Origin of the sequence: Caballeronia sp. LZ028 (genome assembly GCF_031451415.1) — a bacterium.
GTDB classification, from domain to species: domain Bacteria; phylum Pseudomonadota; class Gammaproteobacteria; order Burkholderiales; family Burkholderiaceae; genus Caballeronia; species Caballeronia zhejiangensis.
Window position 1 is genome coordinate 1,134,186 of record NZ_JARUXN010000004.1, and the last position, 57,671, is coordinate 1,191,856.

46 protein-coding genes and 1 tRNA gene (2 of these 47 cut by a window edge) are annotated in these 57,671 nt (G+C 64.2%); 20 read left to right on the forward strand and 27 right to left on the reverse strand.

What is annotated here, in order from left to right; genetic code table 11:
- Positions 1 to 707, reverse strand: partial view of a PepSY domain-containing protein gene (locus tag QCE58_RS28025; RefSeq protein WP_175979524.1) — the 5' portion only. Its footprint begins 511 nt before the window's first position; only the first 707 of its 1,218 coding nucleotides appear in the window; it begins with the start codon at positions 705 to 707; the stop codon falls past the left edge of the window.
- Positions 708 to 965: 258 nt separating this feature from the next.
- On the opposite strand from QCE58_RS28025, the gene QCE58_RS28030 reads away from it, so the two are divergent.
- The gene (locus tag QCE58_RS28030) at positions 966 to 3,131 is read left to right on the forward strand and encodes a TonB-dependent siderophore receptor (protein ID WP_409014176.1); all 2,166 of its coding nucleotides are present in this window, start codon (positions 966 to 968) and stop codon (positions 3,129 to 3,131) included.
- A 170-nt stretch (positions 3,132 to 3,301) separates the two neighbouring features.
- Complete coding sequence (locus QCE58_RS28035) at positions 3,302 to 4,225, forward strand: sterol desaturase family protein (protein WP_008352862.1); 924 nt, start codon at positions 3,302 to 3,304, stop codon at positions 4,223 to 4,225.
- A gap of 63 nt (positions 4,226 to 4,288) precedes the next feature.
- On the opposite strand, the gene QCE58_RS28040 is transcribed toward QCE58_RS28035, so the two are convergent.
- Positions 4,289 to 5,851 (reverse strand): MFS transporter, encoded by a 1,563-nt coding sequence (locus QCE58_RS28040; protein WP_250521784.1) that lies wholly within the window; start codon positions 5,849 to 5,851, stop codon positions 4,289 to 4,291.
- A gap of 143 nt (positions 5,852 to 5,994) precedes the next feature.
- On the opposite strand from QCE58_RS28040, the gene QCE58_RS28045 reads away from it, so the two are divergent.
- Entirely contained in the window at positions 5,995 to 6,714 is a 720-nt protein-coding gene (locus tag QCE58_RS28045) for a hypothetical protein (RefSeq protein WP_250521785.1), read from the forward strand.
- Here the strand turns inward: QCE58_RS28045 and QCE58_RS28050 are convergent.
- Positions 6,650 to 7,828, reverse strand: coding sequence for a porin (locus QCE58_RS28050; RefSeq protein WP_008352860.1), 1,179 nt, complete (start codon positions 7,826 to 7,828; stop codon positions 6,650 to 6,652). The two genes, QCE58_RS28045 and QCE58_RS28050, sit on opposite strands and share 65 nt — an antisense overlap.
- 117 nt (positions 7,829 to 7,945) lie before the next feature.
- Positions 7,946 to 8,353 (reverse strand): hypothetical protein, encoded by a 408-nt coding sequence (locus QCE58_RS28055; RefSeq protein WP_250521786.1) that lies wholly within the window; start codon positions 8,351 to 8,353, stop codon positions 7,946 to 7,948.
- A 267-nt stretch (positions 8,354 to 8,620) separates the two neighbouring features.
- Between QCE58_RS28055 and QCE58_RS28060 the strand changes: the two genes are divergently transcribed.
- Positions 8,621 to 8,878, forward strand: coding sequence for a hypothetical protein (locus QCE58_RS28060; RefSeq protein WP_033536715.1), 258 nt, complete (start codon positions 8,621 to 8,623; stop codon positions 8,876 to 8,878).
- A gap of 76 nt (positions 8,879 to 8,954) precedes the next feature.
- Positions 8,955 to 11,351, forward strand: coding sequence for a phosphoketolase (locus tag QCE58_RS28065; protein ID WP_008352857.1), 2,397 nt, complete (start codon positions 8,955 to 8,957; stop codon positions 11,349 to 11,351).
- A 1-nt stretch (position 11,352) separates the two neighbouring features.
- Here QCE58_RS28065 and QCE58_RS28070 read toward each other — a convergent pair whose 3' ends face one another.
- The gene (locus QCE58_RS28070; RefSeq protein WP_250521787.1) at positions 11,353 to 13,659 is read right to left on the reverse strand and encodes a mechanosensitive ion channel family protein; all 2,307 of its coding nucleotides are present in this window, start codon (positions 13,657 to 13,659) and stop codon (positions 11,353 to 11,355) included.
- A gap of 96 nt (positions 13,660 to 13,755) precedes the next feature.
- Positions 13,756 to 14,379: a TetR/AcrR family transcriptional regulator gene (locus QCE58_RS28075; RefSeq protein WP_008352853.1), complete on the reverse strand. Its 624-nt coding sequence runs from the start codon at positions 14,377 to 14,379 to the stop codon at positions 13,756 to 13,758.
- Positions 14,380 to 14,651: 272 nt separating this feature from the next.
- On the opposite strand from QCE58_RS28075, the gene QCE58_RS28080 reads away from it, so the two are divergent.
- The 3 genes from QCE58_RS28080 to QCE58_RS28090 are packed head-to-tail and all read left to right on the forward strand — an operon-like array spanning position 14,652 to position 20,424.
- Complete coding sequence (locus tag QCE58_RS28080; protein WP_250521788.1) at positions 14,652 to 15,773, forward strand: efflux RND transporter periplasmic adaptor subunit; 1,122 nt, start codon at positions 14,652 to 14,654, stop codon at positions 15,771 to 15,773.
- Positions 15,770 to 18,892, forward strand: coding sequence for an efflux RND transporter permease subunit (locus tag QCE58_RS28085; protein WP_250521789.1), 3,123 nt, complete (start codon positions 15,770 to 15,772; stop codon positions 18,890 to 18,892). The genes QCE58_RS28080 and QCE58_RS28085 overlap by 4 nt, the downstream gene beginning before the upstream one ends.
- Positions 18,889 to 20,424 carry an efflux transporter outer membrane subunit gene (locus tag QCE58_RS28090; protein ID WP_250458026.1) on the forward strand — a complete coding sequence of 512 codons (1,536 nt, stop codon included), beginning with the start codon at positions 18,889 to 18,891 and terminating at the stop codon, positions 20,422 to 20,424. The genes QCE58_RS28085 and QCE58_RS28090 overlap by 4 nt, the downstream gene beginning before the upstream one ends.
- On the opposite strand, the gene QCE58_RS34165 is transcribed toward QCE58_RS28090, so the two are convergent.
- The 3 genes from QCE58_RS34165 to QCE58_RS28105 all read right to left on the reverse strand — a co-directional run bounded on the left by QCE58_RS34165 (position 20,349) and on the right by QCE58_RS28105 (position 22,350).
- Positions 20,349 to 20,726 carry a chloride channel protein gene (locus QCE58_RS34165; RefSeq protein ID WP_409014184.1) on the reverse strand — a complete coding sequence of 126 codons (378 nt, stop codon included), beginning with the start codon at positions 20,724 to 20,726 and terminating at the stop codon, positions 20,349 to 20,351. The genes QCE58_RS28090 and QCE58_RS34165 overlap by 76 nt on opposite strands.
- Entirely contained in the window at positions 20,654 to 21,655 is a 1,002-nt protein-coding gene (locus tag QCE58_RS28100; protein WP_250521790.1) for a sulfate ABC transporter substrate-binding protein, read from the reverse strand. Before QCE58_RS28100 ends, QCE58_RS34165 begins: the two co-directional genes overlap by 73 nt.
- A 95-nt stretch (positions 21,656 to 21,750) precedes the next feature.
- Positions 21,751 to 22,350: an alpha/beta hydrolase gene (locus tag QCE58_RS28105; protein WP_008352843.1), complete on the reverse strand. Its 600-nt coding sequence runs from the start codon at positions 22,348 to 22,350 to the stop codon at positions 21,751 to 21,753.
- 159 nt (positions 22,351 to 22,509) lie between these two features.
- On the opposite strand from QCE58_RS28105, the gene QCE58_RS28110 reads away from it, so the two are divergent.
- The 7 genes from QCE58_RS28110 (at position 22,510) to QCE58_RS28140 (ending at position 29,449) form a co-directional block, all read left to right on the forward strand.
- Positions 22,510 to 23,316, forward strand: a complete 807-nt coding sequence (locus QCE58_RS28110; protein ID WP_250436068.1) for a GntR family transcriptional regulator — start codon at positions 22,510 to 22,512, stop codon at positions 23,314 to 23,316.
- Between the two features lie 68 nt (positions 23,317 to 23,384).
- Positions 23,385 to 25,121, forward strand: coding sequence for a fumarate reductase/succinate dehydrogenase flavoprotein subunit (locus tag QCE58_RS28115; protein ID WP_250458028.1), 1,737 nt, complete (start codon positions 23,385 to 23,387; stop codon positions 25,119 to 25,121).
- 10 nt (positions 25,122 to 25,131) lie between these two features.
- Complete coding sequence (locus tag QCE58_RS28120; RefSeq protein ID WP_008352838.1) at positions 25,132 to 25,377, forward strand: ferredoxin family protein; 246 nt, start codon at positions 25,132 to 25,134, stop codon at positions 25,375 to 25,377.
- Between the two features lie 17 nt (positions 25,378 to 25,394).
- On the forward strand, positions 25,395 to 26,801 hold the full coding sequence (locus tag QCE58_RS28125; protein ID WP_250521791.1) for an ABC transporter substrate-binding protein: 1,407 nt from the start codon (positions 25,395 to 25,397) through the stop codon (positions 26,799 to 26,801).
- A 4-nt stretch (positions 26,802 to 26,805) separates the two neighbouring features.
- Positions 26,806 to 27,624 (forward strand): ABC transporter permease, encoded by an 819-nt coding sequence (locus QCE58_RS28130; protein WP_208456974.1) that lies wholly within the window; start codon positions 26,806 to 26,808, stop codon positions 27,622 to 27,624.
- Positions 27,621 to 28,451, forward strand: coding sequence for an ABC transporter ATP-binding protein (locus QCE58_RS28135; RefSeq protein ID WP_175979536.1), 831 nt, complete (start codon positions 27,621 to 27,623; stop codon positions 28,449 to 28,451). Before QCE58_RS28130 ends, QCE58_RS28135 begins: the two co-directional genes overlap by 4 nt.
- The gene (locus tag QCE58_RS28140; protein WP_008352834.1) at positions 28,448 to 29,449 is read left to right on the forward strand and encodes a HEAT repeat domain-containing protein; all 1,002 of its coding nucleotides are present in this window, start codon (positions 28,448 to 28,450) and stop codon (positions 29,447 to 29,449) included. Before QCE58_RS28135 ends, QCE58_RS28140 begins: the two co-directional genes overlap by 4 nt.
- Here the strand turns inward: QCE58_RS28140 and QCE58_RS28145 are convergent.
- From QCE58_RS28145 to fdnG, 10 genes are all read right to left on the reverse strand, one after another.
- On the reverse strand, positions 29,415 to 31,214 hold the full coding sequence (locus QCE58_RS28145) for an ATP-dependent DNA helicase RecQ (protein WP_175979538.1): 1,800 nt from the start codon (positions 31,212 to 31,214) through the stop codon (positions 29,415 to 29,417). The two genes, QCE58_RS28140 and QCE58_RS28145, sit on opposite strands and share 35 nt — an antisense overlap.
- A gap of 70 nt (positions 31,215 to 31,284) precedes the next feature.
- Positions 31,285 to 31,380 (reverse strand) — tRNA-Sec (locus tag QCE58_RS28150).
- A gap of 67 nt (positions 31,381 to 31,447) precedes the next feature.
- Positions 31,448 to 32,065 carry a DedA family protein gene (locus QCE58_RS28155; protein ID WP_008352832.1) on the reverse strand — a complete coding sequence of 206 codons (618 nt, stop codon included), beginning with the start codon at positions 32,063 to 32,065 and terminating at the stop codon, positions 31,448 to 31,450.
- A 22-nt stretch (positions 32,066 to 32,087) separates the two neighbouring features.
- Positions 32,088 to 34,091, reverse strand: coding sequence for a VTT domain-containing protein (locus QCE58_RS28160; protein WP_409014185.1), 2,004 nt, complete (start codon positions 34,089 to 34,091; stop codon positions 32,088 to 32,090).
- Positions 34,092 to 34,118: 27 nt separating this feature from the next.
- Positions 34,119 to 36,026, reverse strand: a complete 1,908-nt coding sequence (gene selB, locus QCE58_RS28165; protein WP_250521793.1) for a selenocysteine-specific translation elongation factor — start codon at positions 36,024 to 36,026, stop codon at positions 34,119 to 34,121.
- Positions 36,023 to 37,468, reverse strand: coding sequence for an L-seryl-tRNA(Sec) selenium transferase (gene selA / locus QCE58_RS28170; protein WP_008352827.1), 1,446 nt, complete (start codon positions 37,466 to 37,468; stop codon positions 36,023 to 36,025). The genes selB and selA overlap by 4 nt, the downstream gene beginning before the upstream one ends.
- Positions 37,465 to 38,439 carry a formate dehydrogenase accessory protein FdhE gene (gene fdhE / locus QCE58_RS28175; RefSeq protein WP_250521794.1) on the reverse strand — a complete coding sequence of 325 codons (975 nt, stop codon included), beginning with the start codon at positions 38,437 to 38,439 and terminating at the stop codon, positions 37,465 to 37,467. Before fdhE ends, selA begins: the two co-directional genes overlap by 4 nt.
- A 103-nt stretch (positions 38,440 to 38,542) precedes the next feature.
- Positions 38,543 to 39,193: a formate dehydrogenase subunit gamma gene (locus tag QCE58_RS28180; RefSeq protein WP_008352824.1), complete on the reverse strand. Its 651-nt coding sequence runs from the start codon at positions 39,191 to 39,193 to the stop codon at positions 38,543 to 38,545.
- Positions 39,180 to 40,124 carry a formate dehydrogenase subunit beta gene (gene fdxH / locus QCE58_RS28185; protein ID WP_008352823.1) on the reverse strand — a complete coding sequence of 315 codons (945 nt, stop codon included), beginning with the start codon at positions 40,122 to 40,124 and terminating at the stop codon, positions 39,180 to 39,182. The genes QCE58_RS28180 and fdxH overlap by 14 nt, the downstream gene beginning before the upstream one ends.
- Before the next feature lie 10 nt (positions 40,125 to 40,134).
- Positions 40,135 to 43,203, reverse strand: coding sequence for a formate dehydrogenase-N subunit alpha (gene fdnG / locus QCE58_RS28190; RefSeq protein WP_144403755.1), 3,069 nt, complete (start codon positions 43,201 to 43,203; stop codon positions 40,135 to 40,137).
- A 250-nt stretch (positions 43,204 to 43,453) separates the two neighbouring features.
- Here fdnG and QCE58_RS28195 point away from each other — a divergent pair, with 250 nt between their 5' ends.
- The 3 genes from QCE58_RS28195 to QCE58_RS28205 all read left to right on the forward strand — a co-directional run bounded on the left by QCE58_RS28195 (position 43,454) and on the right by QCE58_RS28205 (position 47,450).
- Positions 43,454 to 44,788, forward strand: a complete 1,335-nt coding sequence (locus QCE58_RS28195) for a YihY/virulence factor BrkB family protein (RefSeq protein WP_008352820.1) — start codon at positions 43,454 to 43,456, stop codon at positions 44,786 to 44,788.
- Positions 44,789 to 45,113: 325 nt separating this feature from the next.
- Positions 45,114 to 46,277: a porin gene (locus tag QCE58_RS28200; protein ID WP_008352819.1), complete on the forward strand. Its 1,164-nt coding sequence runs from the start codon at positions 45,114 to 45,116 to the stop codon at positions 46,275 to 46,277.
- A gap of 240 nt (positions 46,278 to 46,517) precedes the next feature.
- Positions 46,518 to 47,450: a glycerophosphodiester phosphodiesterase family protein gene (locus QCE58_RS28205; protein ID WP_008352817.1), complete on the forward strand. Its 933-nt coding sequence runs from the start codon at positions 46,518 to 46,520 to the stop codon at positions 47,448 to 47,450.
- 6 nt (positions 47,451 to 47,456) lie between these two features.
- Here QCE58_RS28205 and QCE58_RS28210 read toward each other — a convergent pair whose 3' ends face one another.
- The 4 genes from QCE58_RS28210 to QCE58_RS28225 form a co-directional block, all read right to left on the reverse strand.
- Entirely contained in the window at positions 47,457 to 48,323 is an 867-nt protein-coding gene (locus QCE58_RS28210; protein ID WP_008352816.1) for a proteasome-type protease, read from the reverse strand.
- Positions 48,324 to 48,390: 67 nt separating this feature from the next.
- A complete protein-coding gene (locus tag QCE58_RS28215; protein WP_250521795.1) occupies positions 48,391 to 49,170 on the reverse strand; it encodes a transglutaminase family protein in 780 nt (259 codons plus the stop codon).
- Positions 49,171 to 49,173: 3 nt separating this feature from the next.
- Positions 49,174 to 50,127 carry an alpha-E domain-containing protein gene (locus tag QCE58_RS28220; RefSeq protein WP_008352812.1) on the reverse strand — a complete coding sequence of 318 codons (954 nt, stop codon included), beginning with the start codon at positions 50,125 to 50,127 and terminating at the stop codon, positions 49,174 to 49,176.
- 1 nt (position 50,128) lies between these two features.
- A complete protein-coding gene (locus QCE58_RS28225) occupies positions 50,129 to 51,535 on the reverse strand; it encodes a circularly permuted type 2 ATP-grasp protein (RefSeq protein ID WP_033536712.1) in 1,407 nt (468 codons plus the stop codon).
- Between the two features lie 139 nt (positions 51,536 to 51,674).
- Here QCE58_RS28225 and QCE58_RS28230 point away from each other — a divergent pair, with 139 nt between their 5' ends.
- Complete coding sequence (locus QCE58_RS28230) at positions 51,675 to 53,249, forward strand: 3'-5' exonuclease family protein (RefSeq protein WP_250503110.1); 1,575 nt, start codon at positions 51,675 to 51,677, stop codon at positions 53,247 to 53,249.
- On the opposite strand, the gene QCE58_RS28235 is transcribed toward QCE58_RS28230, so the two are convergent.
- Positions 53,246 to 53,989 (reverse strand): SDR family oxidoreductase, encoded by a 744-nt coding sequence (locus QCE58_RS28235; RefSeq protein WP_250521796.1) that lies wholly within the window; start codon positions 53,987 to 53,989, stop codon positions 53,246 to 53,248. The two genes, QCE58_RS28230 and QCE58_RS28235, sit on opposite strands and share 4 nt — an antisense overlap.
- Positions 53,990 to 54,110: 121 nt before the next feature.
- Between QCE58_RS28235 and QCE58_RS28240 the strand changes: the two genes are divergently transcribed.
- The gene (locus QCE58_RS28240) at positions 54,111 to 55,013 is read left to right on the forward strand and encodes a LysR family transcriptional regulator (protein ID WP_033536698.1); all 903 of its coding nucleotides are present in this window, start codon (positions 54,111 to 54,113) and stop codon (positions 55,011 to 55,013) included.
- Positions 55,014 to 55,154: 141 nt separating this feature from the next.
- Here the strand turns inward: QCE58_RS28240 and QCE58_RS28245 are convergent, their stop codons facing one another.
- The 3 genes from QCE58_RS28245 to QCE58_RS28255 all read right to left on the reverse strand — a co-directional run.
- Positions 55,155 to 55,616, reverse strand: coding sequence for an HU family DNA-binding protein (locus QCE58_RS28245; RefSeq protein WP_008352802.1), 462 nt, complete (start codon positions 55,614 to 55,616; stop codon positions 55,155 to 55,157).
- A 198-nt stretch (positions 55,617 to 55,814) separates the two neighbouring features.
- Positions 55,815 to 56,582 carry an endonuclease/exonuclease/phosphatase family protein gene (locus tag QCE58_RS28250; RefSeq protein WP_008352800.1) on the reverse strand — a complete coding sequence of 256 codons (768 nt, stop codon included), beginning with the start codon at positions 56,580 to 56,582 and terminating at the stop codon, positions 55,815 to 55,817.
- Positions 56,579 to 57,671 carry the 3' end of a VTT domain-containing protein gene (locus QCE58_RS28255; protein ID WP_250497290.1) on the reverse strand. Its footprint extends 1,193 nt past the window's final position, so 1,093 of the gene's 2,286 nt are visible here — the last part of the coding sequence; the start codon falls outside the window, past its right edge; it ends in the stop codon at positions 56,579 to 56,581. The genes QCE58_RS28250 and QCE58_RS28255 overlap by 4 nt, the downstream gene beginning before the upstream one ends.

Consider the following 57,671-nt stretch of genomic DNA (forward strand, 5'->3'; position numbering starts at 1 on the left):
ACGACCGGGCGCATCACGGGTTCGGAAAGATTCATCGAGATCGAGGTGAGCGCCATGACGAGCAGAAGGCCCCAGATCCACACGCCGCCGGAGCGATGCAGGTCGAACGTCAGCGCGTAGCCGCCGCGCTTCACGCGGAACGCGAACGACTTGCGCCACGCCTTCACGCTCGGAAACGACAGAATCAGCGCGATGCCGCTATCGAAGAACCAGAGAATGCCCACGATGCCGATGAGCCACGTGCCGATATCGAAGCCGCCGACGACCGGCAAATGCAGCGTGTAGTGCAGCTTGTAGAGGAACGGCATCAGATCGATGCGCGCGAGCGACACCGCGCCCCACATGCGCTGCGCCTGCACCTGCCCCGTCGCGGGATCGACAGCGATCTGGTTGTACGGCACGTCGAACGGCGCGTTCGTCGCCGGATTCGTGCGCGGCATCACCATCATCTGCGCGGTGTGCCCCGGCTCGATGCCGAGCGGCAGGTACGTCACCTCGACGCGCGGATCGGCCGCTTCGACGCGCCGCGCGAGTTCGAGCGGCGGAAGCGCGGGCGCATCGGTGCGCGCGTTGAAGAACGACGGATTCAGCAGCGCGTCGATCTCGTGATCCCACGCGATGATCGCGCCGGTCAGACCCGAGACGAAGAGAAAGAGCGCGGTCGCGACGCCGAGCCAGCGATGCAGGCGAACCAGAACCGGCCTCATGCCCGCTCCTCGGAGCGATAGTCGTGCGCGACGGCGATCATCTTTTCGACGTGATGTAAATAGGAATTGTTCGCAATTCTATCGACGTCTGGTCGGCCACACAAGCTTCTCGTAAGCTGCTTACCGTTTTTTTGTCGCGAACCCGTGCCGACAGTGGAGCAAAAGTTTACAAGCTCGCGATGTTCAGGGCAGAATGCCGTCGCCCGATAATGCGAACGATTCGCATTTAAAACAACTCCAACCGACGACGGACAGACCATGAAATCAGCGACGCGCTCGCGCGCATTCCCGGCCACATCGACGATGCGGCCTTCGACCCTCGCCGCCCTGCTGCTCTTCGCGATGAGCCAGTCCGCGATGGCGCAAGGCAGCGACGGCGCGCAAGCCGCCGATCAACCCCACGAGGCGTCGCTGCCGGCGGTGTCCGTCACCGCGTCGCAGGACACGCTGCAGCATCTGCGCGACGACGTGTCGAGCGGCGCGCTCGGCTCGCGCACGCAACTGGAGACGCCCTTCTCGACGACGATCGTCACCGGCGAGGAGCTCGCCGACCGGCAGGCCAACAAGCTCGGCGACGTCTTCGCGCAGGACGCGTCCGTGTCGGACAACAGCAATCCGTACAACGCGTGGGCGAGCTACATCACCGTGCGCGGCATGCAGCTCGACTGGCAGAACGGCTTCAAGCTCGACGGCCAGCCGTACAACGGTTACGGCATCACGATGCCTTACGAGCAGCTCGAAAGCGTCGAACTGCTGAAAGGGCTGTCGGGCTTTATGTACGGCTTCGGCGCGCCGGGTGGCGTCGTGAACTACGTGACGAAAAAGCCGCCCGCGACCGACAGGCAGATCGCGAGCGTCGATGTCGGCTATCGCTCGACGTCGGTCTGGACCGAGCATCTGGATCTCGGCGGGCGCGTCGGCCCGGACAGCATGGTCGGCTACCGCTTCAACGCGACGCACGAGGAAGGCAAGACGTACAACGACGGCAACGTGCGGCGCGATTCCTTCTCGCTCGCCGCCGACGCGCGCCTGACCCGCGATCTCACCGCGACCTTCGGCGCGCTGTATCAGGAGCGGCATGCGTCCGGCATCACGACGGCGATTTCGACCGCGCGATATACCGGCACGTCGCTGCCAGCGACGCTGTCCGGCGGCAGCAGCACGCTGCAGACGCCCGATCAGCATCTGAACACCAACCTGCAGATCTACACCGCCGGCCTGCATTACAACCTGAGCCCGGACTGGACGCTCTCGGCGACGTACAGCTTCAGCAAGAGCACGCGCTATCGCAACGAAGGCACTTGGTATCTGCTCGATCAGGCAGGCGATTACGACGACTATCGCTTCGAAGGCAAGGAAGGGCATCAGCTGAACACGTTCCGCGTGATGGCCGAAGGTCTCGTGAAGACGGGACCGCTCAGGCATCAGCTCGTGTTCGGCGCTGATTACCAGAAGCAGACGACCGACTACGGCGCGAACTCCTTCTATGCGCAGCTCGGCACGGGCAACCTCTATCAGCCGAACGTGAATCGTTACGACAGCTCCGGCTTCTACACCTATCGCGCCGCCGACGTCACGCAGAAGGCGCTGTTCGCGAGCGACACGATCGCGCTGACCGAGCGCTGGTCCGTGCTCGGCGGCCTGCGCTACACGAACTACGAGCAGCACGGTTACGGCCTCGACGGCAGCACGTCGTCGACGTACACGCAAAACGGCGTGCTCACGCCAACCGTCGCGCTGATGTACAAACTCACGCCGGGCACGACGCTCTATGCGAGCTATGTAGAATCGCTCGAAGCGGGCAACGTCGTCGGCGACACCTATGCGAACGCCGGGCAATTGCTCAAGCCGCTGCGCAGCAAGCAATACGAAGTCGGCGTGAAGAGCCAGAACGCACGCTGGAGCGCGACGGCCGCGCTGTTCCGCATCGAGCGCGGCGCGCAGTATGCCAACAGCGACAACGTCTTCGTCGAGGACGGCGAGTCGATCTTTCAGGGTGCCGAAGCGGGCGCGGACGTGCGTCTCGGCCGGGACTGGACCGTCGGCGCCGATCTGATGTGGATCGCGACGCACTACGAGAAAGGCTCGACCAACAACGGCAATCGTGTCGCGGGCGCGCCGGGATTCGTCGCGGCGGCGCACGTGAATTACGCGGTGCCCGTCGTTCCGGGCCTGACGCTCGGCGCCGATGCGAAATTCACCGGCAACACGAGCCTCAGTCCGTCCGGCGACATCAAGGTGCCGGGCTATCTGGTGATGAACCTCGGCGCGACCTACACGACGCGCATCGCCGGACATAACGTCGGGCTGCGCGCGGCCATCGACAATCTGACGAATCGCCGCTACTGGGAATTCCAGTACGCCGATTACATCCAGCCGGGCGAGCCGCGCACGCTCTCGCTCAACGCGCGCGTCGAATTCTGATCCTTGCCGCGCGACATGCCTTGAAATAACTGGTCCGAGAGGCCCGCCGCTTGTGCCGCAAGGCTTGGCGGGCGGGCCGTGACATTCCGTGAAATAGTTTGCGCGTGGTTTTTAACCGGGCCGATCGCCACAATGGGTTCATTCGCAACCACCCACCAAGGCGAACAATCATGGAACTGGAACTGCTCGGAAAAATCTCGATGTACGTGATGGGCATCGTCCTCACCGCGTCGCTGCTCGAGGCCGTCGTCCTGCATTTCAAGTACAAGGGCACCGACAAGGCGTTCGACTGGCACGAGACCTGGATCTCGCTCGTCGATCTCGTCGGCCGCAAGCTCCTCGCGTTCCTGCCGCTCTCGCTCGCGACGCCCGTCTTCAACTTCGCGTGGGAGCATCGCATCCACACGGTCACGACGAACACGGCGCTCACGCTGTTCCTGCTCTTCATCGGACAGGAGTTCTGCTACTACTGGTATCACCGCGCGTCGCACACGATCCGCTTCTTCTGGGCGAATCACGCGGTGCATCATTCGCCGAACCAGTTGACGCTGTCGTCGGCGTATCGATTGGGCTGGACCACCAAGATCGCGGGCTCGGCCATCTTCTTCACTCCGCTCGTGTGGTTCGGCGTGAAGCCCGACGTGGTGCTCGCGGTCGTGTCGATCAACCTCCTCTATCAGTTCTGGCTGCACGCAACTTGGATTCCGAAGCTCGGCTGGCTCGAATATGTGTTCAACACGCCGTCGGCGCATCGTGTGCACCATGCATCGAACGCGACATATCTCGATGCGAACTTCGGCGGCGTGCTCGTCATCTTCGATCGCCTGTTCGGAACGTACGTGGAAGAGCGCGCCGATGAGCCGTGTGTCTACGGCCTGACGACGCCGGTGACGTCGCATAACCCGATCGTCGTCGAGATGCAGCACTGGGTCAGCCTCGCGAAGGACATGTACAACGCGAAGAGCGTGTCGGATGCGGTCGGCTTCCTGCTGCGTCCTCCGGGCTGGCTGCCGAACGGCGAAGGCGACACCACCGAAGAATTGCAGAAGCGCGCCAAGTCGATCGAACAACAACCGGCCCACGCGGGCCGATAACGAAAGCCTCCCAGCGGTACTTTCGAATCCCGATGTCCGGTTCAGCGCCGGCATCGGGTTTTTTCATTTGCGGCGCTGGATCGTCGCAGCCGCCGCGCCCGCCGCCGCAAACGCACACGCGGCGGAGAGCGCGGCGACGGCGCGCAACGCATCGGCGATGGCATCGGCTTGCGCGCGGGCGAGCGGCGCCGATGACGCTTCGGACGTCGGCTGGGCGTCCAGCGCGCGCATGCTGTCGCGCGGCACATGCAGCCGATCGAGCCGCGCCGACAAAGCCGCGTCGTGCGACCACACGAACACGATGCCGAGCACCGCGATCGCGAGCAGGCTCGCCACGCGCGCGACCGCGTTGTTGATGCCCGACGCGATGCCCGCGCGCTCGCTTCCCGCCGATGCCATCACGGTCGTCGTCAGCGGCGCGACGGCGATCGTCATGCCGAGCCCGAGCACGACGAGCGCTGGCAGAAAGCCCATCCAGTAGCTGCCCGCGACGAACGGCAGCGCGAGCATCGCGAAGCCCAGACCCGCCACGCACGGACCGGCGATCAGGAGCGCACGCGCGCCGAAGCGGCTCGTCAGCCCGCCCGTGAAACGCGACAGCAAACCGATGATGAGCGGCATCGGCAACACCGCCGCGCCCGCTTCCGTCGCGGTGAAACCGTATGCGCGAATCAGCGTGTACGGCAGGAAAAACAGCACGCCGCCGAGCCCGAAGTACAGCAGCAACGTGACGATATTCGCGCCGCTGAAATCGCGCGAACGGAAGATGTCGAGCGGGACCATCGGATCGCGCGATTTCGCTTCGATCGCGATGAACGCGGCGAGCAGCACGATGCCCGCGCCGATCATCCCGAGCACGAGCGGATCGGCGAAACCGCGCGACGGCGCTTCCGTGAGACCGTAGGTCAGCATCGCGAGGCCCGCCGCCGTGCTCGCCGCGCCGGGCCAGTCGAGGGTTGGCGGCGCGTCGGCGTCGTGGCTGTCGGGCACGGAAGCCATCGCCAGCGCGATCGTCGCGGCCGCGAGCGGCACGTTGAGGAAAAAAATCGCGCGCCACGAAAATGCATCGACGAGCCAGCCGCCCGCCGCCGGACCGACCGACGACGTGATCGCGCCGACGCCCGCCCACGTGCCGATCGCGCGGCCGCGCGCCTCGCCGTCGAATACCGCGCCGATGATCGCAAGGCTGCCCGGCACGAGCAGCGCCGCGCCGATGCCCTGCAATGCGCGCGCCGCGATCAGCCAGCCCGTGCCCGGCGCGAAGCCGCACGCCGCCGACGCGACCGTGAAAATCGCGACGCCCGCGACGAACACCTTGCGCCGTCCGAGCTTGTCGCCCATCGCGCCGCCGACCAGCACGAGCGCGCCCAGAAACAGCAGATACGCGTTGACGACCCACTGCATCGCCGCAATGCTCGCGCCGAGCTCGCTCTGGATCGACGGCAGCGCGACGTTGACGACCGAGCCGTCGATGAACGCCATGCTCGATCCGAGAATCGTCGCGGACAGCGCGAGGCGCTTGCGATGGCACGGCTGATCGGCGGCGACGGGTTGCGCGCGGATCGCGAGTTCGTCGCAAGGACTCACGGGCGAGGCGACGGCGTGCACGCGTTGCGGGTTGTTCAATGGCGCTCCTGGTCGACGAATCCGCGGATAGAAGAGGCTAACCGGTTCTGCATTTTCACGCCCGCGACGTGGTTGGCACGCTCGCGCGCACGCCCCGGCCCGGCGAGTTAAGCTTATTGCTTCACTCGCATCGAGATGCCGCCATGAGTCGAACAGACGGAGTCGCGCAAAGCCGATGGCTCGTGGATGCGCGCGAGGAAATCGCCGCCGCGCTTCGGACTTCCGATGAAGCCTGGCTTCACGACATGAGCATGCGCTGGGGTTGCCGTCTCGCGATGCTCGTCGCGGATTTCGGCGTGCGCGTGATGCTGCGTGAGGAAGGCGTCGTCATGAAGCTCGAGCCGCCGCCGGAGGTCGACAGCGCGCTCATCGAGTTCCGCGAAGGGAAGGCCGATTCGCTCGCGCGCGCCGCGTGGATCAAGCTGTCGAAGTTCGAAGAGCACGCGATCGCCGTGCTCGAAGCGAGCGCGCTCATTCAGGGCGATGCGCAATGCACCGCCTGCCGCGAAACCATTCTCGCGTGGCGTCAGATGCTCATCGCCGCGAACGAGTGGCCGCGCGAGGAAGCCGATCCGTACATCAGCCACGCCTGCCGGCCGATATTGAAGCAGTTCATGAATCTCGCGTCGTGCGCGACGGACGGGCATCAGTTCGAGCTCGCGCGCGCAGGCGATTACGAAGAGACATGGCGCGAGTTCGAGAACTTCTGTTCCGATGAAGATGCGCCGCCCGTGACCGGCTGGGGCCGCAAGTATCGGCATCGGGCAAACGCATTGCCGATGCCTCGTGCGTTCCAAGTCAGAACCGATGCCGCAAGCCGACCGTCGCTTCGACCTGATTGCTCGTCGACGATGGCGCCGTGAGGCCGTTGATCCAAGCCACACCCAATGGCGAATTGGCGCTGGCGCTCACGCCTTGCCATACGCCCTGGATGTAGACATCGGTGCGCCGCGAGAAGGCATAGCCGGCCATCGCGCTGACTTGATTCCAGTGCGGATTGCCCGCGCCCGCGAGCCCGCCCGCGCGCGAATACGTGTACGCGGCCGAAAGTTCGACGGCGGGCGTCAGCGCGTAGCGCACGTTGCCTTCGAAGTTCTGGACATGCGTCGAAGAGCCGGTCTGGAACAGCTCCGTCAGATTCGTCTGCGTATAGACGAGGCCCGCCACCGCCGGGCCGATCGCGTAGCTCACGCCCGCGCCCCACGTCTGCTGACGGCCCGCCAGCGCGCCTAGCGGAACGGCCGTCGTCGTGAGCACGCCCTGTAGCGAAGAGCCGGTCGTATCGGTGACGGCGCCGTTGGTGTTCAGCTGCCCCGGCGTCGCGGCGTCGCTGTTCAATTGCAGGAAGCCCGCGCCGAAACTAAGCGGTCCCCACATATACGACATGCCGAAGCTGTACGCACGATTGTTCGAAAATCCGCCGGCCTGGTTCGAGAAACCATATAACGCACCGAGCTTGAATCCCGCGAAATCCGGGCTCTGATACTTCACGGCGTTGTTGATCTGGAACGAATCGTTGAGGTTATCGATATCGAATGGATGTGCGAAATGCGTGCCGCCATACTCCGTGCCCGTCAATGATAGTGGCGCGACGAAATCGACCATGTCGTCGGTCTGACGGCCGAACGTGATAACGCCGTAATCGCGGCTCGACAAGCCGACATACGCCTGCCGGTTGAAGAGGCGGTTATTCACCGACGATTGTCCATTGTTCAGATTGAAGCCGCTTTCCAGATTGAAGATAGCTTTCAATCCCCCGCCGAGATCTTCAGCGCCGCGCAAGCCCCATCGGCTGTATTGGACTGGGCCGCTTTTAAGTTCCCAATTGCTGTGGCCGCCGCCGGTCGGCGTGATCTGATTGTTCGAATACGTGATGCCGGCGTCGATGAGGCCGTAGAGCGTCACGCTGCTTTGCGCGTGGGCCGCGCCCGCGCAAGCGATCATCGTGGCCGCACCGCTCATAAGCAACTTTTTCATTTGCCGAGGCTCCATCGATGTCGGGTAAAGACACGCATGCCTCATCCACTTTATGCGACCGAAACGATAACCGGCAACCTGAAAATATCGCGCGCGAGCACGGGCTCGGGCGTTCGCTTAAAAGTCGTGGCGCACCGAGAATGTCATGCCCTTTTCATGCTCGTGATTCACGCCGAGCTGCGGATTGGCAGAGAAATGCCAATCGTCCGTGTCGTTCGTGATGTCGTCGCGCGGCTGCACCCGAACGGGCGCCGAATTGGGCGATAGCGGCAAGGGATAAGCCCGCGCGAACTGGCTCAGATCGGGATGAACATTTCTTTCGTACTTCGACAATGCGATGGCGTCGAGCGCGTCCATCGTGCCCTTGAATGCATATCGCGGATGACGAGGCCCGACGCGAGACACGCTTTCGGTCGAGACAATGGCTGGCGCGGGAAAGAACAGCACATTCGCCGCCACGCGCTGATTGGGGATCAGGCGAGCCTGTTCGCTGGCTGATGCGAAGCTGCCGACAACAAAAACCATGATGCCGGCGACCCAATACCTTCGGATAAGACGTGTCATCGAATGCCCGAAAGACGCTACGGTCGAATGAAATTCAGCGCTCTTAAATCATTTTAATTCATTTGGCGGTGCGTTTCCTGACAATGACGCCATCGAATCGTAATCACGAATTGTGCAACGAATCGAAATGTGATTCTCGAATTGCATGACGGGTTTCACAACTCTGCACGCAGCATCTATCTTGAAGAGCGGATCGACTCCGATCACGCATCTTCCGGAGACCACATCATGTTTGCGCGCAAGCTCCGACTCATTGCCTTGTCCACTGCAATACTCGTCTGCGCCATACCGAATGCCTCTTTCGCAACGGAACAGGCACAACAACGCCGCGCGGGACGCGACGTCCGCCAGGACACGCGACAGCACGCACGCCATACGAAACAGGATTGCCGCGCGGCGAATCAGCAATCGAACGCGAGTTGCCGTCACGACAAACGCGACACGAAGCAACAGGGACGACAGGCAGCACGCAATATCAAGTATTGATGTGCAGGACAGGTTGTTTCCTGTCTATCGCATTCCCGCAATCGCCGATGAACGTTCAATGAAAGGAGACCTCGTGATGAGCAAGCACTCCAGAAATGGCGCGTCGCATTCTTCTGCTCTCGAAGGCGATGAACTTCGCCTCGTCGATGCGTGGTGGCGCGCGTGCAATTATCTTTCGGCAGGCATGATCTTTCTCGCCGATAACCCGCTGCTGCGCGAACCGCTGAAGGCCGAACACGTCAAGCACCGGCTGCTCGGGCACTGGGGCGCGAGTCCCGCACTGTCGTTCGTATGGGCGCATCTGAACCGCGTCATCAGGCGCGACGACATCGACGTGATCTTCATGGCCGGCCCCGGTCACGGCGCGCCCGGCGTGCTCGGTCCCGCGTATCTCGAAGGCACGTATTCGGAGGTCTATCCGGACAAGAGCGAAGATGCCGAAGGCATGCAGAAGTTCTTCAAGCAGTTTTCCTTTCCGGGGCATATCGGCTCGCATGTGACGCCCGAAACGCCGGGATCGATCCATGAAGGCGGCGAACTCGGCTATAGCCTTTCGCACGCTTATGGCGCGGCACTGGACAATCCGGAGTTGATCGTCGCGTGCGTCGTCGGCGACGGCGAAGCGGAAACCGGTCCGCTCGCAACGGCGTGGCACTCGAACAAGTTCATCAATCCCGCGCGCGATGGCGCGGTGCTGCCGATCCTCAATCTCAACGGCTATAAGATCGCGAATCCGACGATCCTCGCGCGCATCGGTCATGACGAGCTGGAGGCCTTGTTCGTCGGTTATGGTTATCGGCCTTATTTCGTCGAGGGATCGGATCACAACGAAATGCATAAGAAGATGGCGGAAACGCTCGATGCCGCGACCGCCGACATCCGCGCGATCTGGGACAAGGCGCGCAACGATGGCCATGTGAAACGGCCGCGCTGGCCGATGATCGTTTTGCGCACGCCGAAAGGCTGGACCGGTCCGAAGGAAATCAACGGACATAAGGTCGAAGGTTCATGGCGCGCCCATCAGGTGCCGTTCTCCGACGTGCATAACAATCCCGCGAATCTCGCCGTGCTCGAACGCTGGATGCAAAGCTATAAGCCCGAAGAACTCTTCGATGAAACCGGCCGCCTGCGTGAAGAGATCAGATCGATCGCGCCCGTTGGCACACGGCGCATGAGCGCGAATCCGCATGCGAATGGCGGCACGTTGCGCAAGGAACTCAAGCTGCCCGATTTCCGCGACTATGCCGTCGATGTCGGTCAGGCCGGCAAGCTCCTGCACGAAAATACCCGTCCGCTCGGCGCATTCCTGCGCGACGTCATGCGCTGCAACATGGACCGGTTCCGCGTGTTCGGCCCCGATGAAACGGCCTCGAATCGGCTTCAGGCGATCTATGAAGTCAGCAAGAAAGTCTGGATGGCCGACCTTCTACCCGAAGACGAAGACGGCGGGGAGTTGTCCCGCGACGGCCGCGTGATGGAAATGCTTTCCGAGCACACATTGCTCGGCTGGCTCGAAGGTTATCTGCTTTCAGGGCGGCACGGTTTCTTCCACACGTACGAAGCGTTCGCGCATGTCATCGATTCGATGTTCAATCAACATGCGAAGTGGCTCGACATCTGCAAGAACCATGTGCCCTGGCGCGCATCGGTTTCGTCGGAAACGATTCTGCTTTCATCGACGGTATGGCGGCAGGATCACAACGGCTTCTCGCATCAGGACCCGGGCTTCATCGATCTCGTCACGAACAAGAGCCCTTCGGTCACGCGCGTGTATCTGCCGCCCGATGCCAACACACTGCTCGTCGTGGCCGATCAATGTCTGCGCTCGACCGACTGCATCAACATCATCGTCGCGGACAAGCAGAAGCATCTGCAATTCGCGACCATCGACGAGGCGATCGTTCATTGCGCCAAAGGCATCGGCATATGGCGGCGCGCGAGCACCGATGAAGGCGAGGAGCCCGACGTCGTGCTCGCCTCTTGCGGCGATGTCGCGACGCAAGAAGCGCTAGCCGCCGCGGCGATCCTGCGCGAGCAGTTGCCCGAATTGAAATTGCGCTTCGTGAACGTAGTCGATCTCTTCAAGATGCAGCCCGACACCGAGCATCCGCACGGATCGAGCGCGCGTGAATTCGATAGCCTCTTCACGCTCGACAAGCCTGTGATCTTCAACTTCCACGGTTATCCGTGGCTGATTCACAAGCTCGCTTATCGCTTTCACAATCACGAGAATCTGCACGTTCGCGGCTATAAGGAAAAAGGCAACATCAACACGCCGCTCGAACTGGCGATACTCAATCAGGTCGATCGTTTCAATCTCGTCATCGATGTGCTCGATCGCGTGCCGCGCCTGCAGGCAAGGACCGCGCACTTGAGGGAGGACATGAAGAACGCGATCATCCGTCACCTCGATTACGCGCATACGCACGGCACCGACAAGCCGGAAATCGCCGACTGGGTATGGCCCTTCTGAATCACGGAGATTCCTTGAGCACGCGAAGATCCGGCTGCACGGCGCCATCCGCTGCATGCCGGGTCTGAGCCTGCGAGCGTTCGTCGCTCTCCTTCGATGTCTGGATGTGCATCTGCGGCAACATCATCTCGATGCCCGCTTCATCCATCTTGAGTTTGAGCCTCGCATTGAAGGCGCGCGCGACGCTCCATTGCTGGAGCGGTTTCGTCTTGATCTGCCCTTTCACGACGATGCAGTTCGACTCGAAGCGATCGAGTCCCCACACTTCGACCGGCCCGATTATTTCGTTGCGAAAGCGAAAGTCGGCCATCATGTCGGCGCCCACTTCGTTGATCATGCGCGTGATGTCGTCGAGCTTCGCCGAGAACGGCACGCGCACTTCGAACACGGCATTCGCGAAATCGCGCGACAGGTTCTTCACGATCTTGATCTGCGAAAACGGAATCGTGTGAACCGCGCCTTGTCCGTCGCGCAGGCGCACCGTGCGGATCGTCAGGTCCATCACGGTGCCCGCGTGTCCGCCGTCGATGTCGATCCAGTCGCCGACCGAAATCGTCTCCTCGACGATGATGAACAGCCCCGTGATCAGATCGGTGACGAGCGATTTCGCGCCGAAGCCGACCGCCAGGCCGATCACGCCGGCGCCCGCGAGCAGCGGCGTCAGGTTGATGCCGAGACTCGCGCACGCGACGATGGCCGCGAGGCTCGCGACCGTCACGAAGATGCCATTGCGCACGAGCGGCAACATCGTGCGGGCGCGCACGCCGGGACTCAGTGCCTTGTTGCGCGAACTGTTCTGGCCGAGCGCTTCGAGTATCACGGTATCGAGCACGATCCAGATGAACCACGCGCCGAACACCGTCGCGACGACCGCGATCAGCGCGTGCCTGAAGCCGGGCGTCATCGCGCTGTGCCTGATGAGCCGCGCGATCGGTCCGCTCCATAGCTCGAGCTCGAAGCGCAGATAAGCCAGCCAGATCAACAATACGATCAGCGTGCATCCGAAGCGCAACAGGCGCGTGAGATGCGGCGCGCGGCGCTGCGCGCGCGTGTCGCGCCGGCGCGTCAAATGCAGCAGCAGCGCGGACGCGAACAGCGTAAGCACGAGCAGCGCCGCGCTCAATAACGACGGCCGCAGCACGTCGCCTTCCGCGCCGCGCCCGTCGATGATCGCGACCACCGACGCCACCGCGATCAGCAGTATCGGGATATGCCATAGCGACGCGAGGATATCGAGCGCTTCCGTCGCGAACTGATGATCGCGCCTGCGCGCATACGGCCGATTGCGGATCAGATGCGTCACGGGCCGCCGGTAAGCGAGCGCGAAATAGCCGCACAGCAACGCGGCGGCGAGCCCCGCGAAGGTCGAGATGATGCCCGCGAGATTGGGGCCGAGCTGCCGCGTGACATCGGCGTTGGCAGTGGCATCGCCGAGCGCGCCGGATGCGCCGATCGCAAAGAGCGGCCAGAGCGTGCGCGTCAGCAGTTGCTGCACGGCCACGCGCCGATGCGCCGTGCTGAACACCGAAAACACGATCATGCAGATGGCCGAGAAGATCGAGCCCGCGACAATCGCATAAGCAATGACGAGCCCGAGCGTGCGGCCGAGCGCATCGGGCATCGCGCGCACGAAGAGCAGCACCGCGATGAACGCGACGACCCACGGCCCCGTCTGACGCAGCGCGAACGCGAGCAATTGCGTCGATGTCGGATTCGGCGCGAGCGCGACGTCGCGGCCATAGCGCGCGAAGATGCGCCGCTGCACGCGGATCAGCAAGAACGCGCACAGGCCCCATCCCGCGAGCGTCGCGCCCATGCCGCTGACGATCCTGCCGAACGATTCGCCTTTCGCGCCCGTGACGACGGCCTGCAATTCGCCCGCGGCCGCACTGCCGCGCGCGGTCCAAAAACGCATCGGCGTGAGCCCTTCGCTGAGATTCGTTTCGACGGATGCAATGCCCGATGCGATCGCGCCTAGAAGATCGGCATTGGCGGGCGCTGGCGTGGCGGGCGCGGCGCTCTGCGTCGCATCGCGTAACGCTTTCAATTGCGTGACGAGCGCGCTGCGTTGCGCGTCGTTGTCGAGCGTGCCGATGAGGTTGTTCAGCGAACGCACCATTTCGGCCTGACTCGCGGACGACGGCGCGGACGCCGCGGTCGCATCGGCGGGCGTCTGCGGCGCGATGAACTTCTGCATCGCACCGGTCAGCGGCGCGGCCATCGCCGGAAACACGCACGCACATCCGATCAAGACACCGAGTGCCATCAGGACACGCCTCGCATCGATGCGCCGCGTGAATGCGCTCATGGAGTCGCCCTCCAGGATCATCGCCGTTGCGCGAGATCGCGAACGGCTCTCGCGCAAAGATTAGCGTATCGAATTCAGGCGTGCCATCAGGCTGTCCTATTCGGCGGCGCCGCTCAGCACGACACGCCGGAAGAATTGCGCGAGGACGTCCTCGGCGAATTGCGCCGGCACCGACTGCGGGTCCGACGAATAGAAGAACTGCACGCCGTCGCACAGCGCGATGAGGCCGAGCGCCATCTGTTCGGGCGGCATGGTGAGCGGCGTGCCCACGCGTTCGGAAAAAGCGCGGATGTAATCGGTCGTGGTCTGACGCAGTTCGCGCATCAGCGCATTGAAGCTCGCGCGGAACCTCGCGTCGCGGCTCGCGTGCAGCTTCGCTTCGACCCACAGAAGAAAGCACGCGTTGTTCTGATAGCACTCGCTGTAGTACTGCAGCACGCGCGCTTCCATGTCGGCGCGCGACGCCTCGCCATCTTCGAAAATCGTGGAGAGGCGCTGCATGATCGTGTCGTGATCGCGCTTGAGCACTTCGAGCAGCAACTCGGCCTTGCTAGAAAAGTTCGAATAGAACGCACCGCGCGTGTAGCCCGCGTCGGCGGCTACATCTTCGACGCTCGATGCGCCGAATCCTTTCTTCGTGAAAACCGCTTGCGCAGCGTCGAGCAGACGCTGGCGCGTCTGGTCACGGCTCTGCTCGCGGGTGAGACGGACTGGTTTCATGCGCGCAGTGTAGCACCGCCAGGCTTACGAATCCGTCTTTGCATTCAGATACAAGTGTGTATTAGAATTCACTTCGTATTTGCGTCCGGGTCGTCGAAACCCTTGCCGGACGGGGCTTTCAGGTCGATGCATCAATCCGCCCCATTCAGGCTCGTTTCTCGAAATTGCTGCCGGACAGCCCCGGACAACCCATTTCCCCTGCTTTGCCCACGAGCGGCGCGTCACGTCTTCGCGGCGCGCGGCACCATGCCCTTGCGGGCGCCGAGGTTCCTGTGAAGCTCTTGCACTCACCCGCGTCGGTCGTGGCGCGCGCGGCATTCGTCCCGATCGTCTGTGTTGCGCTCGTCGCCTGCAAGCGGCATGAAGCGCCTGCGCCCGCACCGCGTCCGGTCGTCGCCGTCGCGGCACAAGCCGACGGCCACGCGACCGCGTCGAGCCTGCCCGGTCAGGTGCAATCGCGTTATTCGACGCCGCTCTCGTTTCGCATCAACGGCAAGATTCTCGAACGGCGCGTGCGCCTCGGCGATAGCGTGAAGGCGGGGCAAGTCGTCGCCCGGCTCGATCCCGCCGATGCCGAGAAGAACAGCGCCAGCGCCCGCGCGCAGCTCGATGCGGCCGAGCATCAGCTCGTCTATGCAAAGCAGCAACTCGATCGCGATCGCGCGCAGGCCGCCGAAAATCTCATCGCGCCCGCGCAGCTCGAACAGACGCAGAACGCGTATGCGTCGGCGCTCGCGCAGCGCAATCAGGCGCAGCAGCAAGCGGGGCTCTCCGCCGATCAACTGCGCTACGCGACGCTCGCCGCCGATCACGCGGGCGTCATCACCGCAGAGCAAGCCGACACCGGCCAGAACGTCACGGCAGGCCAGGTCGTTTATACGCTTGCATGGAGCGGCGATATCGACGTGATCTGCGACGTGCCCGAAGCCGCGCTCGCCGCGTTCGCCGTCGGACGCGAAGCGAACGTGAAGCTCGCCGCACTGCCCGGCAAGACCTTCAAGGCGCGCGTGCGCGAACTGTCGCCCGCCGCCGACACGCAAAGCCGCACCTGGCGCGCGAAGCTCACGCTCGAAGCGCCGACGCCCGATGTGCGGCTCGGCATGACGGCGGACATCGCGTTCGCGGCAGCCAGCGACGCGAAAGGCGCGTTCACGATTCCATCGACGGCGCTCTTTCACGACAACGGCCATCCCGCCGTGTGGATCGTGAAGCAACCGGGCGATGCGCTCGAACTGCGGCGCGTCGAAGTCGCGCGCTATGGCGAGCGCACGGTGACGCTCGCGGGCGGCATCGCGGCGGGCGAGCGCATCGTGTGGCAAGGCGTGCATACGGTGTCCGCGGGCGAGAAAGTGCGCGTCGTCGCGCCGCTGCATCCCGAGGACTTCGCGTCATGAGCGATACACGCGAAGACAACGACGCCTATCGCCACGAAGAAGGCCGCTTCAATCTCTCCGCGTGGGCGCTGCGGCATCGCGCGCTCGTCGTGTTTCTCATCGCGATGGCGACGATCTTCGGCATCCTCGCGTACACGCGGCTCGCGCAGTCGGAAGACCCGCCTTTCACGTTCCGCGTGATGGTGATCCGCACGTTCTGGCCCGGCGCGACCGCGCGACAGGTGCAGGAGGAAGTGACCGACCGCATCGCGCGCAAGCTGCAGGAAACGCCCTACACGGATTTCATGCGCAGCTATTCGCGTCCCGGCGAATCGCTGATCTTCTTTCAGATGAAAGATTCCGCGCCCGCGAAAGACGTGCCCGAGGAGTGGTATCAGATCCGCAAGAAAGTGGGCGATATCGCCGCGACCTTGCCGCCCGGCACGCAAGGCCCTTTCTTCAACGACGAGTTCGGCGATGTCTACACCAACATCTACGCGCTCGAAGGCGACGGCTTCTCGCCCGCGCAACTGCACGATTACGCCGATTCGCTGCGCACGGTTCTGTTGCGCGTGCCGGGCGTCGCGAAGGTCGATTACTTCAGCGATCAGGAAGAGCGCATCTATGTCGAGATCTCCAATACGACGCTCACGCGTCTCAACATCTCGCCGCAGCAGATCGCGCAGGCCATCGACGGACAGAACGCCGTGTCGAGCGCGGGCGTGCTGACCACGCCGAACGATCGCGTATTCGTGCGTCCGAGCGGCCAGTTCAAGAGCGTGGACGCGCTCGCCGATACGCTCATCAACGTGAACGGGCGTTCGTTCCGGCTCGGCGATATCGCGACGATCAAGCGCGGCTACATCGATCCGCCCGTCACGCAGATGCGTTCGGCGGGCGTGCCCGTGCTCGGCATCGGCATCACGATGCAGCCGGGCGAAGACGTCGTGCGTCTCGGCAAATCGCTCGATGAAACGATGATCAAGTTGCGTGCGCAACTACCCGCGGGTTTGAAGCTGACGGAAGTGTCGAGCATGCCGCAAGCGGTTTCGCATTCCGTCGACGACTTTCTCGAAGCGGTCGCCGAAGCGGTCGTCATCGTGCTGATCGTGAGCCTCGTATCGCTCGGCGTGCGAACGGGCATGGTCGTCGTGATCTCGATTCCCATCGTGCTCGCCGTCACCGCGCTCTTCATGTATTTCTTCGATATCGGCTTGCACAAGGTTTCGCTCGGCACGCTGATTCTCGCATTGGGTCTGCTCGTCGACGACGCGATCATCGCCGTCGAGATGATGGCCGTGAAGCTCGAACAAGGCTGGAACCGCACGCGCGCCGCCGCGTTCGCCTACACGAGCACGGCGTTTCCCATGCTGACCGGCACGCTCGTCACCGTCGCGGGCTTTCTGCCGATCGCGCTCGCGAAGTCGAGTACCGGCGAGTACACGCGTTCGATCTTCGAAGTATCGGCGATCGCGTTGATCGCATCGTGGCTCGCGGCGGTCGTGCTGATTCCGCTGCTCGGCTACAAGCTGCTTCCCGAGCGCAAGAAAGAAGCGCATCTGCCCGACGATCACGAACACGATATCTACGACACGAAGTTCTACGGACGCCTGCGCCGATGGGTCGGCTGGTGCGTGAAGCGGCGCTTCGTCGTGCTCGCAGTCACGGTCGTGCTCTTCGTCATCGCGATGGCCGGCTTCACGCTCGTGCCGCAGCAGTTCTTCCCCAGCTCGGATCGACCCGAACTTCTGATCGACGTGAGATTGCAGGAAGGCGCATCGTTCGAAGCGACCCTGCGCGAAGCGAAGCGTCTCGAAGAAGCGTTGAAGGGCCGCGATGAAATCGATCATGTGGTGAGCTTCGTCGGCACCGGCGCGCCGCGTTTTTATCTGCCGCTCGATCAGCAATTGCCGACGCCCAACTTCGCGCAGTTCGTCGTCACCGCGAAGTCGGTCGAAGCGCGCGAGCAGCTCGCGCGCTGGCTCGATCCGATGTTGCGCGAGCGCTTCCCCGCCGTGCGTACGCGCCTGTCGCGTCTGGAGAATGGTCCTCCTGTCGGCTATCCGGTGCAGTTTCGCGTGAGCGGCGACGATATCGGCACGGTGCGTCATATCGCGGAACAAGTAGCCGCCGACATGCGTGCCGACTCGCGCACGACGAATGTGCAGTTCGACTGGGACGAGCCATCGGAGCGCTCGGTGCGCTTCGAGATCGATCAACAGAAGGCGCGCGATGCGGGCGTCACGTCGCAGGACATATCGAGCTTTCTCGCGATGACGCTGACCGGCACGACCGTCACGCAGTATCGCGAGCGCGACAAGCTCATCAGCGTCGACTTGCGCGCGCCGCGCGCCGAGCGTGTGGATCCTTCGCGGCTCGCGACGATCGCAATGCCGACGCCGCACGGACCGGTGCCGCTGGGGGCGCTCGGCCGCGTCGTCGATACGCTCGAATACGGCGTGATCTGGGAACGCGACCGCCAGCCGACCATCACCGTGCAATCGGATGTGAAGGGCGACGCGCAAGGCATCGACGTGACGCACGCCATCGACGAGAAGCTCGACGAGATTCGCCGCGCATTGCCCGTGGGTTATCGCGTGGAAGTGGGCGGATCGGTGGAGGAAAGCGGCAAGGGTCAGGCGTCGATCAACGCGCAGATGCCGGTGATGGTGATCGTGGTGCTCACGCTGCTGATGATTCAATTGCAGAGCTTCTCGCGCGTGATGATGGTCGTGCTCACCGCGCCGCTCGGACTCATCGGCGTGGTCGTCACGCTGCTCGCATTCGGCAAGCCGTTCGGCTTCGTCGCGATGCTCGGCGTCATAGCGATGTTCGGCATCATCATGCGCAACTCGGTGATTCTCGTCGATCAGATCGAGCAGGACATCGCGTCGGGGCACAAGCGATTCGATGCGATAATCGGCGCGACGGTGCGGCGCTTCCGCCCTATCACGCTGACCGCAGCCGCCGCCGTGCTCGCGCTGATTCCGCTTCTGCGCAGCAACTTCTTCGGCCCGATGGCCACCGCGCTCATGGGCGGCATCACGAGCGCGACCGTGCTCACGCTTTTCTATCTGCCCGCGCTCTATGCCGCGTGGTTTCGCGTGAAGCTCGACGAACGCGAAGGAGCATCGTCATGAATCGCCGGCTATTGATGACTTGCGCGTGCGTCGCGTTGAATGCGTGCGCGCTCGGCCCCGATGGCAAGCCGCCCGCGATGCCGCAGCCCGCGCATTACGGCGCCGAAACGCAAGTGCAGGCGAGCGTGAGCGCAGAAGGCGCGTCGCAACGTTTCGATGTGGGCGCGAAGCCCGTGCCCGAATGGTGGAAGCGCTATCGGTCGGATACGCTGAATGCACTCGTCGATGAAGGCTTGCGCGCGAGCCCGAATCTCGCGGCAGCCGACAAGAGCCTCGTCGCGGCGCGCGAACAGTTGCGCGCGCAAGTGGGTTCGTCGCTGTTGCCGCAGATCGATGCGGGCGGACAAGCGACGCGGCAACGCGGCTTCGGCATTCCGCAGGGCGGCCCGCCGACCGTGCTCTACAACCTCTTCGTCGGGCAGATTCAGGCGCAATACACGTTCGATCTCTTCGGCGCGGCGCGCTATGCGAATGCATCGCTTGCCGCGCAGGTCGACCAACAGGCCTTTCAACTCGATGCCGCGCGCCGTGCGCTTGCTGCGAACATCGTGACGGGTGCGATCGGCGCGGCCGCGTTGCATGCGCAGATCGACGTGACGACGCGTCTCGTCGCGCTAGCCAACGACGACGCGCACGATGCCGAACGCCGCTACGCGCTCGGCTCCGCATCGCGCGCCGACATGCTCGCCGCACAGCAGAACGCGGCGTCGCTCGCATCGCAATTGCCGGGCTTGCGCGCGCAATGGCTTGCGACCCGCCACGCGCTCGCCGTCCTGCTCGGACGCACGCCCGATCAGGCGCCCGACGATCTCGATCTCGCGAGCCTCGCCGTGCCGTCCGATGTGCCGGTCGTGCTGCCGTCGGAATTGCTGCAGACGCGCCCCGACATCCAGGCCGCCGATTCGGCGTTGAAGGCGTCGGCGGCGCAAGTCGGCGTCGCGACGGCGCAGTTGTTTCCGAGCTTGTCGATATCGGCATCGATGGGCAAAGGCGGCTTCGACTGGCCGACCGCGCTCTCGGGCGCGGGCGCGTTGTGGAGCGTGGGCGCATCGCTGTCGCAGCCGATCTTTCATGGCGGCGCGCTGCTCGCGCAACGGCGCGCGGCCATCGCCACGTATGAGGCCGCCGTCGCGCAGTACAAGCAGACCGTGCTCGCGGCGTTTCAGAACGTCGCGAACACGCTGGCGTCGCTCGAAACGGACAGCGAAACGCTCGCCTTCGCCGATCGCGCGAGCAACGCGGCACGCGATGCATCGGCGGATGCGGCTGCGCGCGTGCGTCTCGGCGCGATCCCGCCTCGCGCGGCGCGCGGCAGCGAGCAGCAGTATCTCAACGCGCGGCTTGCGACGATCCGCGCGAGCAGCGCGCGTCTGAGCGATACCGCCGCGCTCTTTCAGGCGATGGGTTCGCCGGTTGCGCCGGAAGCATCGGTCGTGCAAACGCGATGTTCGGACGATCAGTCGGAGAGACCTCGCAACGTTTGCTGCGGCGCGGCCGAAGGCGCGGGCGAACGTTGCGCGAGCCAGCGATAGGTGAGCGTCGCGCCCGCTATCGCAATCGCCGACGGAATCAGGAAGTCGTGATCGAAACGCGTGAATTCGAGCATCAGCACGAGCGCGGTCAGCGGCATCTGCATCGCCGCGCCGAGAAACGCACCCGCGCCGATGACCGCGAACGCGCCGAGCGGCGTGCCCGGCCAGATGCCCCCAACTTCGCCCGTTGCTCTTCGCGCTGCGCACGCAGTTTCGAATACGAACGATGCTAGTTCTTGTCCGCCACGACCTGATCGAACGTGCCGCCATCGGCGAAATGCGTCTGCTGCGCCTTCTGCCAGCTTCCGAACATCTGCTCGACGGTGAAGGTTTTCAGCGGCTTGAACTCGCTCGCGTGTTTTGCAAGCACGTCGGCGTTGCGCGGACGCAGATGATGCTGCGCGATGATTTCCTGCGCGGCAGGCGTGAACAGAAAGTCGAGATACGCCTGCGCTTCCTTGCGCGTGCCGCGCTTGTCCACGACCTTGTCGACGATCGACACAGGCGGTTCCGCGAGCAGACTCACCGACGGATACACCGCCTCGAAGTCCTTCGCGCCCGGTCCCGCGCTCATCAGGCCGACTTCGTTTTCGAAGGTGACGAGCACATCGCCGATGCCGCGCTGCGTGAAGGTCGTCGTCGCGCCGCGCCCGCCCGTATCGAGCACGGGCACGTTCTTGAAGACGGCTTTCTCGAAGTCTTGCGCCTGCGCGTCGCTTGCGCCTTGCTGCTTCTTGAAGCCCCATGCCGCGAGATACGCATAGCGTCCGTTGCCCGATGTCTTCGGATTCGCAATCACCACTTGCACGCCGGGCCGCGCGAGATCGCTCCAGTCCTTGATGTTCTTCGGATTGCCCTTGTGGACGAGGAAAACCATCGTCGTCGTGTAGGGCGCGCTCGCGTCCGGCAGACGGCTGCGCCAGTTCGCGGGCACGAGCTGACCGCGCTCCGCGAGCAAGTCGATGTCGTTGGGTTGATTCATCGTGACGACATCGGCCTGCAAACCTTGCGTCACCGACAACGCCTGCGCGCTCGATGCGCCGTGCGACTGCCGCACCGATACCGTCGCGCCCGACTTCTTTTTGTAGTCCGCGACGAAGGCCGCGTCGATATCCTTGTACAGCTCGCGCGTCACGTCGTACGAGACGTTGAGCAGCGTCGTGTCCGCATGCGCGAAGCTCGCCGCGATGCCGAGTGCAACCGTAACGATCAGCTTCTTGTGAACTGCCATTTTCTCTCCAGAGACAAGGGGTTTGTCTACCGCACAACAGACAAAGGCCGCCCGAGGGCGGCCATGCATGCATTGAACGAATTCAGACAGCGGGGTCAACCATACGCGCGCTGTTCCTCCTCTTCGTATTCGGGCGACGCGCGGCGGGCGAGCGTTTCGACGAAATGCTTCGCGAGCGGCCACGGCCCAAATCCCGCCGATGTATTGATATGCCCCGCATCGCCGAGATTGACGAACGCGCTGTTCCAGCGCTGCGCGAGCGTGCGCGCGTCGTCGAGCGGCATCCACGGATCGGTCTCGCTGCCGACGACGAGCGACAGCGTATCGAGCCTGCGCGCGTTGAACGCGCCCGCGAAACGGAACTTCGCCGGGCTCGCGGGCGCGACGAACAGCACGCCCTTCACGTTCGGCAAGTATGCGTGACTCAGCGCATGTCCTGCCGCAAGACAGCCGAAGCTATGCGCCGCGATGACGACAGGACCGTCGATGCCCGCGAGGACGTCGAGGACGGCATCGCTCCAGATCGCGAGATTCGGCGTGCTCCAGTCGCGTTGCTCGACGCGCCGCGTGCCGGGCATCTCGCGTTCGAGCCAACTCTGCCAGTGCGCGTCCTCGCTGCCGTGCAAGCCGGGCACCGTGACGAGCGTGACCGCGTTTCCTGCGTTTCGTGCATCGGGCGCGTTACGATGATTCATCTTCGATCCTCGCTGGACTCGAACTGGACAGGTTCCATTCTCGTGCAGCGCGCAGCGGGCGCTAACCAATATTTCGTCATTTGTTTATGGCGATGCCGCCGGGGCGCGCCGCTATAATCGCAGCTCGAAGCGCCCGCCTTCCTTCCCCTTCCCGCTCTCATGCCGACCCGTCGCCCTTCCGTTTCGCTCGATTCGCACGTACCGCTCTACACGCAGATCAAGGACGTGCTGCGCTCCGGCATTCTCGATGGCCGCTATCCGCCGATGAGCCGCATGCCCTCGGAAAGCGAGCTGATGACGATGTTCGACGTGAGCCGCATCACGATCCGCCAGGCGCTCGGCGACCTGCAAAAGGAAGGGTTGATCTTCAAGGTCCACGGCAAGGGCTCGTTCGTATCGCAACCGAAGGCGTTTCAGAACGTGACGTCGCTGCAGGGTTTCGCCGAGGCGATGTCGGAGAGCGGACACGAGATCATCAATCGCGTCGTGCAGATGCGCGTCGTGGCCGCGCCGCCCGAAGTCGCCGCGCAACTCGCGCTTGCCGAAGGCAGCAGCGTCGCCGAGATTCATCGCGTGCGCCTGCTCAATCGCGCGCCCGTTTCGTACGAAGTGACGTTCCTGCCCGAAGCCATCGGCAAACGCCTGAAGCGCGCGGAGCTCGCCACGCGCGATATCTTCCTGATGCTCGAAAACGACTGCGCCGTGCCGCTCGGTCACGCCGATCTGGCGATCGACGCCATCGCCGCCGCGCCCGACATCGCGGATGCGCTCGACGTGAAAAAAGGCGCACCGCTTCTGCGCATCGAGCGCCTCACGCACGATGCCGGCGGCAAGCCCATCGACTTCGAATACCTCTATTTCCGAGGCGATACGTTCCAGTATCGGCTGCGCATCGATCGCGAACGGACCTCGCCCGCCGCATCGCGCGTTATTCGAAGCAGGCACAAGCAAAGCAAAAACAATTGATTCCCTCGCGGTTCGCGCACTTCTAGAATCTGGTCCTGACTTGTCATAACAAGCGGCGAAACCAGATCATGCAGACCCACGAACTCGAATACGACATCGTCGTCGTTGGCGGCGGCACGGCTGGGCCGATGGCCGCCGTCAAGGCGAAACAGCGCGACCCGAATCTGCGCGTGCTGCTCATCGACAAGGCGCACGTGAAGCGCAGCGGCGCGATCTCGATGGGCATGGACGGCCTGAACAACGCGATCATTCCCGGCCACGCGACGCCCGAGCAGTACACGAAGGAAATCACCGTGGCCAACGACGGCATCGTCAATCAGGCCACGATTTATGCGTATGCGCGCCACAGCTTCACGACCATCGAGGAGCTCGATCGCTGGGGCGTGAAGTTCGAGAAGGACCATACCGGCGACTATGCCGTGCGCAAGGTGCATCACATGGGCGCGTATGTCTTGCCGATGCCCGAAGGTCACGACGTAAAGAAGGTGCTGTACCGGCAATTGAAGCGTGCGCGCGTGGAGATCACGAATCGCGTCGTCGCCACGCGTCTTTTGAATGGCCCGAATGGCGAGATCGCGGGCGTCATGGGCTTCGATTGCCGCACCGCCGACTTCTACGTGATCCGCGCGAAAGCGGTCATTCTCTGCTGCGGCGCGGCCGGCAGATTGGGCCTGCCCGCATCGGGCTATCTGATGGGCACGTACGAGAATCCGACCAACGCCGGCGACGGTTACGCGATGGCGTACCACGCAGGCGCGGAACTCGCCAATCTCGAATGCTTCCAGATCAATCCGCTCATCAAGGATTACAACGGCCCGGCATGCGCGTATGTGACGGGACCGCTCGGCGGTTATACGGCGAATGGCAAGGGCGAGCGCTTCATCGAATGCGATTACTGGAGCGGGCAAATGATGTGGGAGTTCTATCAGGAACTCCAGAGCGGCAACGGGCCGGTGTTTCTCAAGCTCGATCATCTCGCGGAAGAAACGATTCAAACGATCGAAACGATCCTGCACACCAACGAGCGGCCGAGCCGTGGGCGCTTTCATGCGCGGCGCGGTAACGACTATCGCTCGCGCATGATCGAGATGCACATCTCGGAGATCGGCCTGTGCAGCGGACACAGCGCATCGGGCGTATGGGTCGACGAGCACGCGCGCACTTCGGTGCAAGGGCTTTACGCGGCGGGCGACATGGCCGCCGTGCCGCACAACTACATGCTCGGCGCGTTCACTTACGGATGGTTCGCCGGTGAAGATGCCGCCGCGCATGTCGCCGGCCGCGCGCTGCCCGCGCTCGACGCATCGCAGATCGAACATGAGCGTGCCCGCATCTTTGCGCCGCTGTCGCGCGAACATGGCCTGCCGCCCGCGCAAGTCGAATACAAGCTGCGCCGCTTCGTGAACGACTATCTACAGCCGCCGAAAGTCACGCGTCGCATGGAGATCGGCCTGCAACGCTTCGCGGAGATTCGCGAGGACGTCGAGCGTCTCGGCGCCGCCGATCCGCACGAGCTGATGCGCGCCGCTGAAGTCGCCGCGATCCTCGATTGCGCGGAAATGGCCGCGCGCGCGTCGCTGTATCGCACGGAGAGCCGCTGGGGCCTTTATCACCATCGCGTCGATTTTCCTGAGCGCAACGATGACGAATGGTTCTGCCACGCGCATCTGAAGAAGGATGCATCGGGACGCATGACGTCCTTCAAGAAACCCGTGGAACCGTACGTGGTTCCCGTCGACGAGTCCGAGCGCGGCGCGTATTCGCGTCTGCGCGTGGCTCGCACGTCGCAGCCCGTCGCTGCATAGGAGAGAGAACATGGCACTCGTGCCCCGCGAAGCGCGCCAGCGCTCGAGTCTTCCCGTGATGATCGACGAAGACAAGTGCATCGCCGACAAGGGTTGCACGGTCTGCATCGATGTCTGTCCGATGGACCTGCTCGCAATCGATCCCGACACCGGCAAAGCCTTCATGAAGTTCGACGAATGCTGGTACTGCATGCCCTGCGAACGCGATTGCCCGACCAATGCCGTGCATGTCGACATTCCCTATCTTCTTCGATGATGACGAGGACTCGCTTCATGAAACGAACGCTATCCATCGCGCTTGCAGTCGCCTTGTTCGCGGGCGCTGCGCATGCGGAAACGATCCGCGTCGCTATCGGCACGCAGGACACGACGATCAATACCGCAGCCGGCGGCGCATTGATCCGCGAACTGCATCTGCTCGAAAAGTACTTGCCGCACGATGGCAAATACAAGGACGCGCAATACGACGTTCAATGGAAGAACTTCACGAGCGGCGCGCCGATCACGAACGAGATGGTCGCGGGCAAGCTCGATTTCGGCTCGATGGCGGATTTCCCCGGCGTGCTGAACGGCGTCGCGAATCAGAAGGCCGGCAAGAGCAGCATCTTCATCAGCGTGTTGTCGGGCAGCGTGCGCGGCAGCGGCAACGGCATCGTCGTGCCGACGGATTCGCCCGCGCAGTCCATCGCCGATCTGAAGGGCAAGACGATCACCGTTCCGTTCGCATCGACCGCGCACGGCATGTTGCTGCGCGCGGTCGCGGCGCAAGGATGGGACCCGGAGCGCGATGTGAATATCGTCACGCAGGCGCCCGAAGTCGCCGGACCCGCATTGCAGACGCGCAAGATCGACGCGCACGCGGACTTCGTGCCCTTCGCGGAGCTGTTTCCGTATCGCGGCTTCGCGCGCAAGATCTACGACGGCTCGCAGGCGGGATCGCCTACGCTGCACGGCACGCTCGTCGAAAAGGACTATGCGCAGAAGTATCCGGAGATTGTCGTCGCGTACTTGCGTGCCGCGATCGAAGCGAATCGTCTGCTCACGGCGGAACCCGAGAAGTACAGCGAGCTGATTGCGAAGGTGACGGGCATCGAGCCTGAAGTCGACTATCTCTTTCACGGTCCGCTCGGCTTGCAGACGCGCGATCTCACATGGAAGCCCGAGTATCGCAAGGCCGTGCAGACATCGTTCGATACGCTCAAGCTGCTCAAGCGTGCCGACGGCGATCTGAACGCCAATAGCTTCATCGACGATAGTTACTTGCGCGCCGCATTCAAGGCCGAGCATCTCGACTACGAAGCGGCACTGAAGAACTATGCGCCGACGCCGCTCGTCGCGAACGATGCGCTGACGGGCAAGCCCATCGCAAAGACGGATCGCGTCGCGCAGATCTGGGTGCGCGGCGAGCCGAAGGTGCGCAGCTATTCGTCGCCGGAAGAAGCGGTGCGCGAGCTCGGCACGCTCGAACGCGATGGCAAACAGGTGCGCGCGTTCTATGCGCAGGATCGTGAGAGCGGCATCAAGCTGCTCGGCAATCAGGCATGGTTCGCGAAGACCGGCGACGGCCAGTTGAACGCGTTCCTGCTGAAGGATCGCGCCGAGGCCTGGGCGAACGCGCACGGCGGACAAGTGCTCGACTTCGCCGCCGCGCGCCAGCCGACCGCGCTCGCCAACCGATGAGGCCATGATGGCGACGCTCGCATACTCCGCTCCTTCGTTGCTGCGTTCACGCGGCGCGCGCGCCGGCGTGCAGTGGGCGTCGCTCGCGCTGTGCATCGCGTTATGGCATCTGGCGACGACGCATCGCTGGAACCTCGGCATCGTCACGTTCGAGAATGTGCCGACGCCCGCCGATACGCTCGCGGCCATCATCGATCTCGCGCATTCGCCCAAGCTCGTGGCCGATCTCGCGAGCAGCGTGAGACGCATCGCGGCGGGTTATGTCGCGGCGGCGGCGAGCGGCGTGGTGCTCGGAATCGCCATCGGCCGCTCGCAATGGTCGCGCCTCGCGTTGCTCACGCCGCTCGAAGTATTGCGGCCGATTCCCGCCGTCGCGTGGATTCCGCTCGCGATCCTGATGTTTCCTTCCTCCGAAATGTCGATGATCTTCATCACCTTCACCGGCGCGTTCTTTCCGATCCTGCTCGGCACGATACACGGCGTCGAAGGCGTGGAGCCACGGCTCGTGTCGTCGGCGCGCAGTCTCGGCGCGGGCAATCGCGTGATCCTGCGCGAAGTGATCCTGCCGGGCGCGGCGCCCGCGATCGTCACCGGCCTTGCCATCGGCATGGGCACGTCGTGGTTCTGCCTCGTCACCGCCGAGATGATCTCGGGGCAATACGGCATCGGCTATTACACATGGCAGTCGTACACGGTGCAGCGTTATCCCGATGTCGTCGTCGGCATGTTGCTGATCGGCCTGCTCGGCATGGGCAGCAGCGCGCTCGTGCGCGTCGCGGGCACGCGGCTCACGCCGTGGCTCGCCGCAGGGAGGATTCGATGAGCGCGGGCCGCATCCAACTCGAAGCGCTCGGCATTGCGTTGGGCGACGGCGCGAGCGCATTCACCGCCGTGCGCGATGTGAACGCGGTCATCGAGCCGGGCGAATTCGTCTGCATACTCGGGCCGTCGGGCTGCGGCAAGTCGACCTTGCTTGCCGCGCTCGCGGGACATGTCGCGCCGAACGCGGGCCGCGCGACGCTCGATGGCAAGCTCATCGAAGGACCGCATCCCGAGCGCGGCATGGTGTTTCAGCAACACACGCTGCTGCCGTGGCGCAAGACGCTCGATAACGTCGCGTTCGGACTGAAGATGCGCGGCGTGAAGAAACGCGAGCGGCATCTGCGCGCGCGGGCGTTGCTCGATCGCGTCGGGCTGGGCGCGTTCGCGGAGCGCTATCCCGCGCAGCTTTCGGGCGGCATGCAGCAACGCGCGGAGATCGCGCGCGCGATGCTCAACGAGCCGCGCGTGCTGCTGATGGACGAACCCTTCGGCGCGCTCGATGCACAAACGCGCGCATCGATGCAGGCGCTTCTGCTCGATGTATGGAGCGAGCGCCGTCCGACGGTCATGTTCGTCACGCACGACATCGACGAAGCGCTCTTTCTCGCTGATCGCGTTCTCGTGATGAGCCATAGCCCGGGCACGGTGCTCGAAGAACTGCGCGTGCCGTTTGCGCGTCCGCGTGAACGCGAGCTCGTCACGGAAGCCGGATTCGTCGCGTTGAAGCGTCGTTGTCTCGCGTTGCTTCGTTATCCGCTTGCGAGTCCGATGGCCGCATCGAACGACGCGCCCGCGCGCATCGACATATCACACTCCGTTCTCTCATGACGCACACCAATCCACTTTTCGATACCGTCACCGACGCCGCCCTCGCCGCGCGCTTCAACGATGCCGATGCCGCCGTGCGCCGTCTCGCCGTGCTCGAAGCCGCCGACCTCGAAGACGAAGCCTGGCTGCCCCTGCTCGCCGATGCCTTGCGCCACGACACGGATGCCGACGTGCGTCGCACCGCGGCGCAACGTCTCGGCGCGTGGGAAACGGACGAAGCAGTCGATGCGCTATGCGCCGCGCTCGACGACGCCGATACCGATACGCGCGAAGCCGCCGCCGACAGTCTCGCTGCGTTGAAAGATCCCGTCGCGGGCGAACGCCTGCTGCCGCATCTCGCCGATGCCGATACCGATGCCGACGCGTTCAAGCGCGCGGCCCTTTTGCGCGCGTTGCGCGAATTGCGCTTGCCGAGCGCGGCCGGACCTGCGCTTGCGGCGCTAGCGAATGCGTCGCCGTTCGTGAGGCGCGAGGCCATCGGCGTGCTGGGCTGGCTGCGTCATGTGGATGCGCTGCCGCAGTTGAAGCACATCGCGCGCACCGATGCTTCGACGGAAGTGCGTCACGCTGCCGTCGGCGCATTGGGCTTCGCCACCGACGACGGCGTGATCGAAACGTTGATCCACGCGCTCTCCGATCGAGCGTGGCGCGTGCGTGAGGAAGCCGCCGCGACGCTCGGCAAGCTGCGTCTCGTCGCCGCGCGCAATGCATTGGAAAACGCCCTCTCCGACGACTATTGGCAAGTCACGTTGCAGGCGACACGCGCGCTCGGACGTTTGCGCGATGTCGCAAGCACGCATGCCGTGTCGGAACTGCTGACGTTTCCGATCAGCAACGTGCGCAAGGAGGCCGCGCTTTCACTGGGCGAACTCGGCGATACGCATGCGCTCGCCGTGCTCGAAGCCGCACTCGACGACGGCGATCCGGAAGTGCGCAAGGCCGCGCGCATCGCGATTGCGCAGATCAGCGAGCGGCACGCTTCACATAGCGCGCGATGAAGGTGCGCGTCTCGTCATCGGGAAAGCGCACGGCGACGCGCTCGCCGCTGATCATTTCGACAATGCCTTCGCCATAACGACGCACTTTCACGCGCTCGCCCGGCGCGAACGCCTTCGTCTTGCGATCGGCTTGCTCTTCTTCTTTGGCGCGCATCTGTTCGCGCACTTCGCGCGGGCTCTCGATCACCTCCGGCGGATGCACGCAGTTATCGCACACGCCGCAGTGGCCGCCGTCGAGTTCGTCGTCGGGCGCGCGGTAATGCACATCGCTCGCGCGCAGCGGCGCGGACGTGCGCGCGTCGTTCATGTCGTCGGCGAAGTAGTCGAGCAACATGCGCCAGCGGCACTGCGCGCTCTGCGCATACGCGATCATGCGCTCGAGCACCGCGCGATCGCGTTCGCTGCGCGCCGCGTATTCCTGCGACGCCCCTTCGAGCTTCGCGATGGCCGCATCGTCGTCGACGAGCTTCATGCCGCCGCGCCGCGTGCGACGCGTCACGCCGAGATCGTTGAGCAGCGCCGCCGCCACGCGCAGCTTGTTCGCGCCGATGTTCGGCAACGCTTCGCGCAGACGCGCAAGCGGCTTGTCGAGCGTGCGGGCGGCATCGTCGCTCGCTAGTTCGCGCACTTTCTCCGCGACGCGCGCAATCATCTCCGCGCTCGGATATCGGCCGCTCATGAAGAACTGCTGCACCTGCTTGTCCTTCATTTCGAACAACAGCGTGCAACGCGCGGTCTCGCCGTCGCGGCCGGCGCGCCCCGCTTCCTGATAGTACGCATCGAGACTGCCGGGCATCTGCGCGTGAATGACGAAGCGGATGTCGGGCTTGTCGATGCCCATGCCGAACGCATTGGTCGCGACCATCACGCGCGCGCGGTTCTCCATGAACGCGTCCTGCGATGACGAGCGCGCGCCCGACGACAGCTTGCCGTGATAGCGCTCGGCCTCGACACCCGCATCGACGAGCGCGGCATGCAGCGCCTCGCATTCCGCGACCGTCGCGCAATAGACGATGCCGCTCCCCGCTTCGCCCGTCGCGATCTCGATCGCGCGCCGGCGCCGGTCATCCGGGTTCGTGAGTTGTTCGACGCTGAAATGCAGGTTGTCGCGAAAGACGCCCGTATGGATGACGTTCGCGCGCTTCATCTCCAGTTCGCGCACGATATCGACGATGACGGCGGGCGTCGCCGTCGCGGTGAGCGCGAGCACGGGCGGACGGCCGAGCGTCTTGATCGCGTGGATCAGTTCGACATATGCCGGCCGGAAATCGTGGCCCCATTGCGAGATGCAATGCGCCTCGTCGATGACGGCAAGCGCGATCGGCGGCATGTCCTTCGCGGTGAGTTCGGCGGTGAATTCGGCATCGACGAGACGCTCGGGCGTGACGAAGAGCATGCGGATTTCGTGTCGCGCGATGGCCTGCATCGCGTCGCGCTGTTCACTCGCGGAGAGCGTGCTGTTGAGCATGGCGGTCGCAATGCCCGCTTCGACCAGCTTCGTGAGCTGATCGCGCATCAGCGAAATCAGCGGCGATACGATGACCGTCATGCCATCGAATTGCAGCGCGGGCAATTGATAGCACAGCGACTTGCCCGCGCCGGTGGGCATGACGGCGAGCGTGTCGTTGCCGTCGAGCACGCTGCGAATCACGTCTTCTTGTCCGGGACGCAAGTGCGGAAAGCCGAAGACTTTGCGCAGCGCGGTTTCGAGTTCGCGATCGAGCGGCTTGCGCGATTGCGTGTGGATGTCGGCTCTGTCGTTCATTCGAAGGTAACGCGGATCGTGGATGCGCAATGGCATCCGCAATTGGCGTTCCTTGCGAGACAGGCTTGCTTGGCGGAAGGCAGCCGGAGTCGAACCGACCTGGGAATGTCTGACATCCCCAACCGGGTTTGAAGCCCGGCCGCACCACCGGATACGGATGCCTTCCTTTGAAAACCACGGCGCTGCACGTCCGATCGAATTTCGACCGGGCGTCCGATTATAACGGCGCGTTCTCAGCCGTTGCCATCGCGCGAGCGCGGCTGTCGCCGCCGCATCAGCCGATAAACGCAATAGACGAGCGCCGCCGCGACGAGCACATCCACCACCGTCGCGCCATGCGATTCCAGTTCGAGCACGGCGACATGCAGTTGCCGCTCGAAAAGCGCGCCGCCCAATACCCAGAACGACGCCCACGCGGCTATTCCAGCCGTATCCCAGAAGAAGAACGCGAGCGCGGCGATGTGCGTCGTGCCCATCAGCGGCGGCGTGACGAGACCGAGACCCGGCACGAACTTCGATACCGCGACGATCGGCGCGCCATGACGCTCGAACAGTTCGCCGGTCGTGCGCATCCCGCTGTCGACCGCATACGATCTGCGCGAGAGCGCCGCGACGAGCCGACGTCCGTAGATGCGCCCCGCCGAGAACCACACGCTGTCGCCGAGCAACGCGCCGCACAGCGCCGCGAACAGCACATGCGCGAACGAGAGGCGTCCGCTCGCCACGGCCGAGCCCGCGAACACGAGCAAAGGCGCGGACGGCAGCGGCACGCCGAGGCGCGTCAGCAGAACGTTCGCGAAGACGGCAGCGCCGCCCCATTGCACGATCGCCGACGGAGGAATCTGGATCAACCGGCACCTCTCGATCGCAACATCATTCGGACCTCGACTCGACGAGCATCACCGGCACGTTGCCGCATCCGGCGCTGCTCGCAATTTCGATACCGCGCCAGGGCGTGCCCTCGCCATGATCGAAGGCCATCGGATCGACGCGCCGGTCCGGGCGCAGCACGTTGAACGGCCACGACGGACGGCGCAGGCGCTCGTGCACGACCGAGCCGAGCCAGATCGGCGCAGGCGGCGCGCCTGCGTCCTGGCGCACTTCGTAATGCGTGGGCCAGAAGCGCAGCACGTCGCGCTCGTCGGCGCCGCGCACGGAACGCGCGAACACGAGCTTCGACGGCTCGCCGTTGTTCAGGCGCGGCAACGCGGGCAACGCGATGGCGGGCGCATTCGGCAACACCACCGACATCACGCTCTTCAGGCTCACGTGCGACACCTCCGTCCAGCCGCGCGATGCCAGTTGCACGCGAATCTGCTCGGGCGTCGCCGCCCATTGCACGGTGATCGGCTCGCGACGATCGCCCTCCATGCTCGCTCGATAACAGGAAAACGTGCGCCATACCGAATCGGTCCACTGAATCGGCGTAATGACGACGGTCGATGGCACGACGCTGTGCGCCTCCGTTTCATCGCTCGTTTGCAGCGCGACGCTCGCGCAGATCACGGCAAGCACGGCGACCGGCATCAGCGGCCGCGGCGGCGGCTTGCCGGGATTGCGCCATACCGCCGTGAGCGCGATCAGGAAGACCCAGACGGCGGCGAGCGCCGCGCTGCCGAGCGCATCGGAGATGGTGAAGCGGCCAAAGTACAGCCCCGCCAGACCGACCGCCGTCACGATGGCCGAGGTCGCCGTCGCGATGAACACGCCCGTCAGGATGCCCACGCGCCGCAGCAGCAGGAACGCGAGAAAGCCGTAGATCACGACCGTCGCCGCGACGTCGCTGTTCGGAAAGCGATGCTCCGACGGCGCGAACGAAACGAGCGCCGGCTCGTGCGCGGTGAAGCGGATCGCCGCGACGAGCAATTGCGAAAACGCCACGGCCACGACCCAGTACGTGACCGTGCGCCAACGCCGTTCGAAGCTCATCCACACGATGACCGTCGCGCCGAGCGCGAGCAGCGTCTGCGTGCTGCCGAGCGTCGCGGCGACATCGAGGATCGAATCGGTCCAGGTCGACTGGAACGATTGCAGCAGCCGGTAAATCGACACATCGACCTGAACGATCGACGCGCCGCGCGCCACGTTCGCGAGCACCGAGAAAAAGAGGATCGCGGACGCGAGCAGCAGCACCGAGATCATGACGATGAGGCCCGTCGCCGGATTGCCCGGATCGAGCGCGCGCGAGACGAGCCGCGCGGGCAGGCCGTTGCCCTTCCGCGCCCAGGAGAGCAGCGCGTCGCGCGACGCGATGGTCCAGCGCATCGCGTGCGAAACGATCACGCGCGCGAGATTGAACACGATCCACGCTAGCGCCGCGACGAGAATCAGAATCACGACGAGCCGGATCGACACCGCGCCCGCCAGTTCGATCGACGCGCCGAACACGACGCCCGGCAGGATATGCGTCGGCGCCCAGATGAGCGCGCTCAGTATGTTGACGACGAGAAAGCGCGCCGGCGTCATGCCGGTCACGCCCGCGACGACCGGCACGACCGCGCGCATCGGCGCGACGAAGCGCGCGAGCACGACGCTCTTCGCGCCGTGCTTGTCGAAATACTTCTTGCCGGCGACGAGCGCGCCCGGATGCGAGCGGAACGGCCACATCTGCGCGATGCGGTCCGCGTAGTGCTGGCCGAACCAGAAACTCGCGGCGTCTCCGGCAATGGCGCCCGCGATCGCGCAGACGAATACCCAGCCGAGATTCAGCGCGCCCGCGCCGACGAGCGCGCCCGCGATGAACATGGCCGTGCTGCCCGGCACGAACGTGCCGATGAACGCGACCGATTCGAGAAACGACGCGAGCAGCACGACCGCGAGCGCCCACGCGGGGTGGCTCGACATGACATGCAGCAGCCTGAAGTAGAGATGCTCCATCGTGATGGAAGGACGAGCGCGCAATCGTCAGACGGACTCGTGCCAGCGGCTATCGGCGCGCAAGAGGTGCAGGTCGCGGTGGAATCGAGTGTACCCAACCCGGTCGAAGAACTCCAAAATCTGTATCGCGCGCTTGCGGCCGAGCGCGCTCGCATCGCGGAAAGCGGCCGCACCGAGCGCGCCGCCCTGCGTTTGCGCCGATTGCGCGACGAGTTGCGCCAGCGCGCCGATCGACGCGCGGCAATAAAACAGATCGCGCACCACCTGATACACGTCGCCGCGGCGCGCGAGCTTCCTGAGCAGCCTGCGCATCTCGTCCTCGCCGACGCCCTGCGCCTTCGCCAGATCGCGCACCCAGGGCGGATCGAAACGCCCTTCTTCGAGCGATGCGAGCACCGCGCGAGCGAGCGCTTCCTCGTTGTCGTCGAGCGTCACCGCATGCGACGGCAGATGCAGCCACGGCCCGCTCTTCGCGATCGCGCAGCTCGTCACCGCATCGTCGACGAGCGCGCGCCACAGCGCGTCCGGCGCGAGCGGCGCGGCCATGCGGCGCAGACGCGCGGCGTCGGGGCCTTGCTCGTCGGGAAAGCGTTCGTGGAAAGCGGCGAGCGCATCGAGCAGGCGCGCCTTGAGCGCATCCCAGTGACGCGCCGCGATGTAGAGCATGTCATCGTGCGTGGGCACGGCGCGCACGCCTTCGGGCGACAGGCCGCGCCCGTACAAATGCTCGACAAGCGAGCGCGGCAAGCCATACGGCGCTTCGTCGAAAAGCGCATCGGCGCGACCGGTATCCAGCATCGCGACGAGCGCATCGAGCCACGCGCGGCGCGCCGGCGTGCGGCGCTTGCGCGCGGGCGCGAACGGATCGAGCACGCGCCCGCCGCCGACCGTCCGGTTCGCCTGCGCGTTGCGCACGATGAAGCGGTCGCCGGGCAGCGCGCAAACGGGTTGATCGAAGACGAGCTGCACGCGCGCCGTGTTTCCCCCAGCGAGCGTATCCGCTTCGAGCAGCGCCACATGCGCGACGCGATGCGTCGTGCCGAGATGCACATGCAGGGGCGCCCAATGTGTGAGCGTGAGTTGCGCATCGCCGAGCAAGCTCAGTTCGACATCGAGCCGTTCGGATGCCCGCGCGAGCCGCGCATCCACGATCCAGTCGCCGCGTGCGAGCGCATCCTTGTCGATGCCCGCGAGATTGAGCGCGCAGCGCTCGCCCGCACGGCCCGTCTCTGCTGCGCGATTCTGCGCGTGAATGCTGCGCGCGCGCACGGGCTCGCCGCCGGATTCGCGCGGCGCGAGCGCCAGCATGTCGCCGACGTTCACGCGGCCCGCGAACACCGTGCCCGTCGCGATCGTGCCCTGCCCCGTCAGCGTGAACACGCGATCGACCGCGAGCCGGAAAAAGCCATCGTCGCGGCGCGTGCGCCAGTGCGCGGCGGCATCGTGAAGATACGCTCGCAACGAAGCGACGCCCGCGTCACCGTCTTGAGTCGCATCGGTGTCGAACAAGGGCGCACCGTGCAACGGGCCGCGCGCGAGCAACGCCGCGATTTCGGCATGCACGTCGCGCACGCGCGATGCCTCCACGCGATCGCACTTCGTCACCGCGACCGCGCCGCGCGTCACGCCGAGCAGTTCGAGGATCGCGAGATGTTCGCGCGTTTGCGGCATCACGCCGTCGTCGGCGGCGATCACGAGCAAGGCGAAGTCGATGCCGCACGCGCCCGCCGCCATCGTGTGCACGAGTTTCTCGTGTCCGGGCACGTCGATGAAGCCGAGCACGCCGCCGTCGTCCAAAGGCACGTACGCGTAGCCGAGTTCGATCGAGATGCCGCGCGCCTTCTCTTCCTTAAGCCGGTCGGTGTCCACGCCCGAGAGCGCGCGCACGAGCGTCGTCTTGCCATGATCGATATGCCCCGCCGTGCCGACGATCATTCGCGTGCGTCCTCGCCTGCATCCAACTGCGCGATGAACGCGGCTTCATCGGCTTCTTCGAGACAGCGCAGATCGAGACGCAGCGCGCCATCCGCGATGCGCCCGATGACCGGACGCGGCAACTCGCGCAGCCGCTTCTCGATGCGATTGAGTTGCCCGCCCGCGCGTTTGCCGCTCGCGAGGCGCACCGCGAGGCCGTAGCTCGGCAGCACGTCGACGGGCAATGCGCCGCTGCCGATCTGGCTGAACATCGGTTCGGCGCTGACAGTGAAGGCATCGCCGATCATGCGCTGCAACGCAGGTTCGATGCGTTCGGCGGCGAGGCGCATTGCGTCGGCGGGACGCGTGAGCAGACGCAATGTCGTGAGACGCTCGGCCAGCGTTTCAGGCGCGCGATAGAGACGCAGCACGGCTTCGAGCGCCGCGAGCGTGAGCTTGCCGACGCGCAATGCGCGCTTGAGCGGATGCTTCTTGATCTTCGCGATGAGATCCGCGCGCCCGACGATCAGGCCCGCTTGCGGCCCGCCCAACAGCTTGTCGCCGCTGAACGTGACGAGATCCGCGCCTGCCGCGACCGTCTCGCGCACGGTCGCTTCGCGCGGCAAGCCCCATTGCGCGAGATCGACGAGCGTGCCGCTGCCGAGATCGACCGCGACCGGCAAGTTCCGCGCTTTCGCGAGCGGCGCGAGTTCGGCGAGGGTGACTTCCTTCGTGAAGCCGCTCACGGCGTAGTTGCTGCAATGCACCTTCATCAGGAGCGCGGTCTTCGCGTTGATCGCTTCGTCGTAGTCTTTCAGATGCGTGCGATTCGTCGTGCCGACTTCGCGCAGCTTCGCGCCCGCACGATTCATGATGTCGGGAATGCGGAACGCGCCGCCGATCTCGACGAGTTCGCCGCGCGACACGATCACTTCCTTGCGCGATGCGAGCGCGGAAAGCGTCAGCAGCACGGCCGCCGCGTTGTTGTTGACGACGGTCGCGGCTTCGGCGCCCGTCAGCTCGCAGATGAGGCCGTTGATGAGATCGTCGCGATCGCCGCGCGCGCCGGTGTCGAGATCGAACTCGAGATTCGCCGGACGCGTGAGCACTTCGGCGACCGCGCGCACCGCTTCGTCGGGCAGCAGCGCGCGGCCGAGATTCGTATGCAGCACCGTGCCCGTCAGGTTGAAGACGCTGCGCACGTTGCTGCGCGCGCGTTTCGCGAGCCGCGCGTCGACGGCGAGCGCGAGTTGCGCATCGCTCAGTGCATCGACGGACGCGCGGCCCGCTTGCGCATCGGCGCGCCATGCATCGAGCGTCGCGCGCAATGCGGCGAGCGCCTGCGTGCGGCCGTACGTGGCGATCACCGCCTCGAACTCCGCCGATGCCAGCACGCGCTCGACCGATGGCACGCGAGCCATCAATGCGCGCAACTCGCCGCCGTCGCCTGTGACATCGCTCATCGATCGCCTTCCTGTTGTTCGGGCCAGAGCCACGGATGCGGCGCCGCGCGCCGAAAACCCGCATCGCCCATCAGGAGATCGAGCGTGAGGCTCGCGAGATCGTCGGCGTAAGGTTCGAAGTCGTAAGCCTTCTCCTGATAGCCGATCTTGCGATACGTGCCGCATTCGTCGCACGATTCCGCCTTGAGCGGCGCGCTTGTCGCCTTCGCCGCTTTTTCTTCCTCGGGTTCGTCGCCCGTACCCATCACGTGATACGCGATGCCTTTGGTCGAATCGCAGTTCGTGCATTTCGCGCGGACTACGTGAAGCTCCGTCGCGCACAGTCCGCATTGCACGTAGCGATAACCTTCATACGCGCCGCCCACGCGCACGATGCTCGCGACCGGCACCGAGCCGCAGACGGGACATACGCCGGGCGTGTCGAGATACGGCACGTCCCGCATGTCGATGCGGCTCGCGAGATCGGTCCACACGACTTGCAGCGCGGCCGCGATGAGGGGCGCCGCGGCCGGATCGATTTCGGCGAAGCGCAGCGCGAGGATCGCGTCGGCTTGGGCGTCGAGCGCGGCGGCGTCGAGCGCGCGCAGACGGGCGACGAGTTGCGCGAGCGCGGGCGTTAGCGCGCCGGCGGCTTCGATGCCGTCGAGCAGCATGAAGAGTACGTCGCGCCACGCGGGATCGCGGTCATCCGTGAGCGCGGGAACGATCGGCATCGAATGACGCTGATTCAGTTCGATGGACTCGCGCGAGGGCATCGGCGCATTGAAATGCGCGAGCACGCGCTGCTGGGCGTCGGCGAGCGCGGCCATCAGGCGCAGATAACCGGAGATGGGATTGCTTGCGTCGGCGAGTTGCCGAAGACGTGCGGCGCGCGTGGCGAATATCGTCGCGCGCTCCGGCATGCGCAAACGCGGAATGGCCGACGGATCGAGCGATTCGATTCGCGAGGCTTCGACTATGCGTTGGACCACGGAAGGTTTCCTCGCGGGGTGAACGGTCGACCGAGCATATCAGCAAAACGGATATGAAATGGACCGCACCCCGCACGTATTGGCCCAACGTCGCGCCGGATTTCTACTTCCCGATCATCTCCCTGAACCACCGCGGATGATGCTTGCGCGCCCATCCATACGTGACAGTGCCGCGCGTCATCGCGCCGATCGAACCCTTCACCCAAAGCGCCGCATAGATATGCACGATGATCGACACGATCAGCACGAACGCCGTCGCCGCGTGCACGACGGATGCAAGACGAATCACGGTAATCGGGAAATAGAACGCGAAGTATCTGCGCCAGATCACGATGCCGCTCACGAGCAGCAACACGAGACTCGCCACCATCACGAAGAACAACAGCTTTTGCCCGGCGTTGTACTTGCCGATCTCAGGCAGGCGATCCTCGCGATTGGTGAGCACGTCGTTCATCTGCTTCATCCACTGGACGTCGTTCTTGTCCAGATAGTTGTGATGCCAGAAGCGCAGCGCAAGGATCATGAAGGAGATGAACATCACGCAGCCGACGAACGGATGCAGGATGCGCGTCCATTGCCCGCCGCCGAACACGGCATAGAGCCATGCCATCGACGGATGAAACATCGCGAGTCCGGACAGCGCGAGCAGCACGAAGGTGATCGCGGTGATCCAGTGATTCGTGCGCTCGTTCGGCGTGTAGCGCACGATCAGCCGATGGCCCTTCACGTCACGCAGTTCGCTATCGTGTTTCATCTGTACGCTCCTGTCCGCCTTCACGCCGACGCTGCACTTCTTCCGCTTCGCGATGCGCTTCGAGTTCGTCTTCCTCGCTGACTTCGTTCGGCCCGACGCGCGTGTAATGGAAGAAGCCCGCAAACGCCGCCAACGCGATGCCGATCATCGCGAGCGGCTTCGTCACGCCCTTCCATATCGACACGAGCGGACTGATGTGCGGATCCTTCGCGAGCCCGTGATACAGCTCCGGCTGATCCGCGTGATGCAGCACGTACATCACATGCGTGCCACCCACGCCCGCCGGATCGTAGAGGCCCGCGTTAGCAAAGCCGCGCTCCTTCAGATCCTCGACGCGATCGGCCGCCTGCTGCTGCATGTCGACCTTGGTGCCGAACATGATCGCGCCGGTCGGGCACGTCTTCACGCACGCGGGCTCCTGCCCGACCGCGACGCGATCCGAACATAGCGTGCACTTGTACACGCGATGATCTTCCTTCGAGAGCCGCGGAATATTGAACGGGCAGCCGGTAATGCAATAGCCGCAGCCGATGCAGTTCTCCTCGTGAAAATCCACGATGCCGTTCGTGTACTGAATGATCGCGCCCGGCGAAGGACACGCCTTCAGGCAACCCGGATCCTCGCAATGCATGCAGCCGTCCTTGCGGATCAGCCATTCGAGGTCGCCCTTCGGATTTTCGTATTCGGTGAAGCGCATCACCGTCCACGAATGCTCCGTCAGGTCGCGCGGATTGTCGTAGATGCCGGTCGTGTGACCGATATCGTCGCGCAGGTCGTTCCACTCCATGCACGCCGTCTGACACGCCTTGCAGCCGATGCACTTCGACACGTCGATGAGCTTCGCCACCGTGCCCGTCACCGGCTCGCGTATTTGCGTCTGCGGCACGGTCGTCGCGGAGAGACGCTTGATATCGAGCGATTGCAGAGCCATCTCGTCCTCCCTATGCCTTCTCGACCTTCACGAGGAACGACTTGAACTCGGGTGTCTGCGAGTTCCCGTCGCCCACGGAAGGCGTGAGCGTGTTGACGAGATAGCCCGGCTGCGTGAGGCCCTTGAAGCCCCAGTGCAGCGGCAGGCCGACGGTGTGCACCTTCTTACCCTCCACAGTCAGTGGTTTGATGCGCTTCGTGACGAGCGCCACCGCGACGACATGCCCGCGATTGCTCGACACCTTCACGCGATCCCCCGCGACGACGCCGACTTCCTTCGCATGCTCCTCGCCGATCTCCACGAACTGCTGCGGCTGCACGATCGCGTTGAGCCGCGCGTGCTTGGTCCAGTAGTGGAAGTGCTCGGTGAGGCGATACGTGGTCGCGGTGTCCGGGAACTTGTCGGCGGTGCCGAACGCGGCGCGATCGTCGGGGAAGACGCGCGCGGCCGGATTGCTCGTCACCGCCTTGTTGTCGGGGAAGAACGGGTTATGGCCGAGCGGTGTCTCGAACGGCTCATAGTGCGCGGGGAACGGGCCTTCGTTCATGCCGTCGCGTGCGAAGAATCGCGCCACGCCCTCCGGATTCATGATGAACGGACTCATGCCCTTGTCCGGCGGTTCGTCGACCTTGAAGTCGGGGACATCCGGACCGCCCCACGCGCGCCCGTTCCACGCGACGAGCTTTCTCGACGGATCGAACGGCTTGCCGTTCACATCGCACGATGCGCGGTTGTACAGCACACGCCGATTCGCCGGCCACGCCCACGCCCAGCCGAGCGTCTGCCCGATGCCCGTCGGATCGGAGTTGTCGCGCCGGCCCATCTGGTTGCCCGCCTGCGTCCACGATCCGCAGAAGATCCAGCATCCGCTGGCGGTCGAGCCGTCGTCGCGCAGTTGCGCGAAGCTCGCCAGTTGCTCGCCGCGTTTGGCGAGGACCTTCGTCTGATCGGTCGGATCGGTGACGTCGGCGAGCGCGCGGCCGTTGAACTCCATCGCGATTTCTTCCGGCGTCGGGCTTTCCGGGTCCGCGTACGGCCACGTCATCTTCAGGATCGGATCGGGATATTTGCCGCCCTTCTCCTGATATGCCTTGCGCATGCGCAGCCACAATCCCGACATGATCTCGAGATCGCTTCGCGCTTCGCCCGGCGGCGTCGTGCCCTGCCAGTGCCATTGCAATACGCGCGACGAACTGACGAGCGAGCCGCGCTCTTCGGCGAAGCAACTCGTCGGCAGACGGAACACTTCGGTCTGAATCTTCGACGAATCGACATCGTTGAATTCGCCGTGATTCTTCCAAAACTCCGACGTCTCGGTCGCGAGCGGATCCATGATGACGAGCCATTTCAGCTTCGACAGGCCGAGCCCGATCTTCGCCTTGTTCGGCGCCGCCGCAAGCGGATTGAAGCCCTGGCAGATGTAGCCGTTCATCTTGCCCTGCGCCATCAGCTCGAAGACCTGCAGCATGTCGTAGGACTTGTCGAGCTTCGGCAGCATGTCATAGCCGAAGTTGTTGTCGGCCGTCGCGTTATCGCCCCACCACGACTTCATGAAGCTCACGTAAAACGCGCGATAGTTCTTCCAGTAGCTCAGTTGATTCGGCCGCAGCGGCTGCGACGCGCGCTTCTTGATGTAGTCCTCGTATTCCTGCTCGCCTTCCATCGGCAAGGTCATGTAGCCGGGCAGCAGATTCGACATCAGGCCGAGATCGGTCAGGCCTTGAATGTTCGAGTGCCCGCGCAGCGCATTCATGCCGCCGCCCGCGATGCCGATATTGCCGAGCAGAAGCTGCACCATCGCGCCCGTGCGAATCATCTGCGCGCCGACCGAGTGATGCGTCCAGCCGAGCGCATAGAGAATCGTGCCGGCGCGATTCGGCGCCGCGGTCGTCGCGAGCATCTCGCAGACCTTGAGGAACTTGTCGGTCGGCGTGCCGCAAACCTTCGTCACCATTTCCGGCGTGTAGGCGGCGTAGTGCTGCTTTAACAGGTTGTAGACGCAGCGCGGATGTTGCAAGGTCGGATCGGTCTTCACATAGCCGTCGTCGCCGCGCTCGTAATCCCAGCTCGTCTTGTCGTACTTGCGATGTTCCGCGTCATAGCCCGAGAACACGCCGTCCTTGAACGCGAAGTCCTCGCGCACGATGAACGACATGTCCGTGTAGTTCTTCACGTACTCGTGCTGAATCTTGTCGTTCGTGAGCAGATAGTTGATGACGCCGCCGAGGAACGCGATGTCCGTGCCGGTGCGAATCGGCGCGTAGAAATCCGCGACCGATGCCGTGCGCGTGAAGCGCGGGTCCACGACGATGAGACGCGCGCGCCGATGCGCCTTCGCCTCGGTCACCCACTTGAAGCCGCACGGATGCGCCTCGGCTGCATTGCCGCCCATCACGAGAATCAGGTCCGTGTTCTTGATGTCGACCCAATGGTTCGTCATCGCTCCACGGCCAAACGTCGGGGCAAGACCTGCCACCGTCGGGCCATGTCAGACACGCGCCTGATTATCGAATGCGAGCATTCCCCAACTGCGCACCGTCTTGTGCGTCAGATAGCCAACTTCGTTGCTTCCCGCCGACGCCGCCAGAAAGCCCGAAGTCAGCCATCGATTGACCGTCTTGCCGTCGGGCGTCTTCTCGACGAAATTCGCATCGCGATCTTCCTTCAACAACTCGGCGATGCGATCGAGCGCCTCTTCCCACGAGATGCGTTTCCACTCGTTCGACCCCGGCGCGCGATGCTCGGGATACGTCAGCCGGCTCGGGCTATGTATGAAGTCGATGAGCGATGCGCCTTTCGGGCAGAGCGTGCCGCGATTGACCGGATGATCCGGATCGCCTTCGATGTGGATGATGCTCGATTTTGCGTTCTTGGCGTTGTCGCCGAGACCGTACATGAGGATGCCGCACCCGACTGAACAGTACGGACAGGTGTTGCGCGTTTCCGTGGTGCGCGACAGTTTGTATTGCCGGACTTCGGCGAGCGCGGGAGCCGGAGAGAAGCCCATTGCCGCCAGGCTCGAACCGGCGAGCGTGCTCGCAGAGACCTTGAGGAACTGTCGCCGTGACATTTGGAGCATGATTGCCCTCGGCGCGTCGTAATGTGGGTTACTGGGTTACTAAAGTATATGGTGCCCGATTACATCCCGCAGACAGGTTGACACGGTATTTGCACCAATCACAGGTCTTGCGCGCGTTGCATGCAACGAATACTTCATACGCAACCTTGTCGCTTTAGCAAGCGCCGCGCCTGGCCACGCATGTTCTGGAATGGAACGTGCTCGACGGGGTGAAACATTCGCGCTCCATTCATCGAACCGAGAGGTCGCCATGAGTTCCGTCTCAACCCAGAAGATCGAAGCGGTGGTGAAGAAAGACGCTTCGTGGGCGCTCGGCGCGCTGAAGCAGTTCTCGGAAGACCGCTGCGCCGCGATGGCCGCGAGCATCGCGTTCTACTCGGCGTTCTCCCTCGCGCCGACGCTCGTCATGGTGATCGCCGTCGCGGGCTGGATCTTCGGACCGGAGGCGGCGCGCGGGCAACTTTTTCATCAAGTGAACGGACTCATCGGCGATCAGGCCGCGGCGGGCGTGCAGAGCATCGTCGAGAACGCGCATCGCAGCAGCGGGACCGGCATCGCCGCGATCATCTCGTTCGTGCTGCTCGCGGTCGGTGCATCGGCGACGTTTTCATCGCTCAACACGGCGCTCAACATCGTCTGGCCGATGAGCGGCGAGCAGCGCTCCAGCATCATGACGCTGGTGCGCGTGCGGCTCGTGTCGTTCGGGCTCGTGCTCGGCGTCGCGTTTCTGCTGATCGTCTCGCTCGTGCTCGATACCGCGATTCAGGCGGTCGGCATGTGGCTGTGGGCAAATTCGCCGTTCGTGATCGTCGGCGACGTCGTGCAGCTCGTGGTCGGGCTCGCGATTCTCACCGCCGCGTTCGGCGCATTGATGAAGTTCCTCCCCGATGCGCCCGTGCAATGGCGCGATGCGCTCGTCGGGGGGCTCGTCTCCGCGCTGCTTTTCTCGGCGGGCAAGAAGCTGTTCGCCTTGTATCTGACCCACGCGGGCACCGCGAGCGCGTTCGGCGCGGCGGGTTCGCTCGCCGTGCTGCTGATGTGGCTGTACTTCTCCGCCGCCGTGCTCCTGCTGGGCGCGGAATTTTCGGCGGCGCGCGCGCGAATGCACGATCCGCGCGGCGCATGGGGACAGCAGAACAATGGCCGCGTGCCGCCGGGCAGCCGCGCGAAGATTGGCTCGCTGCTCGCGGCCTCGACGCGCACGGCTGTGCCGGTCGCGGGCGCCGCATCCGCCGCCGCGCCGCTCACGCCGGCAAGCGCTCCTGACGATGCCCCCGCCACCGCGAGCGCGCGCCGCGCGATCGGCGCGCGCGCACAACACGCGCAACAACTGACGGGACAGGCGCGCAAGAAGGTGTCCGCCGTCGCGCGGGCGCTGGCGTTGTCGCGCAAGCTCGCGCGCGCCGAATCGACGGCCACGCGCGCCACCGCGCTCGCGATGGTCGGCGCTGGCCGCAAGGCATCGCATGCGAATGCTGCGGTGCGGCGGCATCCGTGGCGCGCGGTGCTCGTGGCGGCAGGCGCGGGAATGGCGCTCGCATTGCTTTCGCGTCGCGATGCCGCGCGTGAAAACGACCGAGGCTGAGGCGCTTGCGCGCTATGTCGCGCGGCTGTCCATCGAATCCGAAAGATCGCGCGCCGGGAAAGCGATTTGTTATTTGAAAAGCAAGTAATCGAATATCGGCGTCCGGAAAATCCGATTCAAATGTCCGATTGCGCCCGGAACTTTTCCGCGATAGCCCTGTCTCCCAAAATTCCCCCTGCGACTGCCTGAGAACCTTGACAGGCGGGCTTCACGCCCAAGTGTGTGTTTTTCGAGACAGTCAATATTTTTTCGTTTCTGAAGTTACGAAACGTTGCGTTATTCTCTGCGCCGGCAACAACGATTAATCATTCGCGTGGAGAATTCGATGAAACGAATCGCACTGACGTCCCTCTCGCTGGCGCTGCTCGGCGCAGCAGGCGCGGCGCAAGCACAAACGAGCGTGACGCTCTATGGCGTGATCGATACCGGTCTCGCATATGTGAGCCACGCCAACGAAAATGGCGACCATCTGTTCGGCATGGTCAACGGCACGCTGTCCGGCCCGCGTTGGGGCTTGAAGGGTCAGGAAGACCTCGGTGGCGGCCTCAAGGCAATCTTCCAGTTGGAAAGCGGCTTCGATCCGGGCACGGGTCAGTCGAACCAGGGTGGTCGTCTGTTCGGCCGTCAAGCGTTCGTCGGTTTGAGCGGCAACCAGTGGGGTACGGTCACGTTGGGTCGTCAGTATGACCCGTCGGTCGACATGGTTCAGGGCCTCACGGCCGACAACTACTGGGGCGCTGCCTTCGCAACGCCGGGCGACGTCGACAACTACGACAACAGCCTGCGCGTGAGCAACGCCGTCAAGTACGTGTCGCCGGTGTTCTCCGGCTTCCAGTTCGAAGGCATCTACGGCTTCAGCAACCTCGCGGGCGCTACGGGCCAGGGCCAGACCTGGGGTGCCGCTGCAACGTACGGCAACGGTCCGTTCTCGTTGGCCGCCAGCTACTTGTACGTGAACAACCCGACGGCTGGCCGCACGACCGGCACCACCGGCTGGAACAGCCCGTCGTCGGATTCGCTGTTCAACACGGTGATCAACGTCGGCTACCAGACGGCCCACGCAGTCGCCATCGCGCGCGGCGCAGGCCAGTACGTGTTCGGTCCGTTCACGGCCGGCGCTTCGTACAGCTTCGCTCAGTACAAGAACGACGGCAGCTCGACGTTCACGGAACAAGAGAAGTTCAACGTCGCCAACGCGTACCTGAACTTCCAGCTGACGCCGGCAACGCTGCTCGGCCTGGGCTACACGTACACGCACGGCAGCGGCGACACGTCGGCCAACTACCACCAGGTTTCGATCGGCGCGGACTACTCGCTGTCGAAGCGCACGGACGTCTACGCTGTCGGCGCGTATCAGCACGCAAGCGGCACGCAGCGCAACGCGGACGGCTCGACGCAAGAAGCGCAAGCTTCGATCAGCGACTTCGGTTTCGCAAGCGGCCGCAGCCACCAGGAACTGGTGCTCATCGGCCTGCGCCACAAGTTCTAAGAACAACCGACTGGCGTGGCACGCGAGTGCCGCGCCGGAAGGACAGCAGCATCCTCGAACAGCCATCGGTTTTCCGATGGCTGTTTTTTTTCGCGTCCGAAAGCGGCAAGCGCAACAAAGTGTTGAATCAACCGCGTGCGCGTCATCCCGCCCGGACAACGGCGGCAGAATCGGCCGAATCTCAATGCCCCGGGGGTTCGCTGAATGCCGCTTCGCTCAAGACTTCTGGCTCCGCTTGCAATGGCCGCGTGCATCGCCGCAACCGCTTGCACGACAGCCGCGCATCGGTCCGATACTGCGCACGCGTCCGCCTTGCCGATGATCATCGCGCATCGCGGCGGCGCAGCCGATTACCCGGAGAACACGCTGATCGCCATCCAGGGCGCGCTGCACAATCGCGCCGATGCGATCTGGCTCACAGTGCAACTCACCCGCGATGGCGTGCCGGTGCTCTATCGCCCGGCCGATCTCTCGACCAACACGGATGGCAACGGAACGGTCGCGGACCACGACTTCGGCGCGCTGCAACATCTCGACGCCGGACGGAACTTCGCCCTCGCCGATGGAAACGGCGTGACGCGCTATCCGTATCGCGATCACGCGCTGCGTATTCCATCGCTCGCGCAGGCGTTGCGCGTGATTCCGCCCGACGTACCCGTGATGCTCGACATGAAGGCATTGCCCGCCGGACCTCAGACGGCGGCGGTCGCGCGCGTGCTGGACGAGGAAAACGCGTGGTCACGCGTGCTGATCTATTCGACCGATGCCGCCTATCAACGGGCCTTCTCGGCCTATCCGCAGGCACGTTCGCGGCTGTTCGAGTCGCGCGATGCGACACGCGCCCGCCTCGCCTACGTGGCGCTCGAATCCACGTGCAAGGACGCACCGTCGCCCGGAAGATGGACCGCGTTCGAGTATGCGAGAAAGATGGAATTGGTCGAAACGTTCACGCTCGGGGAAGCGCGCTCGGCGGTGACGTCGAGACTCTGGACGCCCGCAGCGGTGCAGTGCTTTCGCACCAGAGGCGAGACCCCGATCCTCGCGATCGGCATCGACAACGCCGACGATTATCGCGCCGCCGCCTGTATCGGCATGACGGCCGTGCTCACCGATTCGCCGCGAAAGATGCAAGCGGTCAGGTCGGGTATTGCGCTGCCGCTGCCGTGCCCCTGAAGCCGCTCACTGATGCGGCGCGTTGCCGTTCGATTCGACGTCTTGCGCGAGCGTCTGCGCGGGCGCGCCCGGGCACGGCAGATCGCCGATGACGAGCCGCGGCACCGTGCTGCGCGTCTCGCGCGGACGCAGCGGAACATTGTCGAGCTCGGTCCACGAAGGGTTCGGAATCTCGCCGAAAAGCTGCCTCAGACGCTCGCCCCAGGTCTTGTTGATCATCTGGTAGTACGCGCTGTTGTTGTCGAGCGTGGCGAAGCGCGTGACGCGCAGCGAGTCCTTCTCGTAGACCAGCAGATCGAGCGGCAGACCGACCGAGAGATTCGAGCGCAGCGTCGAATCCATCGAAATGAGCGCGCATTTGGCGGCTTCGTCGAGCGGCGACGACGGCGTGATCACGCGATCGATGATCGGCTTGCCGTACTTCGATTCGCCGATCTGGAAATACGGCGACACGCGCGTCGATTCGATGAAATTGCCTGCCGCGTAGATCATGAAGAGTCGCGGCGGCTGGCCGAAGATCTGTCCGCCGAGGATGAAGCTGCAATTGAAGTCGACGCTGAATTCAGCGAGCGACAGCGCGTCGCGCCGATGCACCTCGCGCACCGCATCGCCGACGATGCGCGCGGCTTCCGCCATCGTCTGGACGCTATACAGCGTGGGTGCGTTCGGATCGGAGGGCTCCACGAGCAGATGCGTCACCGCCTGCGTCAAGGCGAGATTGCCCGCCGCGAGCAGGACGAGTACGCGCTCTCCCGGCTGTTCGAAAACAGCCATCTTGCGCGCGGCGCTCACGTGGTCCACGCCGGCGTTGGTGCGCGTGTCGGACAGGAACACGAGTCCCTCGTCCACGCACATGCCCACGCAATAAGTCATGTCGATCCGTCCTGAAACAAGCAAACCCACATTGTACTGAGCGCGAACGCGCGTCGCATCGATGCGTTCACTGATCCGGCTGTGTATCGATGCTCACATGCACCGTCAGCGCTTCCTCCTTCCCGCCGACGCGCGAGCCGCGCACCGGCGCCGCCGATTCGTAATCGCGCGCGACGGCAAGGCGGCAATGACGCTCGCCCGCGAACGCCGCCCGGGTCGCATCGATCGACACCCAGCCGTGCTCGATCCACACGTCGGTCCAGGCGTGCACGTCGGCATCCAGATAGCCGCTCACGCAGCGCGCCGGCACGCCCCGCGCGCGGCAGCACGCGAGCATCAAATGCGCGAGATCGCGCGCATCGCCGAAGCCGCTCGCGAGCGCCTGCGCCGCCGTGCCCGCCGCATACGCCGGCTCCTTGCGATACCGCACGCGCTCGCCGATACGCTCCGTCAGCGCGATGAGCGACGCGGGCGTATCGAGCGCGTCGACGCCGTGCGCGAGCTCGCGGATCGCGGCATCGGGCGCGGTAAGCCGCGTGGGACAGGTGAAATGTTCGAGCGGAATCGGACCGGCTTCATCGAAGAGACGGCCATCGGATAAAGCCTCCGTTTCGATCTCGCCCGCCACGCTCACATGAATCTCGCTGTGCGGCTTCGTCAGCACGAGCGTGTGCAGCGCGTTGCCGTAGGCGTCGCGCGTGAGGTCGAGCTTGCCCGGCGCTTCGACATGCCAGTGCCGCACGATCTGCGACGCGCCGCTCGCCGGACTCACGCGAAACTGCTGGATCGAATACGTGACCGGCGTGGCGTAGCGATAGCGGATGTCGTGGCGAATGGTCAGCAGCATGATTCACGCGATCGGCAACATGAGGAAGGTGTGCATCACGCGCAGGCCGAGTTCGTCGACACGCTTGAGAAACTGCGTCAGCCACGCGTGCACGCCCGTTTCGAGTATCTGGCGGATGTCGGCATACAGCACATCGGCGCGCAGCTTGCCCGCGAAACGCTCGCATTCCTTCGACGCGTCCGTGCGCAATTTCGCGAGCGTGTCGCAGACGCCGTCGAGCGATGCCAGCAGCGAACGCGGCATCTGCTCGTTGAGGATCAGCAGTTCGACGACGCGCGCGGGCGTCACGACATCGCGATACACCTTGCGATAAATCTCCAGCGCCGACACGGAACTCAGTATCGACGTCCAGTAGTAGAAGTCTTCGAGCTGCCGCGCGGCTTCGCGCGAGTTCGGCGTGGCATCGGCGAAACGGACATCGAGAATGCGCGCCGTGTTGTCCGCGCGTTCCAGATACGCGCCGAGCTGCATGAAGAAAAACGCGTCGTCGCGCAGCGCGGTGCCCTGCATCACGCCGCGGCACAGATTCGAGCGGTACTTGACCCATTCGAACAGTGCATCCGGGCTCGTTTGCAGTTCCATGTTCGCGAGGCGCTGAGTGAATTCGAGCCAGGTGAAGTTGATCGTTTCCCAGCCGTCGGTGGTGAGCGTGCCGCGCACCGCGCGCGCATTTTCGCGCGTCGCCTGCAGGCACGAGAGGATGCTCGACGGATTGCGCGCATCGGCGACCATGAAGTGCAGCATGTCCTCGCGCGAGCGCGATCCCGGATGACGCGCGTCGAACATGTCTTCCAGCTCGGATATCTTCAGCACCGAACGCTGCGCGCGCGCTTCCTGCTCGGGCGTTTGCGGCAGGAGCGCGCCTTCCATGTTGATGTCGAGCATGCGCGCGGTGTTCTCGGCGCGCTCCATGTAACGCGCCATCCAGAACAGGTGATCGGCGGTTCGGCTCAGCATGTCATTCGACCATCCACGTATCTTTGGTCCCGCCGCCTTGCGACGAATTGACGACGAGCGAGCCTTCGCGCAGCGCGACGCGCGTGAGGCCGCCCGCGCACATCGACACTTCGCGGCCCGACAGCACGAACGGCCGCAAATCGATATGACGCGGCGCGATGCCCGCCTCGACGAAGGTCGGGCACGCGGAGAGCGCGAGCGTCGGCTGCGCGATATAGCCTTCGGGCCGCGCGAGCAGCAACGCGCGAAAGGTTTCGATTTCCTCTTGCGTCGATGCCGGCCCGACGAGCATGCCGTAGCCGCCCGCGCCGTGCACTTCCTTCACGACGAGCTCCGGCAGATGCGCGAGCGTGTACGCGAGATCGTCGGGCTTGCGGCACTGAAACGTCGGCACGTTGTTCAGGATCGGCTTCTCGCCGAGATAGAACTCGATCATGTCGGGCACGAACGGATAGATCGATTTGTCGTCGGCGATGCCGGTGCCCATCGCGTTCGCGAGCGTCACGCGCCCCGCGCGATACGACGTCAGCAAGCCCGGAATGCCGAGCGCCGAATCGGCACGAAACGCGAGCGGATCGAGAAAGTCGTCGTCCACGCGGCGATAGATCACGTCGACGCGGCGCGGGCCGTGCGTTGTCCGCATGAAGACATAGTTGTCGTCGACGAAAAGATCCTTGCCCTCGACGAGTTCCACGCCCATCTGCTGCGCGAGGAAGGTGTGCTCGAAGTACGCCGAGTTGTACATGCCGGGCGTCAGCACGACGACCGCCGGATCGTCGACGCCTTCAGGCGCGATCGAACGCAATGTTTCCAGCAGCAGGTCGGGATAATGCGCGACCGGCGCGACGCGGTTCTGCACGAAGAGTTCGGGAAAGAGCCGCATCATCATCTTGCGGTTTTCGAGCATGTACGACACGCCCGACGGCACGCGCAAATTGTCTTCGAGCACGTAGAACTCGCCCGCCGCGCCCGCGCGCACCACATCGACGCCCGCGATATGCGCGTAGACGTCGAGCGGCACGTCGACGCCCTGCATTTCCGGCCGATATTGCGCGTTCGTGTAGACCTGTTCGGCCGGAACGCGCCCGGCGAGCACGATGTCGCCGTCGTGGTAGATATCGTGCAGAAAGAGATTGAGCGCCTGCACGCGCTGCCGCAAACCGGCTTCGAGCACGCGCCATTCGTCGCCGGGAATGATGCGCGGAATCATGTCGAAGGGAATGAGCCGCTCGGTGCCGGACAGATCGCCATTCACCGCGAACGTGATGCCGACGCGCCGGAACAGCACGTCCGCTTCGGCGCGCTTTCTCGCGATGGTTTCGGGGCGCTGCTGCGCGAGCCAGCGTGAAAACCGCGCGTAGTGACTGCGCACGGTGTCGTCCTGACGCATTTCATCGTAGATCTGCATCATTGCGTCCTTCGTTTTTTTGCCGCATTTCCTTGCAGTATCGGACGAAAGTGCGCGACGTGCGCCACTTTTTTAGCGCGCGTTCATGGTGCACGGCCGTTTCGCGCTAGACTGCCCGCTCAACGCTCAACGTTTCATCATGTCCGACGCTTTCGAAGACGAAGCCGATTCCCTCGCCGATGCCCTTCTCGCAGGACTCGCGCGCCCGATCGTTTTCGTCGATCTGGAAACCACCGGCTCGAACGCGACCGAGGACCGCATCACCGAAATCGGCGTCGTTGAAGCGAGCACGGCGGGCATCGAGCGCTGGAGCGTGCTCGTCGATCCGGGCGTGCCGGTGCCGCCGTTCATCGCGCGCCTGACCGGCATCGACGACGCCATGCTGCGCGGCCAGCCCACCTTCGAATCGCTCGCGCCCGCGCTCGCCGAGCGGCTGCACGGCAAGCTCTTCGTCGCGCACAACGCGCGCTTCGATTACGGCTTCCTCAAGAACGCCTTTCGCCGCGCGGGCATCGCGTTTCGCGCGGATACGCTGTGCACGGTGCGGCTGTCGCGCGCGCTCTTTCCATCGGTCGAAAGACATGGTCTCGATGCGCTCATCGCGCGGCTGAACCTCGCGCCCGAAGGACGCCATCGCGCGCTCGCCGACGCCGACCTGCTCTGGCAGTTCTGGCAGAAGATTCACGCGCTCTATTCGCAGGATCTCGTCGACGCAGCCATCAAAACGCTCGTGCGCCGCGCGAGCTTGCCCGCCGCGCTGCCCGAAGGCGCGCTCGATGCGTTGCCGTCGGCGCCCGGCGTCTATCTCTTTCACGGCGACGACGACGTGCCGCTCTATGTGGGCAAGAGCATCAACCTGAAACAACGCGTTGCGGCGCATTTTTCGGGCGATCACAGGCTTCAGAAGGACTTGTCGATCTCGCAGGCGATCCGTCGCATCGAATGCCGCGAGACGGTCGGAGAGCTCGGCGCGCTGCTGCTCGAAGCGAAGCTCGTGAAGGAGCTGAAGCCGACGCACAATCGCTTGCTCAAAGGCGCATCGGCAACGTGTGCGTGGCAGTGGCTACCGGGCGCGCATGCGCCGACGCTCGTGAAGGCGAACAAACGCGATCTGTCGCGCGAGGAACATCTCTTCGGCGTGTTCGCGTCGCGCGCGAAAGCGCATGCGTTCATGCGCCATCTGGCGGATGAACACAATCTCTGTCACGCGACGCTCGGCCTCGAAAAAGCGCCGCTTTCGCCGGGGCGCGGCTGCTTCGGCTATCAGGTGAAACGCTGCCTCGGGTCGTGTGCGGGAATCGAAACGCTCGCGGATCACGCCTCGCGTGCGCTCGATGCGCTCGAAGGCGCGCGCCTCGTGAAATGGCCGCACGAAGGGCCGATCGCCGTCTGCGAGCGCGATGAAGCATCGGGTCGCGAAGCGTGGCACGTAATCGATCGATGGTGCTATATCGGCACATGCCCGACACGCGACGGCATCGCGCCGCTCCTCGCCGACTCGCCCGACCTACGCCCGTTCGACTCGGATGTGTACAGCCTGATCGCGAAGCGCCTCGCGCCGGAACAACTGCAATGGATCGCATGCGATGCGCGGCCTGCGTTCCAACTCGTCGTACAGGACGCGCCCGCGCGCGCCGCCGTCACACAGCAGACGAAACGCGCGACGACGAAGCGCCGCGCACCCGCCGACGACCAGTTCGCGCTGATGCTTTAAGCGATGCCGCCGTTCGCGCGCAGCACCTGGCCGTTGACCCAGCCCGCATCGGGCCCGACGAAAAACGCGACGATCGAGGCGATATCGTCCGGCTGACCGAGACGTTCGAGTGGCGGCATCTTCGAGAACGTGGCGATCTGCTCGTCGGTCTTGCCCTCGAGAAACAGCGACGTCGCCACCGGTCCGGGCGCGACCGCATTCACCGTGATGCCGCGTCCGCGCAACTCCTTCGCGAACACATGCGTGAACGATTCGACCGCCGACTTCGTCGCGTTGTAGATCGCGTAGCCCGGCATGTTGAGCGCGAGCGTCGTGCTCGAAAAGTTCACGATGCGCCCGCCGCCCTTCATGCGCGCCGCCGCTTCGCGCAGCGTGTTGAACGTGCCGCGCACGTTGATATCGAACGTCTGGTCGTAAAGCGCATCGCTCGTATCGGCGAGCGGCGCGGTCTTCAGAACGCCCGCGTTGTTGACGAGCGCATCGACTTTGCCTAGCTGCGCTTCGACGGTCTCGAACATGTCGCGCACGTCGTCGGCTTTGGCGACATCCGCTTTTACCGCGATCGCCGTGTTTCCCGCTTCGCGCAATTGCACGACGAGCGCATCCGCTTCCTTCGCGCTCGACGCATAGTTCACCGCGACCGCGAAGCCGTCGCGTGCAAGACGCCGCGCGATCTCGGCGCCGATGCCGCGCGACGCGCCCGTGACGATCGCCACGCGTTTCGATTGGGTCTGACTCATGATGGGCTCCTCAAAGTGGCTGTTCGATGAGAAGCATGATGAATCATTCCGTTTTCGCGATCATCGTGCGTGGATTAGTATCATCGTTCCAGTAGCTTTAACAATTCACCGCCCATTCGCCATGGATCGATTCCAGGAAATGCAGGTCTTCGTGCGTATCGCGGAGCGGCACAGCTTCACGCAAGCGGCCGACGATCTGCAGATACCGCGCGCCACCGTCACTAATCTGATGAAGCGCATGGAAGAGCGGCTCGGCGCGCGCCTGCTCGAACGCACGACGCGCACGGTGCGCCTCACGCCCGATGGCGAGGAGCACTATCGGCGTTGCGTGCGTCTCATCGCCGATCTGGAAGAAGCGGAAGGCTCGTTCAAGCACGCGGAGCCGAAGGGTTTGTTGCGCGTGAATCTGCAAGGCACGCTCGCGCGGCATTTCATCATGCCGGGACTGCCCGCGTTTCTCGAGCGTCATGCGCAGATCGAACTGCATATCGGCGAGGACGACAGGCTCGTCGATCTCGTGCGCGAAGGCGTCGATTGCGTGCTGCGCGCGGGCATGTTGCAGGATTCGTCGATGATCGGCCGGCGCGTCGCGCTGCTCGAACAAGTCACCGTGGCGAGTCCCGCGTATCTCGCGCGTGAAGGCACGCCGGATGATCTCGAAGCGCTTGCATCGCATCGCGCGGTGAACTTCGTATCGAGCGCGACGGGTCGTGCATTGCCGCTGGAGTTCAGCGTCGACGGGCGTATCGAGACCATCGAATTGCAGGCGTCGGTTTCGGTGTCGGGCGTCGAACTCTATACGCAAGCCGCGCTCGCCGGACTCGGCATCGTGCAGGTGCCGCGCTATCACGTCGACGATGCTTTGAACAATGGCCGTCTGCGACTCGTGCTTCCCAACCTTCCGCCACCACCGATGCCTATCTCCGTGCTGTATCCGCATAACCGGCAGCTCTCCGCGCGCGTACGGGTTTTCGCGGATTGGTTGAGCGAGATCTTCGCGCCTTTCAACGCGCGCGCATCATAAGGAAAGCAAAAGCAAGGAAAGCAAAAGCAAGCGACGAAAAAGCAAAAGAGGCCAGCATCCCGATGAAGGGAAGCTGGCCTCTTGTTCGACGCGCTTCGATTTCGCCAACGAAACCGAAGCCGTGATGCCGGCGAAAGAGACTTAAGCCGCTGCGTCCTTCAGCTTCTTCAGCGCGCGCGCCTTGATGCGAACGCTTGCCGGCTTGGCCGGGAACCAGCGCTCCTCGCCCGTGAACGGGTCCTTGCCGAAGCGCTTCTTCTTCGCGGCCACGGCTTGCGCGGTGATCTTCAGCAGGCCCGACAGCGTGAATTCGCCAGCGCCCTTCTTGTGGATCGAACCGAGGATGGTGTCTTCCAGCGCGACCAGCACGGCCTTCACCGCTTTCACGTCGACAGCGGCGCGATCTGCGAGATGCGTTGCGAGCGATGCCTTCGTGAACGTGTCCTTGATCGGCGTGGGAGCGCCGCTCGTGGTCTTCTTCGCGGCTACTTTCTTCGCGGCAACTTTCGGTGCTGCTGCTTTCTTCACCGGTGCGGCAGCGGTCTTCGCCGTGGCCTTCTTGGCCGGGGCTTTCTTGGCAGCGGTTTTAGCGGAAGTCGGCATGTTTCTCCTACCTGTTTTTGGTCAGTGATATTCGAATACGTTCGCACCGATGCGTTCGTATCACGCCGGATTCTACATAGGCCAAGCGAGTTCGTGCGAGTCTTTTGCGCTTTTATATCGTTTTTATAGGGGTTTTTCGTGGCGTCGCGCTGACACGCAAGTCATGGAGCCGCGTTTACATCGCATACGTCGCGCGCTTTATCGCTGCATCGACGATGCAAATGCGCGATGCGCGATATGCGCGATGAGCGGATAGTGATCCGATGCGATACGCGAAAGCGGCGTGCGATGCACATCGACACGCATGAGACGTTCGCCCGGATGCACCCAGATGCGATCGAGCGCGAAGAGCGGATAGCGCGTCGGAAAGGTGCGCAACGCACTCGCGCGATGAAAGTGCGTGACGAGCCGCCGCAACGTGCGGCCATAGACGAACCATTCGTTCAGATCGCCGAGCAGGATCACGGGCAGCGCGGGCGTATCGAAGCTTTGCAGCACTTGCTCCACTTGCGCGCGCCTTTCGCTCGATGCAAGCCCGAGATGCGTCGCGACCACACGCCAGAGTTCGCCGCCGCAATCGATGTCGGCATCGAGCGCGCCGCGCGGCTCGCGGCTCCTGAACGAAAGATCGAGCGTGCGGACCGCGCGCACCGGATAGCGCGTGAGCACTGCGTTGCCGTAACGCCGTTCGGGCGTGTCGAGCGTCGGGCCCGCGACCGCGTTCAGGTTCGTCATGCGTTGCAGCACGTCGAGCACATCGGGCGCGCCGCTGCCGCCGAGCGGCACTTCCTGCAGCGCGAAGATGTCCGCATCGATCTCGGCGAGCACTGCGCCGATGCGTTCCGGCGCGAACTTGCCGTCGATGCCTATCGCGCCATGCAAGTTGTATGTGGCGATGCGCAGCTCGCGTGCGCGCGCGTCCTTCATATATTCGCGTTCGATGACGGTCTCGTGCATCAGCGTCATGAGTTGACCTCGTCGGGGCGCTCGTTTTTCGTCGATGATTCGCGCGGCATCGTGCCGTTCTCGCGCAGTTCGCTCGCGCGTTTGGCTTCGTCGCTGGCGCGCGATTTGTCCGCATCGCTCGGTGCGCCTTCGTGCGCGTCGTGACGATTCTTGCCACCGAGAAAGCGCTGCAGCAGCAGCGACGCGCCGATCAGCGCCGCGCCGATGCCGATCAGCACCGCGAACGAGCCGACCGTCGGCCGATGCAGCGACGCGACGAACTGATGCGCGAACGCGACCGTCAGAAAGATGCCGGGGCCCATGCCGAGCATCGTGCCGATCATGAAGTCGCGCATGCGGATATGCGATGCGCCCGCCACGAGATTGACGATCGCAAATGGTGCAACGGGCAAGATCCGCAACACGACGACCGCGACGATGCCGCGCTTCGCCACGCGTTCGGACAGCCGGTTGACGCGCGCGCCCGCGAGCTTGCGCACCGCGTCACGGCCGAGCCAATTGCCAAGGGAATACGATATCGCCGCTGCAATCGTCGTGCCGATGAACGCATAAGCCGCGCCCCAGGACGCGCCGAAAACGATGCCCGTCGTCGCGATCAGCAACGTGATCGGCACGGCCATGACGGCCGCGATGACATAGCCGAGCACGATCCAGACCGGCGCGAGCGGCAGCGAATCGATATGGCGCGTCGCGTTCGTGAGCGACTTCAGGTTCACGTAATCGCCGAGCGGCGTCCAGTGCCACAGACCCGCGACGACCACGACCATCAGCGCGAACATGCCGAGCAGCGCGAAGCGGCCGATGAGCGGACGCGTCTTTTCCGCAGGCACGAACTGATCGACGAGTTCGTCGGCGGCGATCGGCGTTTCGGGATCGATCAGCGCCTCGGGCGGAATCAGCTGGTCGAGCTCCGTCGACACTTGCGGATCGAGCGGCACCATCGTGCGATGTTCGTCGCGGTCGCGCAACAGCGCCTGAATTCCCGCATTCGTGCCGTTGCGCGCCTCTCGTTCGCGCACCACATCCGCGATATCGCAACCGAGATGCTCGGCGAGCAGCGTGTCGCGCATCGTCGCGATCGCGCGGCGG

Bases quoted from the DNA above. Each gene is read 5' to 3' on its own strand.
- QCE58_RS28030 (WP_409014176.1), top strand. From the start codon at position 966: ATGAAATCAGCGACGCGCTCGCGCGCATTCCCGGCCACATCGACGATG.
- QCE58_RS28035 (WP_008352862.1), top strand. From the start codon at position 3,302: ATGGAACTGGAACTGCTCGGAAAAATCTCGATGTACGTGATGGGCATC.
- QCE58_RS28045 (WP_250521785.1), top strand. From the start codon at position 5,995: ATGAGTCGAACAGACGGAGTCGCGCAAAGCCGATGGCTCGTGGATGCG.
- QCE58_RS28050 (WP_008352860.1), bottom strand. From the start codon at position 7,828: ATGAAAAAGTTGCTTATGAGCGGTGCGGCCACGATGATCGCTTGCGCG.
- QCE58_RS28055 (WP_250521786.1), bottom strand. From the start codon at position 8,353: ATGGTTTTTGTTGTCGGCAGCTTCGCATCAGCCAGCGAACAGGCTCGC.
- QCE58_RS28060 (WP_033536715.1), top strand. From the start codon at position 8,621: ATGTTTGCGCGCAAGCTCCGACTCATTGCCTTGTCCACTGCAATACTC.
- QCE58_RS28065 (WP_008352857.1), top strand. From the start codon at position 8,955: ATGAGCAAGCACTCCAGAAATGGCGCGTCGCATTCTTCTGCTCTCGAA.
- QCE58_RS28070 (WP_250521787.1), bottom strand. From the start codon at position 13,659: ATGAGCGCATTCACGCGGCGCATCGATGCGAGGCGTGTCCTGATGGCA.
- QCE58_RS28075 (WP_008352853.1), bottom strand. From the start codon at position 14,379: ATGAAACCAGTCCGTCTCACCCGCGAGCAGAGCCGTGACCAGACGCGC.
- QCE58_RS28085 (WP_250521789.1), top strand. From the start codon at position 15,770: ATGAGCGATACACGCGAAGACAACGACGCCTATCGCCACGAAGAAGGC.
- QCE58_RS28090 (WP_250458026.1), top strand. From the start codon at position 18,889: ATGAATCGCCGGCTATTGATGACTTGCGCGTGCGTCGCGTTGAATGCG.
- QCE58_RS28100 (WP_250521790.1), bottom strand. From the start codon at position 21,655: ATGGCAGTTCACAAGAAGCTGATCGTTACGGTTGCACTCGGCATCGCG.
- QCE58_RS28105 (WP_008352843.1), bottom strand. From the start codon at position 22,350: ATGAATCATCGTAACGCGCCCGATGCACGAAACGCAGGAAACGCGGTC.
- QCE58_RS28110 (WP_250436068.1), top strand. From the start codon at position 22,510: ATGCCGACCCGTCGCCCTTCCGTTTCGCTCGATTCGCACGTACCGCTC.
- QCE58_RS28115 (WP_250458028.1), top strand. From the start codon at position 23,385: ATGCAGACCCACGAACTCGAATACGACATCGTCGTCGTTGGCGGCGGC.
- QCE58_RS28120 (WP_008352838.1), top strand. From the start codon at position 25,132: ATGGCACTCGTGCCCCGCGAAGCGCGCCAGCGCTCGAGTCTTCCCGTG.
- QCE58_RS28125 (WP_250521791.1), top strand. From the start codon at position 25,395: ATGAAACGAACGCTATCCATCGCGCTTGCAGTCGCCTTGTTCGCGGGC.
- QCE58_RS28130 (WP_208456974.1), top strand. From the start codon at position 26,806: ATGATGGCGACGCTCGCATACTCCGCTCCTTCGTTGCTGCGTTCACGC.
- QCE58_RS28135 (WP_175979536.1), top strand. From the start codon at position 27,621: ATGAGCGCGGGCCGCATCCAACTCGAAGCGCTCGGCATTGCGTTGGGC.
- QCE58_RS28140 (WP_008352834.1), top strand. From the start codon at position 28,448: ATGACGCACACCAATCCACTTTTCGATACCGTCACCGACGCCGCCCTC.
- QCE58_RS28145 (WP_175979538.1), bottom strand. From the start codon at position 31,214: ATGAACGACAGAGCCGACATCCACACGCAATCGCGCAAGCCGCTCGAT.
- QCE58_RS28160 (WP_409014185.1), bottom strand. From the start codon at position 34,091: ATGGAGCATCTCTACTTCAGGCTGCTGCATGTCATGTCGAGCCACCCC.
- selB (WP_250521793.1), bottom strand. From the start codon at position 36,026: ATGATCGTCGGCACGGCGGGGCATATCGATCATGGCAAGACGACGCTC.
- selA (WP_008352827.1), bottom strand. From the start codon at position 37,468: ATGAGCGATGTCACAGGCGACGGCGGCGAGTTGCGCGCATTGATGGCT.
- QCE58_RS28180 (WP_008352824.1), bottom strand. From the start codon at position 39,193: ATGAAACACGATAGCGAACTGCGTGACGTGAAGGGCCATCGGCTGATC.
- fdxH (WP_008352823.1), bottom strand. From the start codon at position 40,124: ATGGCTCTGCAATCGCTCGATATCAAGCGTCTCTCCGCGACGACCGTG.
- QCE58_RS28195 (WP_008352820.1), top strand. From the start codon at position 43,454: ATGAGTTCCGTCTCAACCCAGAAGATCGAAGCGGTGGTGAAGAAAGAC.
- QCE58_RS28200 (WP_008352819.1), top strand. From the start codon at position 45,114: ATGAAACGAATCGCACTGACGTCCCTCTCGCTGGCGCTGCTCGGCGCA.
- QCE58_RS28205 (WP_008352817.1), top strand. From the start codon at position 46,518: ATGGCCGCGTGCATCGCCGCAACCGCTTGCACGACAGCCGCGCATCGG.
- QCE58_RS28210 (WP_008352816.1), bottom strand. From the start codon at position 48,323: ATGACTTATTGCGTGGGCATGTGCGTGGACGAGGGACTCGTGTTCCTG.
- QCE58_RS28215 (WP_250521795.1), bottom strand. From the start codon at position 49,170: ATGCTGCTGACCATTCGCCACGACATCCGCTATCGCTACGCCACGCCG.
- QCE58_RS28220 (WP_008352812.1), bottom strand. From the start codon at position 50,127: ATGCTGAGCCGAACCGCCGATCACCTGTTCTGGATGGCGCGTTACATG.
- QCE58_RS28225 (WP_033536712.1), bottom strand. From the start codon at position 51,535: ATGCAGATCTACGATGAAATGCGTCAGGACGACACCGTGCGCAGTCAC.
- QCE58_RS28230 (WP_250503110.1), top strand. From the start codon at position 51,675: ATGTCCGACGCTTTCGAAGACGAAGCCGATTCCCTCGCCGATGCCCTT.
- QCE58_RS28235 (WP_250521796.1), bottom strand. From the start codon at position 53,989: ATGAGTCAGACCCAATCGAAACGCGTGGCGATCGTCACGGGCGCGTCG.
- QCE58_RS28240 (WP_033536698.1), top strand. From the start codon at position 54,111: ATGGATCGATTCCAGGAAATGCAGGTCTTCGTGCGTATCGCGGAGCGG.
- QCE58_RS28245 (WP_008352802.1), bottom strand. From the start codon at position 55,616: ATGCCGACTTCCGCTAAAACCGCTGCCAAGAAAGCCCCGGCCAAGAAG.
- QCE58_RS28250 (WP_008352800.1), bottom strand. From the start codon at position 56,582: ATGACGCTGATGCACGAGACCGTCATCGAACGCGAATATATGAAGGAC.